General features: G+C 71.5%; 51 protein-coding genes and 2 pseudogenes (2 of these 53 running past the window's edge). 25 read left to right on the forward strand and 28 right to left on the reverse strand.

Features of this window, described 5'->3' with window-relative positions:
* The 3 genes and pseudogenes from ACGFML_RS11960 to rbsK form a co-directional block, all read left to right on the forward strand.
* Window positions 1-131, forward strand: partial view of a sugar ABC transporter ATP-binding protein gene (locus ACGFML_RS11960; protein WP_393542573.1) — the end only. The gene continues 1531 nt to the left of window position 1, outside the view; the window shows 131 of its 1662 coding nt (coding positions 1532-1662); its start codon lies beyond the left edge, outside the window; the stop codon is at window positions 129-131.
* A pseudogene (locus ACGFML_RS11965) lies at window positions 121-2048 on the forward strand (substrate-binding domain-containing protein). The gene ACGFML_RS11960 and the pseudogene ACGFML_RS11965 overlap by 11 nt, the downstream one beginning before the upstream one ends.
* A gap of 240 nt (window positions 2049-2288) precedes the next feature.
* Window positions 2289-3197 carry a ribokinase gene (gene rbsK / locus ACGFML_RS11970; protein WP_393542756.1) on the forward strand — a complete coding sequence of 303 codons (909 nt, stop codon included), beginning with the start codon at window positions 2289-2291 and terminating at the stop codon, window positions 3195-3197.
* On the opposite strand, the gene ACGFML_RS11975 is transcribed toward rbsK, so the two are convergent.
* Both ACGFML_RS11975 and ACGFML_RS11980 read right to left on the reverse strand, forming a co-directional pair.
* Window positions 3155-4111 (reverse strand): ornithine cyclodeaminase family protein, encoded by a 957-nt coding sequence (locus tag ACGFML_RS11975; RefSeq protein WP_393542574.1) that lies wholly within the window; start codon window positions 4109-4111, stop codon window positions 3155-3157. The genes rbsK and ACGFML_RS11975 overlap by 43 nt on opposite strands.
* A complete protein-coding gene (locus tag ACGFML_RS11980; RefSeq protein WP_393542576.1) occupies window positions 4108-5505 on the reverse strand; it encodes a nitrilase-related carbon-nitrogen hydrolase in 1398 nt (465 codons plus the stop codon). Before ACGFML_RS11980 ends, ACGFML_RS11975 begins: the two co-directional genes overlap by 4 nt.
* Window positions 5506-5607: 102 nt before the next feature.
* On the opposite strand from ACGFML_RS11980, the gene ACGFML_RS11985 reads away from it, so the two are divergent.
* On the forward strand, window positions 5608-6945 hold the full coding sequence (locus ACGFML_RS11985; RefSeq protein WP_393542578.1) for a benzoate/H(+) symporter BenE family transporter: 1338 nt from the start codon (window positions 5608-5610) through the stop codon (window positions 6943-6945).
* A 53-nt stretch (window positions 6946-6998) separates the two neighbouring features.
* On the forward strand, window positions 6999-7826 hold the full coding sequence (locus tag ACGFML_RS11990) for a hypothetical protein (RefSeq protein ID WP_393542580.1): 828 nt from the start codon (window positions 6999-7001) through the stop codon (window positions 7824-7826).
* Window positions 7827-7866: 40 nt separating this feature from the next.
* Here ACGFML_RS11990 and ACGFML_RS11995 read toward each other — a convergent pair whose 3' ends face one another.
* On the reverse strand, window positions 7867-8478 hold the full coding sequence (locus ACGFML_RS11995; RefSeq protein ID WP_393542581.1) for a TetR/AcrR family transcriptional regulator: 612 nt from the start codon (window positions 8476-8478) through the stop codon (window positions 7867-7869).
* Between the two features lie 127 nt (window positions 8479-8605).
* Between ACGFML_RS11995 and ACGFML_RS12000 the strand changes: the two genes are divergently transcribed.
* Entirely contained in the window at window positions 8606-11377 is a 2772-nt protein-coding gene (locus tag ACGFML_RS12000) for a glycoside hydrolase family 3 protein (protein WP_393542583.1), read from the forward strand.
* Window positions 11378-11523: 146 nt separating this feature from the next.
* On the opposite strand, the gene ACGFML_RS12005 is transcribed toward ACGFML_RS12000, so the two are convergent.
* Both ACGFML_RS12005 and ACGFML_RS12010 read right to left on the reverse strand, forming a co-directional pair.
* Window positions 11524-12234: a DUF4097 family beta strand repeat-containing protein gene (locus ACGFML_RS12005; protein ID WP_393542585.1), complete on the reverse strand. Its 711-nt coding sequence runs from the start codon at window positions 12232-12234 to the stop codon at window positions 11524-11526.
* Between the two features lie 207 nt (window positions 12235-12441).
* Entirely contained in the window at window positions 12442-13359 is a 918-nt protein-coding gene (locus tag ACGFML_RS12010) for an SGNH/GDSL hydrolase family protein (RefSeq protein ID WP_393542587.1), read from the reverse strand.
* 322 nt (window positions 13360-13681) lie between these two features.
* On the opposite strand from ACGFML_RS12010, the gene ACGFML_RS12015 reads away from it, so the two are divergent.
* Both ACGFML_RS12015 and ACGFML_RS12020 read left to right on the forward strand, forming a co-directional pair.
* A complete protein-coding gene (locus ACGFML_RS12015; RefSeq protein WP_393542589.1) occupies window positions 13682-14176 on the forward strand; it encodes a DUF3145 domain-containing protein in 495 nt (164 codons plus the stop codon).
* Between the two features lie 67 nt (window positions 14177-14243).
* On the forward strand, window positions 14244-15119 hold the full coding sequence (locus ACGFML_RS12020) for an NAD(P)-dependent oxidoreductase (protein ID WP_393542590.1): 876 nt from the start codon (window positions 14244-14246) through the stop codon (window positions 15117-15119).
* Window positions 15120-15206: 87 nt separating this feature from the next.
* Here ACGFML_RS12020 and ACGFML_RS12025 read toward each other — a convergent pair whose 3' ends face one another.
* The 5 genes from ACGFML_RS12025 to ACGFML_RS12045 all read right to left on the reverse strand — a co-directional run bounded on the left by ACGFML_RS12025 (window position 15207) and on the right by ACGFML_RS12045 (window position 20190).
* Window positions 15207-16472 carry a beta-ketoacyl-[acyl-carrier-protein] synthase family protein gene (locus ACGFML_RS12025; protein ID WP_393542592.1) on the reverse strand — a complete coding sequence of 422 codons (1266 nt, stop codon included), beginning with the start codon at window positions 16470-16472 and terminating at the stop codon, window positions 15207-15209.
* Window positions 16473-16549: 77 nt separating this feature from the next.
* On the reverse strand, window positions 16550-16798 hold the full coding sequence (locus ACGFML_RS12030) for an acyl carrier protein (protein WP_393542594.1): 249 nt from the start codon (window positions 16796-16798) through the stop codon (window positions 16550-16552).
* 112 nt (window positions 16799-16910) lie between these two features.
* On the reverse strand, window positions 16911-17957 hold the full coding sequence (locus ACGFML_RS12035) for a ketoacyl-ACP synthase III (RefSeq protein ID WP_393542595.1): 1047 nt from the start codon (window positions 17955-17957) through the stop codon (window positions 16911-16913).
* Window positions 17954-18916: an ACP S-malonyltransferase gene (locus tag ACGFML_RS12040; protein WP_393542596.1), complete on the reverse strand. Its 963-nt coding sequence runs from the start codon at window positions 18914-18916 to the stop codon at window positions 17954-17956. Before ACGFML_RS12040 ends, ACGFML_RS12035 begins: the two co-directional genes overlap by 4 nt.
* Window positions 18917-19005: 89 nt before the next feature.
* Window positions 19006-20190 carry a PucR family transcriptional regulator gene (locus ACGFML_RS12045; RefSeq protein ID WP_393542598.1) on the reverse strand — a complete coding sequence of 395 codons (1185 nt, stop codon included), beginning with the start codon at window positions 20188-20190 and terminating at the stop codon, window positions 19006-19008.
* A 58-nt stretch (window positions 20191-20248) separates the two neighbouring features.
* On the opposite strand from ACGFML_RS12045, the gene ACGFML_RS12050 reads away from it, so the two are divergent.
* Complete coding sequence (locus ACGFML_RS12050; protein ID WP_393542600.1) at window positions 20249-20926, forward strand: pirin family protein; 678 nt, start codon at window positions 20249-20251, stop codon at window positions 20924-20926.
* On the opposite strand, the gene ACGFML_RS12055 is transcribed toward ACGFML_RS12050, so the two are convergent.
* Window positions 20917-21753 (reverse strand): serine hydrolase domain-containing protein, encoded by an 837-nt coding sequence (locus ACGFML_RS12055; RefSeq protein WP_393542602.1) that lies wholly within the window; start codon window positions 21751-21753, stop codon window positions 20917-20919. The genes ACGFML_RS12050 and ACGFML_RS12055 overlap by 10 nt on opposite strands.
* A gap of 221 nt (window positions 21754-21974) precedes the next feature.
* Between ACGFML_RS12055 and ACGFML_RS12060 the strand changes: the two genes are divergently transcribed.
* Together ACGFML_RS12060 and ACGFML_RS12065 are read left to right on the forward strand one after the other, a co-directional pair.
* The gene (locus tag ACGFML_RS12060; RefSeq protein ID WP_393542603.1) at window positions 21975-22511 is read left to right on the forward strand and encodes a MerR family transcriptional regulator; all 537 of its coding nucleotides are present in this window, start codon (window positions 21975-21977) and stop codon (window positions 22509-22511) included.
* 7 nt (window positions 22512-22518) lie between these two features.
* Window positions 22519-23535: an aldo/keto reductase gene (locus ACGFML_RS12065; RefSeq protein WP_393542605.1), complete on the forward strand. Its 1017-nt coding sequence runs from the start codon at window positions 22519-22521 to the stop codon at window positions 23533-23535.
* Between the two features lie 60 nt (window positions 23536-23595).
* On the opposite strand, the gene ACGFML_RS12070 is transcribed toward ACGFML_RS12065, so the two are convergent.
* The 7 genes from ACGFML_RS12070 to ACGFML_RS12100 form a co-directional block, all read right to left on the reverse strand.
* Window positions 23596-24876, reverse strand: coding sequence for an acyltransferase (locus ACGFML_RS12070; RefSeq protein WP_393542607.1), 1281 nt, complete (start codon window positions 24874-24876; stop codon window positions 23596-23598).
* Window positions 24877-24926: 50 nt separating this feature from the next.
* Window positions 24927-26093 carry an alpha/beta hydrolase gene (locus tag ACGFML_RS12075; protein ID WP_393542608.1) on the reverse strand — a complete coding sequence of 389 codons (1167 nt, stop codon included), beginning with the start codon at window positions 26091-26093 and terminating at the stop codon, window positions 24927-24929.
* A gap of 236 nt (window positions 26094-26329) precedes the next feature.
* Window positions 26330-27010, reverse strand: coding sequence for a response regulator (locus tag ACGFML_RS12080; RefSeq protein ID WP_393542610.1), 681 nt, complete (start codon window positions 27008-27010; stop codon window positions 26330-26332).
* Entirely contained in the window at window positions 27007-28428 is a 1422-nt protein-coding gene (locus ACGFML_RS12085; protein ID WP_393542612.1) for a sensor histidine kinase, read from the reverse strand. The genes ACGFML_RS12080 and ACGFML_RS12085 overlap by 4 nt, the downstream gene beginning before the upstream one ends.
* Before the next feature lie 122 nt (window positions 28429-28550).
* Window positions 28551-29432: a DUF4429 domain-containing protein gene (locus ACGFML_RS12090; protein WP_393542613.1), complete on the reverse strand. Its 882-nt coding sequence runs from the start codon at window positions 29430-29432 to the stop codon at window positions 28551-28553.
* 107 nt (window positions 29433-29539) lie between these two features.
* On the reverse strand, window positions 29540-30754 hold the full coding sequence (locus ACGFML_RS12095) for an alpha/beta hydrolase (RefSeq protein ID WP_393542615.1): 1215 nt from the start codon (window positions 30752-30754) through the stop codon (window positions 29540-29542).
* A gap of 214 nt (window positions 30755-30968) precedes the next feature.
* On the reverse strand, window positions 30969-31625 hold the full coding sequence (locus ACGFML_RS12100) for a TetR/AcrR family transcriptional regulator (RefSeq protein WP_393542617.1): 657 nt from the start codon (window positions 31623-31625) through the stop codon (window positions 30969-30971).
* Window positions 31626-31740: 115 nt separating this feature from the next.
* On the opposite strand from ACGFML_RS12100, the gene ACGFML_RS12105 reads away from it, so the two are divergent.
* Together ACGFML_RS12105 and ACGFML_RS12110 are read left to right on the forward strand one after the other, a co-directional pair.
* Entirely contained in the window at window positions 31741-33342 is a 1602-nt protein-coding gene (locus ACGFML_RS12105; RefSeq protein ID WP_393542619.1) for an MFS transporter, read from the forward strand.
* Window positions 33343-33883: 541 nt separating this feature from the next.
* Window positions 33884-34300, forward strand: a complete 417-nt coding sequence (locus ACGFML_RS12110; RefSeq protein WP_393542621.1) for a peptidase inhibitor family I36 protein — start codon at window positions 33884-33886, stop codon at window positions 34298-34300.
* A gap of 111 nt (window positions 34301-34411) precedes the next feature.
* On the opposite strand, the gene aceE is transcribed toward ACGFML_RS12110, so the two are convergent.
* Window positions 34412-37144, reverse strand: a complete 2733-nt coding sequence (gene aceE / locus ACGFML_RS12115; protein ID WP_393542623.1) for a pyruvate dehydrogenase (acetyl-transferring), homodimeric type — start codon at window positions 37142-37144, stop codon at window positions 34412-34414.
* A gap of 515 nt (window positions 37145-37659) precedes the next feature.
* Here aceE and ACGFML_RS12120 point away from each other — a divergent pair.
* From ACGFML_RS12120 to ACGFML_RS12145, 6 genes are all read left to right on the forward strand, one after another.
* Window positions 37660-38100, forward strand: a complete 441-nt coding sequence (locus ACGFML_RS12120; protein WP_393542624.1) for a DUF3052 domain-containing protein — start codon at window positions 37660-37662, stop codon at window positions 38098-38100.
* Window positions 38101-38250: 150 nt separating this feature from the next.
* Window positions 38251-38709, forward strand: a complete 459-nt coding sequence (locus ACGFML_RS12125) for a peroxiredoxin (protein ID WP_393542626.1) — start codon at window positions 38251-38253, stop codon at window positions 38707-38709.
* A gap of 179 nt (window positions 38710-38888) precedes the next feature.
* Entirely contained in the window at window positions 38889-39464 is a 576-nt protein-coding gene (locus ACGFML_RS12130; RefSeq protein ID WP_030068391.1) for a TerD family protein, read from the forward strand.
* A 126-nt stretch (window positions 39465-39590) separates the two neighbouring features.
* Window positions 39591-40166, forward strand: coding sequence for a TerD family protein (locus ACGFML_RS12135; RefSeq protein ID WP_393542627.1), 576 nt, complete (start codon window positions 39591-39593; stop codon window positions 40164-40166).
* A gap of 52 nt (window positions 40167-40218) precedes the next feature.
* Complete coding sequence (locus ACGFML_RS12140) at window positions 40219-41349, forward strand: DUF475 domain-containing protein (protein ID WP_393542629.1); 1131 nt, start codon at window positions 40219-40221, stop codon at window positions 41347-41349.
* Between the two features lie 99 nt (window positions 41350-41448).
* A complete protein-coding gene (locus ACGFML_RS12145) occupies window positions 41449-42192 on the forward strand; it encodes a Tellurium resistance (protein WP_393542631.1) in 744 nt (247 codons plus the stop codon).
* Between the two features lie 40 nt (window positions 42193-42232).
* Here the strand turns inward: ACGFML_RS12145 and ACGFML_RS12150 are convergent, their stop codons facing one another.
* Window positions 42233-43309 carry a TerD family protein gene (locus tag ACGFML_RS12150; RefSeq protein WP_393542633.1) on the reverse strand — a complete coding sequence of 359 codons (1077 nt, stop codon included), beginning with the start codon at window positions 43307-43309 and terminating at the stop codon, window positions 42233-42235.
* A gap of 217 nt (window positions 43310-43526) precedes the next feature.
* On the opposite strand from ACGFML_RS12150, the gene ACGFML_RS12155 reads away from it, so the two are divergent.
* Genes ACGFML_RS12155 through ACGFML_RS12165 form a run of 3 tightly spaced genes read left to right on the forward strand, consistent with a single transcriptional unit; the run spans window position 43527 to window position 48097 of the window.
* Window positions 43527-44699, forward strand: coding sequence for an HpcH/HpaI aldolase/citrate lyase family protein (locus tag ACGFML_RS12155; RefSeq protein WP_393542634.1), 1173 nt, complete (start codon window positions 43527-43529; stop codon window positions 44697-44699).
* Between the two features lie 15 nt (window positions 44700-44714).
* On the forward strand, window positions 44715-47276 hold the full coding sequence (locus ACGFML_RS12160) for a phosphoribosyltransferase (RefSeq protein ID WP_393542636.1): 2562 nt from the start codon (window positions 44715-44717) through the stop codon (window positions 47274-47276).
* On the forward strand, window positions 47276-48097 hold the full coding sequence (locus ACGFML_RS12165; protein WP_393542638.1) for an HAD family hydrolase: 822 nt from the start codon (window positions 47276-47278) through the stop codon (window positions 48095-48097). The genes ACGFML_RS12160 and ACGFML_RS12165 overlap by 1 nt, the downstream gene beginning before the upstream one ends.
* Here ACGFML_RS12165 and ACGFML_RS12170 read toward each other — a convergent pair.
* Window positions 48063-48719 (reverse strand): annotated as a pseudogene (locus tag ACGFML_RS12170) (DedA family protein); the annotation flags it as partial. The gene ACGFML_RS12165 and the pseudogene ACGFML_RS12170 sit on opposite strands and share 35 nt — an antisense overlap.
* A 109-nt stretch (window positions 48720-48828) precedes the next feature.
* On the opposite strand from ACGFML_RS12170, the gene ACGFML_RS12175 reads away from it, so the two are divergent.
* The 3 genes from ACGFML_RS12175 (at window position 48829) to ACGFML_RS12185 (ending at window position 51434) form a co-directional block, all read left to right on the forward strand.
* Window positions 48829-49968: a sensor histidine kinase gene (locus ACGFML_RS12175; RefSeq protein WP_393542640.1), complete on the forward strand. Its 1140-nt coding sequence runs from the start codon at window positions 48829-48831 to the stop codon at window positions 49966-49968.
* Complete coding sequence (locus tag ACGFML_RS12180) at window positions 49959-50618, forward strand: LuxR C-terminal-related transcriptional regulator (protein ID WP_393542642.1); 660 nt, start codon at window positions 49959-49961, stop codon at window positions 50616-50618. Before ACGFML_RS12175 ends, ACGFML_RS12180 begins: the two co-directional genes overlap by 10 nt.
* A gap of 156 nt (window positions 50619-50774) precedes the next feature.
* Entirely contained in the window at window positions 50775-51434 is a 660-nt protein-coding gene (locus ACGFML_RS12185) for an O-methyltransferase (protein WP_393542644.1), read from the forward strand.
* A 21-nt stretch (window positions 51435-51455) separates the two neighbouring features.
* Here the strand turns inward: ACGFML_RS12185 and ACGFML_RS12190 are convergent, their stop codons facing one another.
* The 7 genes from ACGFML_RS12190 to ACGFML_RS12220 form a co-directional block, all read right to left on the reverse strand.
* Window positions 51456-51668, reverse strand: a complete 213-nt coding sequence (locus ACGFML_RS12190) for a zinc ribbon domain-containing protein (RefSeq protein ID WP_393542645.1) — start codon at window positions 51666-51668, stop codon at window positions 51456-51458.
* A 24-nt stretch (window positions 51669-51692) separates the two neighbouring features.
* Window positions 51693-52790, reverse strand: coding sequence for a sugar kinase (locus tag ACGFML_RS12195; RefSeq protein WP_393542647.1), 1098 nt, complete (start codon window positions 52788-52790; stop codon window positions 51693-51695).
* A complete protein-coding gene (locus ACGFML_RS12200) occupies window positions 52787-53407 on the reverse strand; it encodes a bifunctional 4-hydroxy-2-oxoglutarate aldolase/2-dehydro-3-deoxy-phosphogluconate aldolase (RefSeq protein ID WP_393542649.1) in 621 nt (206 codons plus the stop codon). Before ACGFML_RS12200 ends, ACGFML_RS12195 begins: the two co-directional genes overlap by 4 nt.
* A 38-nt stretch (window positions 53408-53445) precedes the next feature.
* On the reverse strand, window positions 53446-54591 hold the full coding sequence (dgoD, locus tag ACGFML_RS12205) for a galactonate dehydratase (RefSeq protein ID WP_393542651.1): 1146 nt from the start codon (window positions 54589-54591) through the stop codon (window positions 53446-53448).
* A 147-nt stretch (window positions 54592-54738) separates the two neighbouring features.
* Window positions 54739-55443: a FadR/GntR family transcriptional regulator gene (locus ACGFML_RS12210; protein WP_393542653.1), complete on the reverse strand. Its 705-nt coding sequence runs from the start codon at window positions 55441-55443 to the stop codon at window positions 54739-54741.
* Window positions 55444-55542: 99 nt separating this feature from the next.
* Complete coding sequence (locus ACGFML_RS12215; protein ID WP_393542654.1) at window positions 55543-56271, reverse strand: DUF4383 domain-containing protein; 729 nt, start codon at window positions 56269-56271, stop codon at window positions 55543-55545.
* A gap of 139 nt (window positions 56272-56410) precedes the next feature.
* Window positions 56411-56621, reverse strand: partial view of a hypothetical protein gene (locus ACGFML_RS12220; protein WP_393542656.1) — the 3' end only. It continues 1169 nt past the right edge of the window; 211 of the gene's 1380 nt are visible here — the last part of the coding sequence; the start codon falls outside the window, past its right edge — the gene reads right to left on this strand; it ends in the stop codon at window positions 56411-56413.

A 56621-nucleotide genomic window follows, 5' to 3' on the forward strand; every position in this document is an offset into this window, starting at 1 on the left:
TGTCGCAGGGCCGGCTGACCGGTGAGCTGTCGGCGGAAGAGGCCACCCAGGACGCCGTGATGGAACTGGCCGTCCGGGCGCCCGCAAAGAACACCCACGAGAGCGCGAAGGAGGGCTCCGATGTCCGCTGAGCTGAAGACGGGAGCCGCCGCCGAGGCGGCGGGACGGGCACCGGACCGGGACGGCCTCGCGCCGTGGTTCTCCCGGGCGGTCCTGCGCAACGGCCCGCTGGGCGGCCTGATCGCCCTGGTCGTCGTCATGGCCGTGCTGTCCAGGGACTTCCTCAACGGCCAGAACCTCCTCAACGTAGGAGTCCAGGCGTCGGTCACCGCGATCCTCGCCTTCGGCGTCACCTTCGTGATCGTCTCGGCGGGCATCGACCTGTCCGTCGGATCGGTCGCGGCGCTCTCCGCCATCGTCGTCGGCTGGGCGGCCACCGACCAGGGCCTGCCCGTGTGGTGCGCGGTGCTGCTCGGCCTCGCGGTCGGCGTGCTGGCCGGGCTGGTCTCCGGCGCGCTGGTCGCCTACGGCAAACTGCCCGCGTTCATCGCCACCCTGGCGATGCTCTCCATCGGCCGCGGCCTGGCCCTGGTCATCTCCGGCGGCTCACCGGTCCCCTTCCCCGGCTCGGTCGGGGCGCTGGGCGACACCCTCGGCGGCTGGCTGCCGGCCCCCGTACTCGTCATGATCGCGATGGGGCTGATCGCCGCACTGATCCTGGCCCGTACGTACTCCGGCCGCGCGATGTTCGCGATCGGCGGCAACGAGGAGGCGGCCCGCCTCTCCGGCATCCACGTCAAGCGCCGCAAGCTGGTCATCTACGCGCTGTCCGGCCTGTTCGCCGCGGTCGCCGGCATCGTCCTCGCGGCCCGGCTCACCTCCGCCCAGCCGCAGGCCGCCACCGGCTACGAACTCGATGCCATCGCCGCCGTCGTCATCGGCGGGGCGAGCCTGTCGGGCGGCTCCGGAAAGGCGTCCGGCACGCTCATCGGCGCGCTGATCCTCGCCGTGCTGCGCAACGGCCTCAACCTGCTGAGCGTCTCGGCGTTCTGGCAGCAGGTGGCCACCGGGCTGGTCATCGCGCTGGCCGTCCTCCTGGACACGCTCCGGCGCCGGAGCGCGCGATGAGCGCCCGGGTCAGGATGTCGCTGGCGGCCGGGCTGGCCGCGACCCTCGCCCTCGGGCTGGCCGGCTGCGACCGCGGCGGCAACACGGACCTGGGGCTCGCCCTGTCGACGATGAACAACCCGTTCTTCGTCGGTATCAAGGAAGGCGCGCAGGCCGAGGCGGACGCGCGGGGACTGCACATCAACATCACCGACGCGCAGAACGACCCCACCCAGCAGATCAACCAGATGGAGACGTTCACCAGCCAGAACGTCAAGGCCGCCATCATCAACCCGGTCGACTCCGACGCCGCCGTGCCGGCCGTGGGCGTCGCCAACCGGGCGAAGGTGCCGGTCATCTCCATCGACCGTGGCGTCAATGGCGGGAAGGTCGGCTCGACCATCGCCTCCGACAACGTCGCCGGCGGCCGCCTCGCCGCCCGCACACTGGCCGAATCGCTCGGCGGGAAGGGCAAGGTGGTCTTCCTGGAGGGCCAGGCGGGCACCTCCGCCGCCCGTGAGCGGGGCCAGGGCTTCGCGGAGGGCATCAAGAAGTACCCCGGCATCCAGGTGGTTGCCCGCCAGCCCGCCGACTTCGACCGCACCAAGGGCATGGACGTGATGTCCAACATGCTCCAGGCGCACCACGGCATCTCCGGGGTGTTCGCCGCCAACGACGAGATGGCGCTGGGCGCCTCCAAGGCGCTCGGTGCGCGGTCCGGCAAGGACGTCAAGGTGGTGGCGTTCGACGGCACCCCGGACGGCGTCAAGGCGGTCCGCGGCGGCACTCTGACCGCCACCGTCGCCCAGCAGCCGCAACTCCTGGGCAAGCAGGCCGTGGACTGGGCGCTGAAGGCCGCCCACGGTGAGAAGCTGCCGCAGACGGTCAAGGTGCCGGTGGTGCTGGTGACGGCGAAGAACGCCGCGAAGTTCGGCGGCTGACGACGCCGCCGGACGGCCGCCGGACGGCCGCAGGGCGTCCACCGGACGATCGGACGTCCACCGGACGACCGGCGACGGCTGCCGGACGACCGGCGACGGCTGCCGGACGACCGGCGACGGCTGCCGGACGACCGGCGACGGCTGCCGGACGCGGAGAAGCGCGGAAGTCGGCTCAAGGCGGCGGCCCGGACCGGTCCGGGCCGCCGGGCAACGAAGTGAGAAGAAATGGGAGAGCGGCGTATGTACGAGGTCCTGGTGGTCGGCTCGGCCAATGCGGATCTGACGGTCCGGGTGGAGCGGCGCCCCGGCGCGGGCGAGACCGTGCTCGGCACGGACCTCGTCGAGTCGGCCGGCGGCAAGGGAGCCAACCAGGCGGCGGCAGCCGCCCGGCTCGGCGGGCGCACGGCCCTGCTGGCCCGGATCGGCGGCGACGCGTTCGGCGAACTGCTGCTCGGCGCCCAGCGTGACGCGGGCACCGACGTCGCGTCGGTCATCGTCGACCCGGCAGCCCGCACCGGCACCGCGATGATCATCGTCGACCCGGACGGCGACAACAGCATCGTCGTCTCGCCCGGCGCCAACGCCGCCCTCACCCCGGACGACGTGGCCGCCGCGGCGGACGTCATCGCCGCGTCCGCGGTCGTCTCCCTCCAGCTGGAGATCCCGATGGAGTCGGTGCGCGCCGCCGCCGAGGCCGCCCAGGCCGCCGGCACCCGTGTCGTGCTCAACCCCTCCCCGGCCCCGGACGACCTGGCACCCGAACTCCTCGCGGCGGCCGACCCACTGGTGGTCAACGAACACGAGGCCCGCTCGCTGTCCGGGCTCGCCGACGGCGCGCCGGCACAGTGGGCGAAGGCGCTCCGCGAGAAGGGCGCCCGCTCGGTGGTCATCACCCTCGGGGGTGACGGGGCGCTGGTGCTCGACGCCTCCGAGGTGACCGAGGTCCCGGGCGTACGGGTCACGCCGGTGGACACCACCGGCGCGGGCGACGCCTTCACCGGCGCCCTGGCCACCCGCCTGGCCCGCGGCGACGCGCTCCCCGACGCGGCCCGCTACGCGGTGCGGGTCGGCGCCGCCGCGGTCACCAGGCCGGGCGCGCAGCCGTCCTACCCGACGCCGGCGGAACTCGAGGCGTTCCCCGGAGCCTGAGGCAGCAGCGCCGCCGCCACCGCCACCTCCGTGCCGGCCAGGCCGACCGAGGAGAACAAGGTGATGTCGTCGGCGCCGCCGCGGCCCCGGGCGGCGCCCGCCAGCACCGCCCCCAGCCCGGCCACCGGCGCCGGGCCCAGCAGATGATCGGTGCCGTAACTCCCGCACTGCGCGGGGGAGTCGGTGACGATGACCGAAGCCCGCGCGGCCAGCTCCACCGGGAGCTCGTAGCGGGTGGTGGTCTTGGGGCCCAAGGTGCTCACATGCGTGCCCGGGGCGACGGCGTCGGCCTCCAGCACCGGTGTCGGGCTGTCGGTCGCCACGATCACCACCTCACGGCCCGTCACCGCCTCCCGCGCCGAGCCCGCCACCCGCACGGCGAGCCCCAGCCGGGACCGGGCCCGCTCCGCGAACCGCTCCGCCCGGCCGGTCCGCCGCCCGAACACCGCCACCTCCGCGGGCCGGTGCGTCCGGCTGCCCGACAGCGCCCACAGCTGCGCCCACGCCTGCGGCCCCGTCCCGATCACCGCGAACCGCTCCGCACCGGGACGGGCCAGCGTCTCCACCGCCACCGCACCGATCGCCCCGGTCCGCCGCGGCCCCAGCTCCTGCCCGTGCACCACCGCGGCCAGCTCCCCGCTCGCGCTGTCCCACACCGCGACCAGCTGCGCGCCGCCGCGCTCCCCGGTGCCGTACGCCCGGAAGCCGTGCAGCCCGCGTCCGCCACCGCCCCCGGACAGCGCGCCGACCGTGAACACCAGCTCCCCGTCGCCGAGCCCGGCCCGCACCCGGGGCGGCGCGGCCAGCCGCCCCGCGTGGTGGTCGAGCAGCGCCTGCCGCACCGCCGCCAGGGCGCGCGCCGGGTCCAGCCGGTCCCGGACCTCCGCATCACCCAGCAGTACCGGCGGCGTCACCGCCCCAGCTCCTTGGGCCCGTACAGGGCGTGGTCCGCACCGGTGGCCAGCGCCCAGTAGCGGTCGCCGTAGGACCAGTGCCACCACTCGGTGGGGTAGTTGACCAGGCCCGCGGCGCCGAGCGCGGCGCCCAGCACCCGCCGGTTCTCCCGGGCGGCGGGCGTCAGACCGGCCGCGCCGGTGTAGCACGCGCCGTCGCTCTCCTCCGGGGAGGCGTTGATGGGTGTCCCCATGTCGACATACCCCCCGTCCGAGGTGACGAGGGTCAGATCCACCGCGCCGCCCGCGCTGTGGGGCGCGATGTCCGGCGGGGACACGTACCGGCCGGCGGCCTGGTGAACGCGCGCGGCGTCCCAGTCGGGGCGGGCGGCCCGCAGCTCCGCCGCGTACTCCTCGAAGTAGCGTCGCTGCAGCCCCGGCGGACGGTAGCCCTCCACGAACTCCAGCCGCAGCCCGGCCGGCAGCGCCTCCTGCGCCTCCAACAGCCGCCGCAGCACGCCCTGGCGCAGATACGCGAAGGCGCCCCGCTCGTCGCGCCGTCCCCCGGCCACCAGGAGCGCCGGCGTCGCGGCGCGCACGTCCACCAGAGGGTCACCGCACTCCCTGACCCCGATCGCGGCGATCTCCGGATCCCCCATCAACGTGATCCGGTCCCGCACATCGGCCAGCACCAGTTCCGCACCACCGTCGGCCGCACCCGCACCCGCACCCGCACCCGCACCGGCTGCCGCCACCCGCTCCCCACTGGGCAGCCAGGCACCACTGAGCCCGCACGCCGGACCCGGGCTCCCGACGCCCGTCCCGTTGGCCAGCAGCACCTGCAGCCCGTTCTCCCGCGCCAGATCCGCATACCGCGCCACCCGCTCCGCCGTACCGTGGAACGAACTGGCCAGATACACCCCGCAGTTGTCCGCCACGGCCCGCGCCGCGACGTCCGGAAAATTGTTGTCGTTGCAGGTGGCGAGCGCGAACCGCACCCCGCCCAGCACGAACCGGCCGTCTGCGGTCCCCGGCGCGAACACCTCGTTCTCCGGCCCGAACAGATGCCGCTTGTCATAGCGGGTGACCAGCGCCCCGTCGGGCCCGTAGACGAACGAGGCGATGGTGGGCGTGCCCCCGCCGGCCGTCCGCCCGGGCGCGTTCACCACCGCCGCGACCCCGGACGTCCGGCAGGCGTCCCGGACGGGCGCCAACCGGGCATCGTCCGGAGTGACGGCCAACTTCTCCGGATCGCCGGCTATCGCCGTCAGGTCGTAGTGCGTCAGGGCCAGTTCGGCGAAGAGCACGAGCCCGGCACCGCGCCCGGCGGCCTCGGTGACGAGCGCGGCCATCCGCGCGGCGTTGGTCTCGATGTCGCCCGGTACGGACGCGAACTGTGCGGCAGCGATGATCATTCGGCCATGATGCCCCGGGTTTGCGGGATCTGCGCCCACCGGCGGAGTCGCTACCGATACTGGAGCCGACCACAAGTCGATCACCCGTACGGGGGAAGTGCGTTGAGCTCGGACACCGGTACCACCTCCCATGCCGACAAGCCCAGGGAAGCCGACCCACCCGGGGGAAGAACCGACCCGCCGGGCGAATCCGGCCGGCCCGGACATCAGGAGGCGACCACCCGTGACGCCCCCGCCACCACGGACCCCCCACCGCGCCGCCGGCTCCGGCACGACCTCTCCCTCTCCGCGGTGCTGGCCGGATTCGTCGCCGTGGTCGTCTCCTACTCCGGCCCCCTGGTCATCGTGCTCGCCGCCGCGTCCGCCGGGCACCTCGACGCGGCACAGACCACCTCCTGGATCTGGGCCATCTCCCTCGGCAGCGGCCTGACCTGCCTGGCCCTCAGCCTGCGCACCCGGACTCCGGTCATCACCGCCTGGTCGACACCGGGCGCCGCGCTCCTGGTCACCAGCCTCGGTGCCTACTCCTACCCCGAGGCCGTCGGAGCGTTCCTGGTCACCGGCGTGGTGATCACGCTCGTCGGACTGACCGGCGTCTTCGGACGGCTGATGCGGCAGATACCCCCGGCCGTGGTCTCGGCCATGCTCGCCGGCATCCTCTTCACCTTCGGCACCGGCGTGTTCACCTCTCTCCGCAGCGCACCGCTGATCGCCGGGTCCGTCCTGCTCGCCTACCTCCTGGGCAAGCGGTGGCTGCCCCGCTACGCCGTGCTCCTCGCCCTCGTCGCGGGCGTGACCTGCGCCGCCGCCACCGCACGCCTGCACGTCCACCTGGACCACATCGAGCTCGCCCGGCCGCACCTCACCACCCCGGACTTCTCCCTCGCCTCCCTCATCGGCATCGCCGTCCCGCTGACCCTGGCGACGCTCGCCTCGCAGAACGCCCCGGGCATCGCTGTTCTCACCGCCTCCGGCTACCGCCCGGACGACCGCCTGCTGATCGGCTCGACCGGCCTGGTCTCCACCGCACTCGCCCCCTTCGGCTCCCACGCCGTCAACCTCGCCGCCATCACCGCCGCCATCTGCACCGGCCCCGAGGCACACCGCGACCCCGGACGCCGATACGTCGCCGGCGTCGCGTCCGGAGCGTTCTACCTCCTCATCGGGGCCTTCGGCTCGACCCTCGTCGCCCTCTTCGCGGGCCTGCCCAAGGAACTCGTCGCCGCGCTGGCCGGGGTCGCCCTGCTCGGCGCGCTGGCCGGCGGTCTGACCGGCGCCGTCAAGGAGGAGAAGGACCGCGAGGCCGCCCTGATCACCTTCCTGGCCACCGCCTCCGGGGTCACCCTCCTCGGCATCGGATCGGCCTTCTGGGGACTGGTCTTCGGCGTCGTCGCGCACCTGGCACTACGACGGCGGAGTGCGGCCGGAGGCGACCGGTAGGGTCTGCGTCGTCGTCGGACCGGGCGGCATCCGTGAGACCGAGGGGGATCTCCGTGGCCACCCCGCCACCTCCGCAGGGCCCGTACCCTCCCACCCCGCCACAGGGCACCCCGTACGGGCCCCCGCAGGGCGCATACGGGGCGTACGGGCCCTCGCAGGGCGCGCCCCCGTATGCGCCGCAGTACCCCGCCACCCCGTACGCGCAGCCGCACGCCCCGAGCCACGCCGCGCACGCCTGCCAGATCTGCGGAGCGCTGCCCGCCGTGCAGGCCACCGTGCGCGGACATCAGGGCATGATCGTCCTGATGCGGTTCCTGAGCCGCCGAGGCATGTTCTGCCGGTCCTGCGGACTGGCCACCTACCGTGAGATGTCCGCGAAGACCCTGTGGCAGGGCTGGTGGGGACCACTGTCCGTGGTCATCACGCCGATCACCCTGCTCGCCAACCTCGGGCCGCGCGCACGCTTCCGCACACTGCCCGCCCCCACCGGCGGCTTTCGCCCCGCCCTCGATCCGGGCAAACCTCTGCTGCGCCGGCCCGAGGCCCTGATCTGCCTGGTGCCGGCGGCGCTCGTGGCGCTCGCGCTGGTGGCGATACCCGTACTGGCGGTCATCGGGATCATCGTCGGCCCGTCGAAGGACGACACCCCCACCGGCATCGAAAAGCGGCCGACCCTCGAAATCGGCAACTGCGTACGCAACGAAGGCGACTGGCAGGATCAGGACCTGCGGGTCGTGGACTGCGGGTCGGCCGACGCCGAATACCAGGTCACCCGCAGGCTGGAGAAACCGAAGTCGACGTGCGCCGACGGCGAGTTCTACGCCGATCTCTCCTACGGCCCCGGCGGGACGACCACGTCCTGCCTCAAGCCCCGCCGGTAGCGCCGCCCGCCGCGGTCGCCCGCGCCGGGTGGGCGGTGGATCAGCCCGAACCACCCTTGAGCAGCGCCACGAAGTCCCGGAACGCCGCCGACATGTCCACGTCCTCCGGATCCAGCAACCACTGCAACTGCAACCCGTCCATCACCGCCACCAGCAGCGGCGCCGCCCGTTCCGGCGTCAGCCCGCCGGGCAGCGCGTCCCCGAACTCGGCACGCAGCACGCTCGCCACCGCCTCCCGCACGGCACGGAACCGGGACTCGAAGAAGGACCGGGCCGGATGGTCCTCGGTGACGCTGTCGGCGGACAGGACCGTATAGGTCTGGACGACGCCGGGGCGGGTGGCGTTGTAGTCGACGAGCTGGGCGAGGGCGTCGGTGCGCCAGGAGCCCGAGGCCACCGCCGCCGAAGAGGCCAGGTCCCAGCGGTCGCGGGCCTCCAGCACGGCGACCAGCAGGAGTTCCTTGGTGGGGAAGTGGTGCAGCAGCCCCTGCTGGGTGAGCCCGGCACGCTCGGCCACCGCGGCGAGCGACGTCCGGCGGTAGCCCCGTTCGGAGATGAGCTCCATGGCGGCCTCCAGGATCGCCTCGCGCCGCTCCGCGCGCTGCGCCTGCCGCCCGCCGCCGCGGCGCCCACCCTGATCTCGTGCAGTCACCGGCAGAGGGTAACCCCCTCCGAACAGACTCCACAGGCGGGTAACGGAATTATTACGTCACCTACCGTCCACCCGGCGAAGAGGTAAGGATTCGGCCAGGGCCTCACGTCCACCCAGGGAGCGCTGCATGACCGATCCGTACGACTGCACCGCGGCAGTGGAAAGGGCGCTGGCCGCCCTCGACCTCGACACCAAAGCCCGGCTGCTGTGCGGCCAGGACATGTGGACGCTGCCGGCTGTACCGGAGATCGGCCTGAAGTCGCTGGTGATGTCGGACGGCCCGATCGGCGTACGCGGGCGCCACTGGAGCGCCGAGGACCCTTCCGTCGCCCTCCCCGGGCCCACCGCGCTCGCCGCCACCTGGGACCCCGAACTCGCCCGCCGGACCGGCCGCCTCCTCGCCCAGGAAGCCCGCCGCAAGGGCGTCCATGTCCTCCTCGCGCCGACGGTCAACCTGCACCGCTCACCCCTGGGCGGCCGCCACTTCGAGTGCTACTCGGAGGACCCGCTGCTCACCGGCGCCATCGGCGCCGGGTATGTGCGCGGTGTTCAGGACGGCGGCGTCGGAACGACGGTCAAGCACTTCGTCGGCAACGACGCCGAGACCGAGCGGTTCACCGTCGACAACCGCATCGCCACCCGCCCGCTGCGCGAGCTCTACCTCGCGCCCTTCGCGTACATCGTCGAAACCGCCCGCCCCTGGGGCATCATGACCGCCTACAACCAGGTCAACGGCTCGACAATGACCGAACACCGCCATCTGGTGCAGGACGTCCTGCGCGGCGAGTGGGGCTTCGACGGCTGCAACGTCTCCGACTGGACAGCGGCCCGCCACACCGCACGTGCACTGCGCGGCGGTCTGGACGTGGCGATGCCCGGCCCCCGTGCGGTGTACGGCGCACCGCTCGCCGAGGCGGTCCGCGCGGGTGAGGTGACCGAGGCGGAGGTGGACGACGCCGTGCGCCGGGTGCTGCGGCTGGCCGCCCGGACCGGATGCCTCCAGGGGGCACCGCCCGCCGTCGCCCCGCGTGACGTCCCGCGCGGGATCGACGGCCGGGAACTGGCCCGCGAGCTCGCCCGACGGGCTTTCGTCCTGTTGCGCAACGAACCCGTGGCCCTCGCGCGGGAGGGGACGACGGACGTCGGGGAGGTGGAGGCGACGGGCGCCGCGCGGGAGGAAATGGCGCACGGCACGGTCCCACGGGCGCGGCCCGCGCTCCCGCTCGACGCCGCCAGGATCCGCAGCGTCGCCGTCATCGGCGCGGCCGCCCGTGACGCCCGCGTCCTCGGCGGCGGCTCCGCCACCGTCTTCCCGGAGCACATCGTCTCCCCGCTGGAGGGGCTGCGCGCCGCGCTGCCCGACGACGTCGAGGTCACCTTCGCCCTCGGCGCCGACCCCCGCACCCGGGTCCCGCAGGCCCGCGAGGGCTTCACGCTGCGCGCCCGCTACCTCGCGGCGGACGGCCGACTCCTTGCCGAAACACCACAGTTCGACGGCAAGGTGTACGCCATCGGCAGTTTCCCCGAGGGCGTCACCCCGCGAAACCTCCATGCCGTCGAACTGACCGGCGCTTTCACCCCGCAGGTCACCGGCGCCCACACCCTCGCCGTCTCCGGCGCCGGCTCCCTCCGGCTGACGGTCGACGGCACAGCCGTCTTCGACGCGGACTGCGCGCCGGCCGGCAGCGACCCCTTCGAGGGCTTCCTGAACCCCGTGGAGCGGCGGGTGACCGTACCCCTGACGGCCGGTGAAACGCTGGCGGTGACCTTGCGCTATGTCCCGCTGAGCAGCGGCCTGGACGACATCGCCGCCCTGAACCTCACCCTCGGCCACAGAGAACCGCAGCTCGACCCCGACGCCGAGATCGAGGAGGCGGTCCGCGTGGCGGCCGCCGCCGATGTCGCCGTCGTCGTCGTCGCCACCACGGACGAGGTCGAGTCCGAAGGGTTCGACCGCAGCGACCTGAAGCTCCCCGGCCGCCAGGACGAGCTGGTCACCCGGGCCGCCGCGGCCAACCCGCACACCGTCGTGGTCGTCAACTGCGGCTCCCCGGTGGAACTGCCCTGGCGCGAACAGGTTCCGGCCGTGCTCCTGACCTGGTTCCCCGGCCAGGAAGCCGGCGCCGCACTCGCCGACGTCCTCCTCGGCGCGCACGAACCCGGCGGCCGCCTCCCCACCACCTGGCCGGCCCGCCTGGCGGACGCCCCGGTCACCGACGTCACCCCCGTGAACGGCCAACTTTCGTACACAGAAGGCGTGTTCATCGGCTATCGGGCATGGCAGCGACGTTCCGCCGACTCCCCCCTGGCCCCCACCCCCACCCCCACCCCCACCGCACCCGCGACCTCCGCCCCAACCCTCACCCCGGCCCCGAGCCCACCCCAGGCCCTCAGCCCGACCCCCGCCCCGAGCCCAACCCCAATCCCGAGCCCAACCCCAATCCCGAGCCCAACTCCAATCCCGAGCCCAACCCCAACCCCAATCCCAACCCCGGCCCCCAATCCGAGTCCAGCCCCCGCCTACGCCTTCGGGCACGGCCTCGGGTACACCGACTGGGAGTACGAGTCGCTGGACACCACCCCGGACTCGGTACGTGTCCGCGTCCGCAACGCCGGGCAGCGCGCCGGCCGTGAGGTCGTCCAGATCTACCTCGCCCCCAAGGACGCCGACGACGTGGCCGCAGACGCCCCCGAGCGCCCGGCCCGCTGGCTGGTCGGTTTCGCCGCCGTCGAGGCCGGTCCCGGTGAGAGCGTGGAGGCCGAGATCCCGCTGCCGGGCCGGGCCTTCGAGATCTGGGACGAGGAGACGGGCGGCTGGCGTCGCATCCCCGGCGACTACCTGGTGGAGGCCGCCCACAGCATCGCCGACCGCCGGCTGACGGCAGAGGTCACCGCCTGACGCACGCCGCCGCGCCGCACCCGCCGGACGGTTCCACTCGGCCTGCGCTCCGTCACATCACGGCTGCGTGCGGCTGCGGGGCCGCGACGCCGCCCGCGCCGGGGGAGCGCCGCCGCGCGGGTCGGGCCCGGGCCGCGCGGGCCGCCTCAGGAGGCGGCCGGCACCACCGACACGTCCCCACCGCTCGTCCGCGCGGATATCTTGTGCGCCGAACCGTCATCGGTGGGGACCGAGACCGTGCGGGTGCCGCCACTGGTCGAGGCGTCCACCGCGTACGAACCCTTCGGCAGGCGGACGACGACATCGCCGCCGCTGGTCTGCCCCGACACCTCGTCGGGTGCCGTGGTCAGGCCGATGTCCACGTTTCCGCCGCTGGTCTTCACGTTCGCCCGGTGCACGGCGGAGTCCGCGACGGTGATGTCGCCGCCACTGGTCTGTGCGGTGATCGCGCCGGAGGTCCCGCGCACCGTGATGTCCCCGCCGCTGGTGTGCAGGTCGACCGACGGGCCGCGCGGCAGCAGCACCCGATAGGAGACCTCGCAGTGCCGGCCGGAACCCGTGCAGTCCTCGGCCTCGAGCGTGAGCCGGCCGTTCCTGACGGCATGTGAGGGGGTCGGCTTCGCGTCGTTGTACCGGTACTTCTCCGTGACCTTGGCCGTCCCGCCCGCCGCCACCGGCACGATGTCGATGTCCCCGCCGTGCGTCGTCGCCGACACCGCCGTGACCTTGCCGTCGACCGCGTAGGTGCGCTGCGCCGTCTTCGTGGGGCCGAACGTGAGCGAGCAGGCGGACAGCGACCCGCTCACGGCCAGCACGGCGCCGAGCAGAACGAGTGGAAGGGCACGGGTGCGGGCCATGACGAAAATCCCCCTGGACGGTTCGATCGAATCTCTCGGAACCGATCCTGCCGCCGCGCCCGCTCGCGCGCGTCACCGTGCGGGATGAGACAACGACCCAGTGCCCCTAAGGGGTTGCGGTCCGGAGGTCGGAGTGAGCCCTGCGCGGAGCTGCCACCGGGCTCAAGGGTCCGCCGGAGTGGCCGTCGGCCGCCCTCGCCGGAGCCGTCAGGCGCGGGACTCCTCGCGTGTGATGGTCCGGAAAGCCAGCTCCGCCAGCTCCTGCTGCCCCCGCAGGCCCGGGTGGAACCAGTCCCAGGTGCTCAACTGGCGCCCTGTGAAGCGGTAGTCGAAGACCGCTCGGTCGAATCGGCACAGCGCGTCCGCACGGCACACCTGCGCCAGCGCCCGGTTGTAGGCCATCACCCGGTGCCGCACCTTCTTGCGCCGCTTCTCCGCCCGCAGCGTCAGATCGTCCGGATTGCGCAGCATCGATCCGCAGATCCCCAGCTTCCACACCTGCTTGCCGAGCTGGTTCTTGCGCCCTTCCGACCACAGCCGCAGCAGGTCCGGCACCGCGGCCACATACACCTGGGTGTGCGGCAGCGCGCGCCGCAGCTGCTTCAACGACCGCTCGAAGCCGGCGCGGAAGCTGCGGGTGGGCGTCATCGTCCGCACATCGCTGCGACAGGCGTCGTTGGCGCCGATCAGGACCGTGACCAGGTCGGGCCTGCGGCGCGTGGCCGCCGTGATCTGGTCGGGCAGCTCGCTCATCAGGGCGCCGGTCCTGGCGTAGTTCCAGCTGTGCGTGGCGGGGTTCTTCACCAGCCGCCTGGCCAGGCTGTCCACCTTGGGGTTGCTGCCCGTGGCCCAGGAGACCTCGGGGCAGTCGGAGAGCACGGTGCAGGCGTCGAAGCCGACGGTGATGGAGTCACCGAGGGCCGCGATGGAGGCGGGGTCGGTGTGCCAGACGGGCCCCGCCTTCGTGGCCGGGGGCTCGGTGCTGGGAGCGGGGTGCCGTCCCGCGGAGTCCCCGCCGCATCCGGCGAGCGCGATCATCAGGGCGGCGGCGACGGCCGCCGTACGGGAGGCGAGGCCGGCGGATCGGTGGCGCCGAGGGGGAACGGGCCGATCGATCTGCGTCATCCCCTGTCCCCTCAGGCGTGCGAGTGATATCTCTTCGGGTACCGACGGTACGTCACCCCTCGCCCCGCGCCGCACGGTAGCTTTGCCCCGTGCCTGCCGGGCGGTGACGCAAAGCGGCAAGTGCAGCCGGCACAGATAAATTACATCACGTCATTTCCTGTCCCATTTGCGGCAAATTACGGCTAATGGTGTTTACTGTAGGTCACCTCGCATGCTGGTGCCGAAGTGATCACTGGGGCAGAATGTCAGCTGTCCCGGCCGCAACCGGAACGGGCACGAGGCCGCTGGGGAAGGCGAACCTGGAACCGCACTGGAGGTCCCGGTGACGACACGTGGCGTTCTGTACGTCCACTCCGCTCCGCGCGCGCTGTGCCCGCACGTCGAATGGGCGGTGGCGGGCGTCCTCGGTGTGCGCGTCAATCTCGACTGGATCCGTCAGCCGGCGTCCCCGGGCACCTGGAGAGCCGAGTTCTCCTGGCAGGGCCAGGCCGGTACGGCGTCCAAGCTGGCCTCCGCGCTGCGCGGCTGGCATCTGCTGCGCTTCGAGGTCACCGCGGAGCCCTGTGCCACCGCCGAGGGCGAGCGCTACAGCGCCACCCCCGACCTGGGCATCTTCCACGCCGTCACGGGCATCCATGGCGACATCCTCATCCCCGAGGACCGGCTGCGCGCCGCGGTCGCCCGATCGGCCCGCGGCGAGACCGAGCTCGCCGCCGAGGTGTCCAAACTGCTCGGCAAGCCCTGGGACGACGAACTGGAGCCGTTCCGGTACGCGGGCGAGGGCGCCCCGGTCCGCTGGCTCCATCAGGTCGTCTGAGCGACTTCCGGGTGCCGGGCCGGACGGCGCCCGACCCGGAGCGCGCCGAAGGGCCTAGCGTTCCGGTATGACTGACACCATCTCAGTAGCGGTGCTCGGCACCGGAATCATGGGCGCCGCGATGGCCCGCAACCTCGCCCGCGCCGGACTGGACGTCCACGCCTGGAACCGCACCCGCGCCAGGGCCGAGCCGCTGGCCGCCGACGGGATTCGCGTCACCCGGACCCCGGCCGAGGCGGTGGACGGCGCCGACGTGGTCCTCACGATGCTTCTCGACGGGCCCGCCGTCCTCGACGCCCTGGAGCAGGCTGCCCCGAAGCTGGCGGCCGGTACCCTCTGGCTCCAGATGAGCACCGTGGGCACCGAAGCCTTCACGTCGCTCGCCGCCTTCGCCCGCGAACACCGGCTGCACCTCGTCGACGCCCCCGTCGTGGGCACCAAGGCGCCCGCCGAGAAGGGCGAGTTGATGATCCTGGCGGCCGGGCCGCCGGACCTGCGGGAGCGGGCCGGCCAGGTCTTCGACATCGTCGGACGCCGCACGAGGTGGGTCGGCGACGACGCCGGAAGCGGGGCCGCCAGCCGCCTCAAACTCGTCGTCAACGCCTGGGTGCTGACCCTGATCAACGGTGCGGGTGAAGCGCTGGCGCTGGCCGAGGGCCTCGGCGTGGACCCGGGCGACTTCCTGGGCGCGGTCGAGGGCGGGCCGCTGGACGTGCCGTATCTGCAGATGAAGGCGGAGCTGATTCGCACCGGCGACTACTCGCCGAGCTTCACGGTCTCCGCGGGGCGCAAGGACGCCCTGCTCATCCTCAATGCCGCCGGCGAAGCGGGCGTGCGGGCCGATCTGGCCGAGGCCGCCGCCGAGCGGTTCCGCAGGGCGGAGGAGCAGGGCCACGGCGACGAGGACGGCGCCGCGGCGTACTTCGCGAGCTTCGGCGGCTGAGCGCCGCGTCGGCGCACGACGAGGGCCCGCCCGGTGCGTACACCGGGCGGGCCCTCAGCGCGTGCCGCGGTCCGCGGACCGCCGGTCTCAGACCGTACGGAACGCCAGGACGACGTTGTGGCCGCCGAAGCCGAACGAGTCGTTCAGCGCGGCGATCCGGCCCTCGGCGGGCAGCTTGCGGGCTTCGTTCTGGACGATGTCGCCATCCGCGTCGGGGTCGAGGTTCTCGACGTTGATCGTCGGCGGTGCCACCCGGTGGTACAGCGCCAGGATCGAGGCCACCGTCTCGACACCGCCCGCGCCGCCCAGGAGGTGACCGGTCATCGACTTCGTGGCCGAGACGGCCATGTGGTCGAAGTCGTCACCGAAGACCTTGCGCAGCGCCTTCAGCTCGGCCAGGTCGCCCTGCGGGGTCGAGGTGGCGTGCGCGTTGATGTGCACGATCTCGGCCGGGTCGAGGTCGTTGGAGTCGATGAGGTTCTGCAGCGCGTGCGCGATGCCGTTGCCGGACGGCTCGGGCTGCACGATGTCGTGGCTGTCGGCGGAGATGCCCTGGCCGACGGCCTCGGCGTAGACCTTGGCGCCGCGCTTGGCGGCGTGCTCGGCCGACTCCAGGACGATCACGCCGGCACCCTCGCCCATGACGAAGCCGTTGCGCCCGGCGTCATAGGGGCGGGAGGCGCCCTGCGGGTCGTCGTTGGACTTCGACATCGCCATCATGTTGCCGAACGCGACGATCGGCAGCGGGTGGATCGCCGCCTCCGTACCGCCCGCGACGACGATGTCGGCACGGCCCGTACGGATCATCTCGATGGCATAGCCGATCGCCTCGGAGCCGGACGCGCAGGCGCTGACCGGGGTGTGCACGCCCGCCCGGGCGTTCACGTCCAGGCCGACGTTGGCGGACGGGCCGTTGGGCATCAGCATCGGCACGGTGTGCGGGGAGACGCGGCGGACGCCCTTCTCCTTGAGCACGTCGTACTGGCCGAGCAGGGTCGTCACACCGCCGATGCCGGAGGCGATGACGGTGCCGAGCCGGTCGGGATCGACGGAGGAGTCCTCGCCGGCCTTCGCGGTGAAACCGGCGTCGGCCCAGGCCTCGCGGGCCGCGATCAGCGCGAGCTGCGCCGAGCGGTCCAGCTTGCGGGCCTGCGCCCGGGGGAGGACGTCACCCGGGTCGACGGCGGCCTGCGCGGCGATCCGGACCGGCAGGTCGGCGGCCCAGTCCTGCTCGAGGGTGCTGACACCGGACCGGCCGGCGAGCATGGCTTCCCACGTCGAAGCGCTGTCGCCACCCAGCGGTGTGGTTGCGCCGATACCGGTGACGACCACGGTGCGATTGGTCGCATTCACGGGAATTCTTACTCCACGGGTAGAGGGGTCTGAATCGACGGCGCCACCGCCAGGTGGCGACATGCGCGAGAGCTGGATCAGCTCTGGTGCTTGAGGATGTAGTCGGTCGCGTCGCCGACGGTCTTGAGGTTCTTGACGTCGTCGTCCGGGATCTTCACGTCGAAGCGCTCTTCGGCGGCGACGACGACCTCGACCATGGACAGCGAGTCGACGTCAAGGTCGTCGGTGAAGGACTTCTCCAGCTGGACGTCCTCGGTGGGGATCCCGGCGATCTCGTTCACGATCTCGGCGAGACCGGCAACGATCTCTTCCTGAGTGGCGGCCATGATGGCGCTCCTTCGGTCAATTGGGGGAAACTGCGTATTTTACGGTGAAGCGTTGAAGCTCTGGCACAGCGACCGGCACCGAAGAAATCGGGCGGCGCTGCGCAGATCTTGCCTAGGGGAGGGTAACGACCGTCGCGGCGTACACGAGACCCGCCCCGAAGCCGATGACCAGTGCGGTGTCCCCGCTCTTGGCCTGCCCGGTCGCCAGCAGCCGCTCCATGGCGAGCGGAATCGAGGCGGCCGAGGTGTTGCCGGTGGTCTCCACATCGCGGGCGACCGTCACGCTCTCCGGCAGCTTCAGAGTCTTCACCATCGAGTCGATGATCCGCATATTGGCCTGGTGCGGAATGAAGACGTCCAGGTCGTCCGGGCTGACTCCGGCCGCGTCCAGCGCCTGCTGGGCGACCTTCGCCATCTCGAACACCGCCCACCGGAAGACCGCTTGGCCCTCCTGCGTGATGGCGGGGTACCGGATGGCCTCGGGAGCGGTGCGCTCCTCGGGGCCGTCGCCGCCGGGCACCGGAGTGGTTCGGTACGCGTCCCAGGCGAGAGTCTGTTTGATGGTCTCGGCCTTGTCACCCTCCGAGCCCCACACCGTCGGGCCGATCGCGGGCTCCTTGGCGGGACCGACGATCACCGCGCCCGCGCCGTCACCGAAGAGGAAGGCCGTCGCGCGGTCCTCCAGGTCGGTCAGGTCCGAGAGCCGCTCGACGCCGATGACCAGGACGTACTCCGCCGAGCCGTCCGTCACCATGCCCTTGGCCAGGGTCAGGCCGTAACCGAAGCCCGCGCAGCCCGCCGAGATGTCGAAGGCGGCCGGCTTGCCGGCGCCGATGCGGTGGGCGATCTCCGTCGCGATCGCCGGGGTCTGCTTGAAGTGCGAGACGGTCGAGACGACCACGGCGCCGATCTGCTGCGGCGTCAGCCCCGCGTCGGCGATCGCCTTGCCGGCGGCCTCCACCGACATCATCGCGACGGTCTCGTCCGGGCCCGCCCAGTGGCGGGTGGCGATGCCCGAACGCGAGCGGATCCACTCGTCCGACGAGTCGATGTGCTTGAGGATCTCGTCGTTCGGCACCACACGGGTCGGGCGGTAGCCGCCGACGCCCATGATCCGCGCGTACGGGGCACCCTTGGTGGGCTTGATCTTCGCGGTCATGCTTCTGGGGCTCCTTGTTCGGCCGAGGGAGAAGCGTGCTCGGCGATCAGCGTGCGGGCCGCGTCGAGGTCCTCAGGGGTCTTGAGCGCGAGGGTCGCCACACCGGGCAGCGCGCGCTTGGCCAGCCCGACCAGCGTGCCGCCGGGGGTCGCCTCGATGAGCGCGGTGACACCGAGCTCCTTGAACGTCTCCATGCACCGGTCCCAGCGCACCGGATTGGCCACCTGGCCCACCAGCCGCTGCACCAGGTCCTGGCCGGAAGTGACCACCTGGCCGTCCCTGTTGGAGACGTAACGGGTGTGCGGGTCGGCCACCGGCAGCTCGGTGACCGCGGCTTCCAGGACCGACACGGCGGGCGACATGTGGTGAGTATGGAACGCCCCGGCCACCTTCAGGGGCACGACCCGTCGGGTGCCCTCCGGCTTGTTCTCGGTCAGCGCGGTGATCTGCTCGGCGGTGCCCGCGGCGACGACCTGCCCGGCGCCGTTCACATTCGCCGCGGTCAGGCCCAGCTGCTCCAGATGCGGCAGCACCACGGCCTCGTCGCCGCCCAGAAGCGCCGCCATGCCGGTCTCGGTGACGGCGGCGGCCTCGGCCATCGCCTGCCCGCGGCGCCGCACCAGCTTCATCGCGGCGCCTTCGGTGAGCGTGCCGGCGAGCGCGGCCGCGGCCAGCTCACCGACGCTGTGGCCGGCGACGGCGCCGACCTGGCGGGAGAGGTCCTCGCCGGTCGCAAAGAGCTGCCGGGCCGAGATCAGGGAGGCCGCCACCAGCAGCGGCTGCGCCACCGCGGTGTCGCGGATCTCGTCCGCGTCGGCCTTCGTGCCGTAGTGGATCAGATCCAGATCGATGGCGTCGGACCACTCACGGAGCCGGTCTTCGACACCGGGGAGGTCGAGCCAGGGGGTCAGGAAGCCGGGCGTCTGAGCGCCTTGGCCGGGAGCGACGAGTACGAGCACCCTCACACTCTCTCTTGTGGGCGGTCCCGCCCGCCCGTGGGGACAGGGACGAAGAACCATCGGGGGAATTGTTGGTGTCGGACAAAAGTCTAGAGCTGCGCCTCACCGTCAGCCAGACGCCCCAGAATCAACGCGACACGCAGGGTGAAGGCCGAGCGCACATCGGACGGCGACCACCCGGTGACGTCTGTCACACGTCGCAGCCGATAGCGCACGGTGTTGGGGTGTACGAACAACATCCGCGCCGCGCCCTCCAGGCTGCTCGCCTGTTCCAGATAGACGCTGAGCGTCTCCAGCAGCGCCGATCCCGCTTCCTCCAGCGGTCTGTAGATCTCCTCCACCAGCTGGTCTCGCGCGACCGGGTCGGAGGCCATCGCGCGCTCCGGCAGCAGATCGTCCGCGAGGACCGGCCGCGGGGCGTCCGGCCAGGCCGCGCACGCCCGCAGCCCGGCGGCCGCGGCCTGCGCGGACCGGGTCGCCGCCAGCAGGTCCGAGACCACCGGCCCGGCCACCACCGGCCCGGCCGCATACGGCCCGATCAGCGCCTTCGCCGCCTTGACCGGATTGTCGGAGCCGCCCGCGATCACCACCAGCCGCGTCCCCAGCACCCCCGTCAGCACCTGGAGCTTGGCGTGCCGGGCCGCCCGCCGGATCGCCTCGACCGTCAGCTCGCTGTCCCCGTCGGGCGCCGTACCGAGCACCACGCACACATGCTCGGGGGAGTTCCACCCCAGGGCCGCGGCCCGGGACAGGGCCCCCTCGTCCGCTTCCCCGGAGAGCACCGCGTTGACCACCAATGACTCCAGGCGGGCATCCCATGCACCGCGCGCCTCGGCGGCCTGTGCGTAGACCTGGGCGGTGGCGAACGCGATCTCCCGCGCGTAGACGAGCAGCGCCTCGCGCAGCACGGACTCGTCGCCGGGCGCCGCGACCTCGTCGATCGCGGACTCCATGACCTCGATCGTCGTGCGGACCATCTCCACGGTCTGCCGCAGCGTGATCGCCCGGGTCAGCTCGCGCGGCGCCGTCCCGAAGACGTCGGTGCTGATCGCCTGTGGGGTCTCCGGGTGCCGGAACCACTCCGTGAACGCGGCGATACCGGCCTGCGCCACCAGGCCGATCCAGGAGCGGTTCTCCGGTGGCATCGCGCGGTACCACGGCAGCGTGGCATCCATGCGGGCGATGGCCGCGGCCGCCAGTTTGCCGGACGACTTCTCCAGGCGGCGGAGAGTCGCGGAGTGCGGGTGCGCGTCGCGCGATGCGGGTTCAGACACGGGGACAAGCCTGCACTATCGGGATGAGGAGCTGACGCGGCGGGGCTACGGTGACGCCATGATCGAGGTGCGCAGGGCAGACGAACGCTATCGGGGCGGCGACCCGGAGGTCGGGATCGAGACATTGCATGCGTTCTCCTTCGGCCCGCACTTCGACCCGGAAAATCTCCGCTTCGGGTCGCTGATCGCCTGCAACGACGAGCGGCTGGTGCCCGGTGCCGGCTTCGACGAGCATCCGCACAGCGACACCGAGATCGTGACCTGGGTCGTCGAGGGCGAGCTGACCCACCGCGACTCGGCCGGTCACGAGACCACCGTACGGCCGGGCGACCTCCAGCGGCTCAGCTCCGCGGGCGGGGTCCGGCACATCGAGCGCAACGACGGCCCGGCGCCGCTGCGCTTCGTCCAGATGTGGCTGGCCCCCGTCTCCTTCGGCGGCGAGCCGGCGTACGAGGTGGTGCGCGGCATCGCCGACGGCACCCCGTACGCCCTTCCCCGGGCCGGCGCCATGCTGCATCTGCGCCGCCTCGCCGCGGACGAACGCACCGCCGTCCCGGATGCCGCACGGGCCTACGTCCATGTCGTACGGGGAGCCGTGCAGATCGACGGCCGGCGGCTGGCGGCCGGGGACGCGGCGCGGATCACCCACGGCCAGGGCGTGGAACTGCGGGGTCTGACGGCCGCGGAGTGCCTGGTGTGGGAGATGCGGGCGGAGCCCGGCCCGGACTACGGCTGACCCGGCCCGGCTGCTCCGCGGAGTTCGGCCAGCACCGCGTCGGTCAGCGGCGGCCAGGCCTCGACCGCCCAGGGGCCGAAGGCCCGGTCGGTCAGTGCGATACAGGCCGCCCGTGCCTCCGGGTCCACCCACAGGAACGTGCCCGACTGCCCGAAGTGCCCGAAGGTGCGGGGCGAGGAGGTGGAGCCGGTCCAGTGCGGTGCCTTGCCGTCCCGGATCTCGAAGCCCAGCCCCCAGTCGTTGGGCTTCTGGTGGCCGTAGGCCGGCAGCACACCCGTCACACCGGGGAAGACCACCGACGTGGCCTCGGTCAGGGTCTGCGATGCGAGCAGCCGCGGGGCCTGGAGCTCCGCCGCGAAGCGGATCAGGTCGGCGACCGTCGAGACGCCGTCCTTGGCGGGGGAGCCGGTCGGCTCGGTCGCCGTCATGCCGAGCGGTTCCAGCACCGCCTCGCGGACGTAACGGGGGAAGGGGATGTCGGTCGCCCGGGCGATGTGGTCACCCAGCGTCTCGAAGCCGGCGTTGGAATACAGCCGGCGGGTGCCCGGCTCGGCCATCGTGCGCTGCTCGTCGAAGGCCAGCCCCGAGGTGTGCGCGAGCAGATGGCGGACGGTCGATCCCTCCGGGCCGGCCGGTTCGTCCAGCTCGACGGCGCCCTCCTCGACGGCCAGCAGCGCGGCGTACGCGGCGATCAGCTTGGTGACGGACGCCAGCGGGAACCGGTGCTCCAGCGGCCCGTAGGAGCCGGCGACCGTGCCGTCGGCGCGTACGACGGCGGCCGCAGCGGTGGGCACCGGCCAGTTCTCTATCATCCGCAGGCTCTGCATGGCCCGAGCCTACGGCGTGCCCTCGCGGCCTCAAATTCCGGTCAAGTCCGGCGACGATCCGTGCTTGCTTGGAGTGCACTCAAGGTCTCTAGCGTTGGGGATGTCGAGGGGCGCCGACGCGCGAGGCGTCGCCGGGGCCGCTCCACAGGGACACGAACCGGACGGTGACCTCACCGTCCGGAGAAACGGGGGAGTCCTCCGGTGAAGAGGGGATACGCAGCATGACGGTGATCACGCAGGGCCAGCCGGTGGTGGCCGGCGCGGGGACGGCCGGTGTGCCGGGCCGGCAGCCGGAGCAGCCGGAGGTACACCGCCCCAGGGAGGCACCGGCATCGCCGAGCGGTTGCGCGACGTCGCCCGTCCACCTCCGGCCGACCGGCCGCGACCAGTACACGATCAGCGAGGTGGCCGAGCACACCGGCCTCAGCGCCCACACCCTGCGCTGGTACGAGCGGATCGGGCTGATGCCGCACGTGGACCGCACCCACACCGGTCAGCGCCGCTTCACCAACCGCGACCTGGACTGGCTGAACCTGGTGTCCAAGCTGAGGCTGACCGGCATGCCCGTAGCGGACATGGTCCGCTACGCCGAGCTGGTGCGGGAGGGCGAGAGCACCTTCGCCGAACGCGAGCAGCTGCTGACCGCGCACCGCGAGGACGTCCGGCAGCGGATCACCGAACTGCAGAGCACCCTGAACGTCCTCGACTACAAGATCGACATCTATGCCGACGCCCGCCGGGCGTCCGAAAGGTTCTGAGATCTCCATGACCGGCAACAAGATAGACACCGTAGAACTCGGCACCGGCGGCCCGCAGGTCGGGATCCAGGGCCTCGGCTGCATGGGCATGAGCTTCGCCTACGGCCCCACGGACTCCGACGAGGCGCGCGCCACCCTGGAGCGCGGCCTGGAGCTGGGCGTCACGCTCTACGACACCGCGGACATGTACGGCATGGGCGAGAACGAAAAGTTCATCGCCCCCTTCATCCAGGCACACCGCGACGAGGTCGTGCTCGCCACCAAGTTCGCGATCTCCCCCGACCCGGACGACCCGACCAAGCGCACCATCCGCAACGACCGCCCCTACATCCGCGCGGCCATCGAGGGCAGCCTGCGACGCCTCGGCGTCGACGAGGTCGACCTCTACTACATGCACCGCCGCAATCCGCAGGTCCCGATCGAGGAGTCGGTCGGCGCCATGGCCGAGTTGGTGGCCGAGGGCAAGGTCAAGCACCTGGGCCTGAGCGAGGTCACCGCCTCCGAACTGCGCGCCGCCCAGGCGGTCCACCCGATCGCGGCCCTCCAGTCCGAGTGGTCGCTCTTCAGCCGGGACATCGAGGACGGCGTGGTGCAGGCCGCGGCGGAGCTCGGTGTCGGCGTCGTCCCGTACTCGCCGCTCGGCCGCGGCTTCCTGACCGGTTCCTTCGTCAACGCCGAGAAGGAACTGGGCACCGACGACTTCCGCCGCCAGCAGCCCCGGTTCACGGGCGACAACGCGGCCGCCAACGCCGCTCTGCTCGACCCGGTCCGCCAGGTCGCCGAGTCGCACGACGCCTCCCTCGGCCAGGTGGCCCTGGCCTGGGTGCAGCAGCAGGCGGCGGCCCGCGGACTCGCCGTCGTCCCGATCCCCGGCACTCGCAAGCGCACGCGCATCGAGGAGAACACCGCCGCGACCCGGATCCGGCTCACCGAGCAGGACCTGGCGCTGCTGGAGCCCATCGCCGGGAAGGTGGCGGGCGCGCGGTACGCGGACATGTCGCACACCTCGGCGGGACGCGAGTAACGGCCCGGCCGGCGGCGGCTCCCGCGGGGCGCCGCCCGCCGCGCCATATCCGGCGCGGTGTCACGCGAGGCCCAGCGCGAAGGCCGTGAACCCGGCGGCGAGCACCGCGGCCGCGCCCCGGCGCAGCACGCTCACGCCGGTCCACGGTGCCTCGAAGCGGCGGGCGGAGCGCGCGATGAGGATCAGCGCGACGGCGAAGACCGGCATCCAGGCCAGCCGGGCGAATATCCAGCCCGGTGCGTCGGGGACGACGGTCAGCCCCGGCACGGCGTCCAGGAAGGAAGCCGGGACGGCCGCCGTCAGCATCGCCGTCTGATGCCAGCACAGGATCGTCATCGCGGAGAGGTTGATGACGACGACGGGCGCCCACAGGGCGGGCCGCCGCAACAGGCCGGCCACCCGGTCCCGCAGCAGGACGGCGGCGCCGGACTGCGCGGCGGCCAGGGCGAGCACGAGCAGCGACGGCGGGTGGGAGTTCGTACGCGCCCGGCCGGGGACGCCGACCATGCTCGCGGGGTAGTGGAAGGCGAGCAGAAGCAGCGCGAACAGGGCCGTGCCGCCGGCGAGGAGCACCCACGCCGCACGCCTGCCCAGCCTCTTCTCGCCCCAGCTGACGCCGAGTTGATAGGCGAACAGCCAGCCGGGCAGGAGGTTGAGCAGGCTCAACCAGGACGGCACGGCATCGGCGGACGGCCCGTAGCGCAGGAAGTCGACGACGCCGACGACGGCCAACGGCGGCGCCGCGGCCCACACCCCCGCCCGCCGCGCGGCGCGCACGCAGTACGGTGTCAGTGCCGTCACGCCCGCGTAGACGCCCACGAACCACAACGGCTGGACGACCAGCGTCGCGCCGGTCCGCAGGGTCGCGGCCGGCACTCCCATCCCGTACAGCACGGGCAGCATCGCCGCCCATACGGCGGTCACCCCCAGCACCGGACGTCCCAGCCGGGCGAGTCGCCCGCCCAGCCACCGGGCCGTGGGCTCGCCCCGCTCCACGGCCCGCCGGTAGGAGAGCACCGACGCATGGCCGCCGACCAGGAAGAAGATGCCGAGCATCTGCAGCACCCAGCTCAGTGGTGCCAGGAAGCCGAGGGCCGTCAGCGGGCTGGCGTTGTGCAGCGCGCCGTCCGGATCGCGAGTGAAGCCGCCGAGCAGCCAGTGGCCGGCCGGCACGGAGAGGAGGGCGAGGGCCCGCAGACCGTCGATGGCGCGGTCACGGTGGGCGGGCGTCCGGAGCTCGATCGCCCGGACGGTCCCGGCGAGCGAGGCCCGCATCGAACGACGGGCCCGGCCCACCCGGCCGATCCGGCCGTCGGGTACGAGAAGTGCGGTGGTGGCCATGCGGCGTCCTTGTGTGAGGTCGGTGGGAGCGGGCGGCGCGGGCGTCGGTGTCAGCGCACGTCGGCGTAGCGGCCCAGCGCGATGGCGGCGAAGTTGCGGAGGGAGTCGGTGCCGGGGGCGAGGTAGCCGGTGTGGCCCTTGGCCCGCGCGGCCGGGACGCGGCGGGCACCGAAGGCGGGATCGGTGGGGTCCTCGCCGTGGCCCAGGCCCAGGAATTCGACGTGCGGGACGTTGCCGATCCAGTCGGACGCGTCCCGGGCCGCCCACACCCGGGCCGACGTGTGCAGGGCCGCCGCGCTGTCGTGCCGTATCCCCGGTGACGCAAAGACGATCAGGTCGGCGATCGCATCGCGGTCCGTACGTGCGGCGGCCGCCCCGCAGACCAGCGAGCCGTAGCTGTGGCAGAGCACGGCCGGGGCCGGTGCGCCGACGGCCGCCAGACCGGACAGGAAACGGGCCAGCCGCGGCGCCCCCGCCTCGGCCAGCCGCCCCGTGGCGGCGTCCGGGCCGAGACCGACGGGGGTGGTGTACCCGGCCCAGGCGATGACGGCGGTGCGGGCGCCGGGCGCCTCGGCCGTCATCTGCCGGCGCAGCGACGTGGCCATGCCGGTCGGAGTGCCGTACGGGTCCCGCGCACGGTCGAAGGAGCCCAGGTCGATGTCGGAGCCCGGCACGACCACGGCAACATGCCGGGCGCGTGTCAAGTCCCCGTGGACTTCCGCCACTTGGCCCCGGCCGCGCGGGTCGAACGCGAGGATGCGCCGACCGGGTGCGAGCAGCTCGGCGCACCGGCCGGCCGCCTTCCTGGCCTGCCGGTGGTCCTGGAGGGTGCCGGCCGGGTCGGTGGCCTGCGCGAGCCGGTGGCGCCGTTCCGCCTTCAGGGCAAGGGAGTTGGCCTCGTACCGCAGCGGGACGGGCGCGCCGTCGAGATTGCCGACGGTGAGCGGATGGCGGGCCGCGAGGGTGTGTTGCTGGGCGCGGGTCAGCGAGGCGAAGAAGCGGGCGACGGCGGCGGGTGCCGCTTTCGCCGGGTCCGGCAGCGGCCGGTCCAGGGAGTGGTCCGCCCGCCAGGCGGCGGCGCCCGGTGCGGGGCCGGTGACGGCGGTCTGCGCGGATCCGGCCGCCCAGCCGCCCGTCCCGGCGACGACGGCCACCGTGAGCCCGACGGCGACGATCGTGCGCTTGCTGCGGAGCGCCGCGGTGCGCAGCACGGACATGGTGGTGTCTCCCTCTTCCGGTGGTGTGGCGGAGGGAAACGTAGAAAGGAGGTGGGTGACGTGGCGTCACACCGCGGAGCCAACTGCCGGGTGATACTGGGGTAGGGGGCCGGCTGCACTGCTCGTCCTCGGGGAGGAGGGGCGGGGGGCGACCGCTCAGGGGCGGGGTGATGGAGTGGGTCGACTGCCGAACACGCCTTCTGAGGAGGGGAGTTGTCCGCCGCGCCCGCCGGCCGTCACCGTTCCCCGGGGGTCACCAGGCCCGACTCATAGGCGAAGATCACCACTTGGGCGCGGTCCCGCAGATCCAGCTTGGCCAGCACCCGGCCGATATGGGTCTTCACCGTCTGCTCGGCGAGCACCAGGGAATCGGCGATCTCCTGATTGGACAGCCCGCGGGCGATCAGCTCCAGGACCTCCGTCTCGCGGGGCGTCAGGCCGTTCAGCCGCAGTGACGTACGGTCCTTGCGCGGCGCAGGTCGCTGCCGCGCGAAGTCGGCGATCAGCCGGCGGGTCACCGACGGTGCGAGCAGCGCTTCACCGGCCGCCACCACGCGGACCGCGGAGATCAGATCGGCCGGCGGTGCGTCCTTGAGCAGAAACCCGGAGGCACCCGCGCGCAGCGCTTCGTAGACGTAGTCGTCGACATCGAACGTGGTCAGCATCAGCACCTTCGGGCGGTGGCTGACACCGACGGGCGGATCGAGCAGCCGGCGTGCCGCCTCGAGGCCGTCCATCTCCGGCATCCGCACGTCCATCAGCACCACATCGGGATGCACCCGACGGCTCAGCTCCACGCCCTGCGCGCCGTCCGGCGCATCGCCGACCACATCGATATCGCTCTGCGCCGCGAGCAGCGCGGCGAAACCCGCCCGCACCATGGCCTGGTCGTCGACGATGATCACCCGAGTGGTCATGCGGAGCCGGAGTCCTTAGCTGGGAGGGGAGAGGAGGGAGGGGCGGCAGGGGACGAGGCGTCGTGGGAGAGCTGCGGGTCGGTGGGCGGTGCGGGCGGCGGCCCCGCGAGCGGGAGCAGCGCGGCGACCCGGAACCCGCCGCCCGGCAGCGGCCCGGTGTCCAACTCGCCGCCCACCAGCCGCACCCGCTCGCGCATGCCGATCAGACCGTGCCCGGTCCCCTCGTGCTCCAGCGGCGCGGACGGCGCGGGCGGGGCGGAGTTGACGACCAGCACGGTCAGCCGTGAACCGTCCCACGCGGGAATCACCGACACCCGGGTCCGCGCACCGGGGGCATGGCGCACGACGTTGGCCAGCGCCTCCTGCACGATGCGGTACGCCGACAGGTCCACCGCCGGCTCCAGCGCCAGTGGCTGAGGCGGCAGCGCCAACTCCACCGGCACACCGGCCCGCACGGTCCCCTCGACCAGCTTCGGCAGCTGTCCCGTCCCGGGCTGCGGAGTCTTCTCCGGGCCGCCGTCCCGTTCGCTCTCTTCGCTGCGCAGCACGCCCAGCAGCCGGCGCATCTCCGCCAGCGACTCCCGCGCGGTCGCGGCGATCGCCCCGAACTCCTCCTGGGCCTCCTGCGGTATCCCGCTGATGCGGTACGCGGCGCTGTCGGCCTGGACGGTGATCACGGACATGTGGTGGGCGACGACATCGTGCAGCTCACGGGCGATACGGGTGCGTTCCTCCAGCAGCGTCCGGCGGGCACGCTCGGCCACGCTGATCGTCTCCTGCTCCAGCAACTTGCGCTGGGCGTCGCCCCGTTCCCGCAGGGTGGCCCCGAACAGCAGCATCACCCCGGCGAGCACGAACAGCAGCACCCAGGTGTCGATGCTCTGTCGCGGTGCGATCAGCTCGGAGAGGATGCCGGCCGCTCCGGTCGTCAGCCATACGGCGATGAGGAGGCGTCGCCGCTCCCGCAGCGACAAGGCCAGCATCAGGACGAGATACCCGACGATCGCCGTGGGCGGCCAGGGCCAGGCGCGCCCCGCGACGCCGTCGACGCCGGTGAGGGCCAGCGCGGCGATGACGTGCGCCGGGAAGATCACCCACCATGCCTGCAACGGCCGCGTCACCGCGAGCAGCAGCGGCACCGTCTGGGCGGTGGCCAGCCCGCCCGCCAGCCCGCCGCTCATCCCGTAGTCGTTGCTGAGGACGTTGATGCTCGACGGCAACAGGGCGACGGCGAACACCATGGCGATCAGATGGGGAAGCCACCGCAGCCGGCGGTTCTCCACGGCGCCGAACAGGGGAGCGGCGGGGCCGGCCGGCCGGCCGGGTTCGACGGCGGGGGCGTGCAGGGCCTGCCGCGTCGCATGCGGCGCCCGGCCGCTGGCCGACTCGCGTTCCGAGGTGAGAGATCGCTTGAACATCGCGCCATCAATGTATGCGGGCCGGCCGCGTCGGCGCGTCATACCTGGGTCCCGGCCTCCACGCCCTACCACGGTATGACGTGTGGGCCGCCCCGCGCCGTGGGCGGCGGGTCGCTCGTTCCTTAGAGCTCCGCCAGCAGTTCGGCCTTCTTGGTGCTGAACTCGTCGTCCGTCAGCAGCCCCGCGTCGTGCAGCTCACCGAGATGACGTATGCGGTCCGCGATGTCGGCCGGGTCCCGGCGGGTCTCCCCGGCCCGGCCCACCCGCTCGCGGTCCCGTGCGTCCGGCGCCGGCTCCGCGGCCCGTACGGCCTGCAGCACCGAGGCCGCGAACGGCAGCGACTCATGGACCGGGCCGTAGCCCAGGCCGAAGACCACCGAGGCCGGATCCTGGTCGGCCGCGTCGGGCCCCGCCTCGCGCGCCGCCCCGCGCTCCAGCAGCCGCAGATGGCCGTTGAAGACCTCCGGCGAGCGCCACTCGACCCCGGAGAGCTCGCCGACCGTGAAGCTCTGGTCGCCGCACTTCCACTTCGCCGACGAGGCCCCCGTCCAGAACCACCGGAAAGCGACCGAGGCGCCGTCGAAGGACGCCTTGCCGTCGTATGCCTTGAAATGCAGCGGAGGCTCCGGCGCGGCCACCAGATGGCGCTCGGCCGGTTCCCCGGCGGCCGGTCCCAGTGCCGTGCGCAGCTCGTCGGCGTAGTACTCGGCGAGCGTCTCGCGCTCGGCCGGCAGCACCAGCCGGTACGGATCGGCGTCCTCCTTGAGCTGTCCGTCCGCCGCCTCCATCAAAGGATCGGCGCCACGCCGAGGCACGGCGTGCAGTACCACCGTGCCGCGTCTCCCCTCGGTCAGCTCGACGGACCTCAACGCCTCGTACGGAATGCGTCGCTCGCCGAGCGCCTGGAACAGCTTCGGCCTGCGGATCCCCCGTTCGAAGCGGATGAGTACGGAGTCCGTGTCGAACTCCCAGACGGCGTGAAAACCGGCCAGCACATCACCCATGCGGCTCATCGTATGCGGGCGGTCGCCCGCCCGTCCCCCTTCCGGGCACCTTGCGCTACGCGCGTCAAAACCCTCCTGGCCACCGGAACTGCAGCGTCCGGTGTGCCTCAGGCCAGGTCGGCGCGGCAGTCCTGGTCGTCGGTGGCGCACTCCACCGAGGTGAGCGCGCCGACCCCGATGCGCGCGAAGTTGTGCAGGCTTTCGGTGCCGGGCGCGAAGTAGCCGGTGTGTCCCTCGGCGCCCTGCGCGGACAGGATCCGGGAGCCGAAGGACGGTTCGACCGGGTCGGCGCCGTGGCCGAGCCCGCCGAACTCGAGGTACGGCACGTCCTGGATCCAGTCGTCGGCGTCCCGCATCGCCCAGACCCGGGCGTGGGTGCCCAGTCCGGCCAGGCTCTCGGCCCGCATCCCCGGGCTGCCCGCCACCGCGATGTCCTCGACGTTGGACGGCAACTGCCGGGCGGCGACACCGCACACCACGGACCCGTAGCTGTGGCAGAACAGGGAGACGGACGTGGTGGGCGGCAGCGCGGCCACCAGCCCCTCGAGCCGGACGGCGCCGGTCGCGGCCAGCTGCCCGGTGGCGGCCTCGACCCCCAGCCCGCCCGGTGAGGTGTAGTCGGCCCACGCGATCACGGCCGTACGAGCGCTCGGACTGGCCTTGCGCTCGGCCCGGTAGAGCGAGTGCGCCATGCCGACGGGCGCGGTGAGGGCCTTCGCGGTGCGCTCGAACGTCGACAGGTTGGTGTCCACACCAGGCACCACGACGGAGACCCGGCGGGCCTTCGACAGATTGCCGAACACCTCCGCCGCCCGGCCGTCGCCGGCCGGGTCGAAGGCGAGGATCTGCCGGCCCGGGCTCATCATCGACTCGAGGCGGTGCATCAGCGAGCCCGCGGTCTGACGGCCGACGGGCGTGAGCCGGTGGTCGCCCATGCGCTGCTTCTCGATGGCGCGGGCGTGGTCGATGGCCATCCGGTTGGCGCGGTAGCGCAGCTGCACCGGGGCGCCGCCCATGTTGCCGACGACCAGCGGGTACCGGGCCGCGAGCTGCCACTGCCCGGTCCGGTCGAGGGTGCCGAAGAAGGCCCGGACGGTGGCCGGAGCGGCCTTCGGGTCGGGCAGCGGACGCCCGTGGAAGGTGGCGTGCTGCCAGGCCGTCCTGGCGGTGGCCAGCGGGTTGGCGTCCTCCTTAGTGCCTCTGATGGCCGTCCAGCCGGTCAGGGCAAGCATCACGAACACCACCACCAGGGCGAGTGCGGCACGCCAGGCGGTGGACTGCAGGAAACCGAAGGAGGGGCTGAGGCCCGGGAAGGAAGTCACCGCGAGCCACCCTAGGAGACGGGAGAAGGTACCTGCTGCGCCCGTGATCCATATCACGTTTCGCGGAGGGTATTTCGACCAAAGTGGACAGCGGGTGCCGGTTTCCGGTGTTCAGCCGCGCAGACCTGCACACTTCGCGTCATGAGATGGCCCCGCGGGGGGTGCCGCGCGCCGTCGGCCGGTGAGGAAGGTCACCGCGGCGTGCGCCCCGTTTTCACCCGTTTCGCCAGTCGTCGCCGATGGCCGGCCCGATGTGGTCCAGGTAGGACTGCGTCAGCTCGCGGATGGAGGCGACGCTGCAGTCCTGCCCCTCGCCCCAGATCTTCCCGGCCACCCGCATCACGCCGCAGAACGTCGCGACCACCACCCTCGGGCGCGGGTCGGCGTCCGCGTCCAGCCCCTCGCGTCCGGCGATGAGGCGCGCTATCTGCTCCTCCAGGTCGGAGGAGCGGCGCAGATGTGCGGCGATCAGCGCGGGGGTGGACTCGATCATCCGGTACGACCGCATGTGGAGCTCCACCGGCACCACCGACTCGATGGCGCTGCCGATCTCGTCCCAGGCGGTCATGACGGCCCTGCGCAGGGCCGTCAACGGGGCCTCGGTGGCGGGACGCCCGCGCAGCTCCTCGAGGAACCGGGCCTCCACCATCTCCTGGACGGCGAAGACGACCTCCTCCTTGTTGGCGAAGTACCGGAAGTAGGTGCGCTGGGAGACGTCCACCGCCTCGGCGATCTCGTCGATGGTCGTCGCTTCGTACCCCTGTTCCGTGAACAGCTCCAGCGCCGCACGGATCAGGGCGTCGCGGGTGCGCTGCTTCTTGCGTTCCCGCAGTCCGCCCGGGGATGTCGCCTGCGGCGTCTCGGTGGCCATCCTGCGCCGCCTCTCCATGGTGTTCTCGCTGCTCAGGATATCTGTGAGCGAAATGACAGTTACCGACTGTTGAATAGCTTTGTCAACTGTCAGTGGCTGACATTAGTCTCCTTGTATGAGTTCTCAGACCCCGGTTGCCGACGCCGCGCCGGAACTTCCCGTACCGGAGCCCCCCAAGGGGCTGCGAGGCCATCCGTGGCTGACCCTCTTCTCCGTGGCCATCGGCGTCATGATGGTGGCCCTGGACGGCACCATCGTCGCCATCGCCAACCCGGCCATCAAGCGGGACCTGGGCGCGTCGCTCGCCGACGTGCAGTGGATAACCAACGGCTACATGCTCGCCCTCGCGGTCGCGCTGATCACGGCGGGCAAGCTCGGCGATCGCTTCGGCCACCGCCAGACGTTCCTCATCGGCATCGTCGGCTTCGCCGCCGCGTCCGGTGCGATCGGCTTCTCCAGCGAGGTCACGCTGGTCATCGTCTTCCGCGTCCTGCAGGGCCTGTTCGGCGCGCTGCTGATGCCCGCCGCGCTCGGACTGCTGCGCGCGACCTTCCCGGCAGAGAAGCTCAACATGGCCATCGGCATCTGGGGCATGGTCATCGGTGCCTCCACGGCCGGCGGACCGATCGTCGGCGGCCTGCTGGTCGAGCACGTCAACTGGCAGTCGGTGTTCTTCATCAACGTCCCGGTCGGCATCCTGGCGCTCGTCCTGGGTCTGGTGATCCTCAAGGACCACCGCGCCGTGAACGCCCCCCGTTCCTTCGACATCCCCGGCATCGTCCTGCTCTCCGGCGCGATGTTCTGCCTCATCTGGCCGCTGATCAAGGCCTCGGACTGGGGTTGGGGCGACACCAGGACCCTGGGCTTCCTGATCGGCTCGGTGGTGCTGTTCGCACTCTTCGCCGTCCTGGAGACCCGGGTGCGCGAGCCGCTCATCCCGCTGCGGATGTTCCGCTCGGTGCCGCTGACCGCCGGCACGATCCTGATGGTCCTGATGGCCTTCGCCTTCATGGGCGGCCTGTTCTTCGTGACGTTCTACCTCCAGAACGTGCACGGCATGAGTCCCGTCGACAGTGGACTGCACCTTCTGCCGCTCACCGGCATGATGATCGTCGGCTCGCCGCTCGCGGGCGCACTGATCACCAAGTTCGGCCCCCGGATCCCGCTGGTGGGCGGCATGGTCCTCACCGCGGTGGCCATGTACGGCATGTCCAGCCTGGACACCACCACCGGCACCGGCCCGATGTCCGTCTGGTTCGCGCTGCTCGGCCTGGGCCTCGCGCCCGTCATGGTCGGCGCCACCGAGGTCATCGTCGGCAACGCCCCGCTGGAGCTGTCCGGCGTCGCCGGCGGTCTGCAGCAGGCCGCGATGCAGGTCGGCGGCAGCCTCGGAACGGCCGTACTCGGCGCCGTGATGGCAGCCCGCGTCGACAACGACCTCCCGGGCAACTGGCACGCGGCCGGCCTCCCGCCGGTCCCGCCCGCGCAGGCGTCCCAGTTGTCCGACGCCGTCTCCGCCGGCATCGCGCCGGTGCCGCAGCACACCCCGCCGCATTTCGCGGAGAAGATCACCTCCGTCGCCCACGACACCTTCGTCTCCGGCATGGGCCTGGCCTTCACGGTCGCCTGCGGCGTGGCCATCGTCGCGGCGGTCGTCGCCACCCTGACCAAGCGGGGTGCGAACGCGGAGGCGGGCGCGGGCGTCGGTCACATCTGACCCCGCCGCCCACCGGCACCCGGCAGCACCCGCGCGCGGCGGGTCGAGGTATCTCCTCGGCCCGCCGCGCGCCGTTGTTGAGGGGGCGCGCACGGCACCCGGTACGGGGTCGAGGGGGAGCGGAGGGCATCCGACGCGTCAACCGGCGCCCGCGGACCATCGCACGGCCCCCGCCTCCCCGGCCAAGGGCCATCTGGCCACCGCGTCCACCGCCGAATCGCTCATCCGGATGAGGCGGCCGGGGGAACCGGCGGGGGCACCACCGGGGCGGGACGGCGCAGCCCGCACCGCGATCCGCCGTCCCGCCCATGAAGAAGCGGTTCTGCCGCCCGCCCGGCCACCGGGGCGCCCGTCAACACCGAGGCCGCCGGACCGCTCCCGCCGCCCGCCGGCCGTCCACATCCCCGATCCGGATGGACTCACCGGCAGGGCCTTGGCAGCCGCGCCGCGCACTCGTGAAGCTCGATGAAGAACCCGCCGCGGGCCCGGCCCGCGGCAGGACGTCATCGCCGTACGGCCTTACCTTCACGGGGGAATTCCCATGCTGCGTCCGCGCATGTTCCACACCACCACGCTTCTCACCGGTCTCGCCGCTCTGGCCGCGGCGCTCCTCACCCCGTCCGCCCTGGGCACCCCGGCCGCGCACGCGGCACCGGGCGGCCGCACCGCTGCCGCCTCGGGTGACTGCGCGGCCGGCCAGCTGTGTCTGTGGCCCGCGGCGGACTTCGCCGGCAAGCGCCAGACCCATGAACTGTCCGACACCGACATCGAAAGCTGTGTCGCGCTGCCCCAGGGGGACGGTGCGCTGTCGTTCGCCAATCGCACCGGCCGGCCGGTCACCACGTACCAGAGCGCGGAATGCGCGGAGACCGGCGAGTTCGACACCTACCCGGGTGGCGGCAGCTGGGTGCCCCGATCGCCGTACCAGGTAAGGGCGTTCAAGGTCTGGGAGCGCTGAACGCCGGGTCACGGCCCACACCACCGGGGCGTACAGCGCCGCGCCCCCGGCCGGCGACGAACGCTGGCCGGGGGCGCGGCGGAAGAGGCGGCCACGGGCCGCGCGGGTGGGTCAGGCGTCGCCGCCGGCCTCGCCCGCCTCGGCAGCCGTGACGTCCAGGAGCTGGTAGCGGTCGATCGCCTGCTTCAGCAGCGAGCGGTCGACCTTGCCCTCCCGGGCGAGCTCGGTGAGCACGCCCAGCACGATCGACTCCGTGTCGATGTGGAAGAAGCGACGTGCCGCGCCACGGGTGTCCGCGAAGCCGAATCCGTCGGCACCCAGCGACTGGTACGTGCCCGGGACCCAGCGCGCGATCTGGTCGGGGACGGACCGCATCCAGTCCGAGACCGCCACCTTCGGGCCCTCGGCACCCTGAAGCTTCTGCGTCACGTACGGGACGCGCTGCTCCTCCTCCGGGTGCAGCAGGTTGTGCTCCTCGACCTCGACAGCCTCACGGCGCAGCTCGTTCCAGGAGGTCGCCGACCACACGTCCGCCTTGACGTTCCACTCGTCCGCGAGGATCCGCTGGGCCTCGATCGCCCACGGCACCGCGACACCCGACGCGAGGATCTGGGCCGCATGCTGGCCCTTCTCGCCCGCGGCGACGCGGTGCAGACCCTTCAGGATGCCGTCGACGTCGGCGTCGGCCGGCTCCGCCGGGTGCTGGATCGGCTCGTTGTAGACGGTGAGGTAGTAGAAGATGTCCTCGGAGTTCTCGCCGTACATCCTGCGCAGACCGTCCTTGACGATGTGCGCGATCTCGTAGCCGTAGGCCGGGTCGTAGGAGACGCAGGCCGGGTTGGTCGACGCCAGCAGCTGGGAGTGGCCGTCGGCGTGCTGGAGGCCCTCGCCGGTCAGTGTCGTACGGCCGGCCGTCGCGCCGAGCACGAAGCCGCGCGCGAGCTGGTCGGCCATCTGCCAGAACTGGTCACCGGTCCGCTGGAACCCGAACATCGAGTAGAAGACGTAGACCGGGATCAGCGGCTCACCGTGCGTGGCGTAGGCCGAACCCGCCGCGATCAGCGAGGCGGTGCAGCCCGCCTCCGTGATGCCGTCGTGCAGCATCTGACCGGTCGGCGACTCCTTGTAGGCCAAGAGCAGTTCGCGGTCCACGGACTCGTACTGCTGGCCCAGCGGGTTGTAGATCTTGGCCGACGGGAAGAACGCGTCCATACCGAAGGTGCGGTACTCGTCGGGCGCGATCGGCACGAAGCGCTTGCCGATCTCCTTGTCCCGCATGAGGTCCTTCAGGACCCGCACGAACGCCATGGTCGTGGCGATCTTCTGCTGCCCCGAGCCCTTCTTGGCGCCGGCGTACGCCTTGTCGTCGGGCAGCGGCAGCGGCTTGGCCCGCACGATCCGGGAGGGGACATAACCGCCCAGCGAGCTGCGGCGGTCGTGCATGTACTGGATCTCTTCGGACTTCGGGCCCGGGTGGTAGTACGGCGGCGCGCCGTCCTCCAGGTCCTTGTCCGGGATCGGCAGGTGCAGCCGGTCGCGGAAGCCCTTGAGGTCGTCGACCGTCAGTTTCTTCATCTGGTGGGTCGCGTTGCGGCCCTCGAAGTTCGGACCGAGGGTCCAGCCCTTGACGGTCTGCGCGAGGATCACCGTCGGCTGGCCCTTGTGCGCCTTGGCCGCCGCGTACGCCGCGTAGATCTTCTTGTGGTCGTGACCGCCGCGGCCCAGGTGCAGGATCTGGTCGTCGGTCATGTTCTCGACCATCGCGCGCAGCCGCTGGTCGTCGCCGAAGAAGTGGTCGCGGATGTACGCGCCGGTCTCGGTGGCGTAGGTCTGGAACTGACCGTCCGGCGTGCTGTTGAGCTTGTTGACCAGAATGCCGTCGCGGTCCTGCGCGAGCAGCGGGTCCCAGCTGCGGTCCCACACGAGCTTGATGACGTTCCAGCCGGCGCCGCGGAACTGCGACTCCAGCTCCTGCATGATCTTGCCGTTGCCGCGGACCGGGCCGTCCAGGCGCTGCAGGTTGCAGTTGACGACGAAGGTCAGGTTGTCCAGGCCCTCACGGGCGGCGATGGACAGCTGGCCGAGCGACTCGGGCTCGTCCATCTCGCCGTCGCCGAGGTAGGCCCACACATGCGAGTCCGAGGTGTCGGCGATGCCGCGCGCCTGCATGTAGCGGTTCATCCGGGCCTGGTAGATCGCGCCGAGCGGGCCGAGGCCCATCGAGACGGTCGGGAACTCCCAGAAGTCCGGCATCAGCCGCGGGTGCGGGTAGCTGGACAGGCCGTTGGGCGCCTTGGACTTCTCCTGGCGGAAGGCGTCGAGCTGCCCCTCGCTGAGCCGGTCCAGAAGGTAGGCGCGGGCGTACACACCGGGGGAGGCGTGGCCCTGGAAGAAGATCTGGTCGCCGCCCTTGCCGTCGTCCTTGCCCCGGAAGAAGTGGTTGAAGCCCACGTCGTAGAGGGAGGCGGAGGAGGCGAACGTGGCGATGTGGCCGCCGACGCCGATCCCCGGGCGCTGGGCGCGCGAGACCATGACGGCCGCGTTCCACCGGGTCGCGTTCAGGACCTTGCGCTCGATCTCCTCGTTGCCCGGGAAGAACGGCTCGTCCTTGGTCGCGATGGTGTTGACGTAGTCCGTGCTGCGCATCTCGGGCACGGCCACGCGCTTCTCGCGGGCCCGCTCGATGAGCCGCAGCATGAGGTAGCGAGCACGTTCCCGGCCTCGCTCATCGACGGCTGCGTCGAGCGAGTCGAGCCATTCCTGGGTCTCTTCTGGATCGAAGTCCGGGACCTGGCTGGGAAGGCCGCCAATGATGATCGGGTTTCGATCGGATCCGGAAGCCACGCTGTTCCTTCGGTGTTCGGTTCGTGTCGTGCTCTGCACGCTATTGATGCTGCGCACGCGGACGAATGCTGTCTCTGCCTTGTGTCGCGCCGTCTTCCATCGTGTACCGAGTCACTGGGATACGTCATCTCTACTGTCGGGTAACCACCCGCTGAGAGATGGGCGCGGAAAGACCGATTCTCGGGTCGGCCAAATCGCAACCATACGCCCATGTCGAAAGTGCTTCGCGTACGGCCGTACGGCCCCCGAATCCGCATCCCGCGCGCGTCTCGCCCCCCGAAGGGACCAGTCACGCGCGAGTACCCGATATACCCGGCAGAACGCTGTGGTGTGAATCACTTCAGGCTGTCCCAGAGGGGTCGTGGTTGCGGCGAGACGCGTCCAATCGTCACCGTTTCGGCGGTCTCGGCCGCCGGGTACTTGCGCGATCCGCCCGGCCCGTGTGGACTACGCCCAATGCTCCGCGCACGCGCGGGGTCCAAATGCATTTTCCGAAACATGACAGGAGGCAATCCGTGAGCGCGACCGCGGACCACGCGGAGGAGCGGACCAACCCTGCCGCCAGGCTGGGGTTCGAGCCCGGACAGGTGGTCCAGGAGATCGGCTTCGACGACGACGTCGAGCAGGAGCTCCGAGAAGGCATTGAGGCCGTGACTGGCCAGGACATCGTCGACGAGGACTATGACGACGTAGCCGACGTCGTCCTGCTCTGGTTCCGTGACGACGACGGCGACCTCACGGACGCGCTGGTGGACGCCATCGGGCTGATCGATGAGGGCGGCATGATCTGGCTGCTGACCCCCAAGACCGGCCGCGACGGCTACGTCGAGCCCAGCGACATCAATGAGGCCGCGCAGACCGCGGGTCTGTCCCAGACGAAGAGCATCAACGCGGGCAAGGACTGGGCGGGCAGCCGCCTGGTCACGCCCAAGTCGGCGAAGTCCGGCAAGCGCTGAGCACCACCGTTCAGCCGTTCCCCACCGAGCCCCCTCCGGTTTCCTTCCGGAGGGGGCTCGGTGCTGTTCAGGAGCGGTTTTCGGGGCGTTCGGTACGGCGCGTAGGGTTGCCCGTGTCCTGTTGTGCGTGAGCGGAAGGGAAGCAACCCCATGGCGATCGAGGTCGGCACGAAGGCTCCGGATTTCGAGCTGAAGAACCAGCACGGCGAGCTGGTCAAGCTCTCCGACTTCCGCGGCGAGAAGGCCGTCGTCCTCCTCTTCTACCCCTTCGCCTTCACCGGTGTGTGCACCGGCGAGCTGTGCGCGCTCCGCGACGAACTCCCGAAGTTCGCCAACGACGACGTCCAGCTGCTGGCCGTCTCCAACGACTCCCCGTTCTCGCTGCGCGTCTTCGCCGAGCAGGAGGGCCTGGAGTACCCGCTGCTGTCCGACTTCTGGCCGCACGGTGAGGCCTCGCGGGCGTACGGCGTCTTCGACGAGGAGAAGGGCTGCGCGGTGCGTGGCACCTTCATCATCGACAAGGAGGGCGTGGTGCGCTGGACGGTCGTCAACGGCCTGCCCGACGCCCGTGACCTGAACGACTACGTCAAGGCGCTCGACACCCTCTGAGTCGCCTCCGGCTCGCCCCGGCGGAGGCCCGAAGGCTTCCGCCGGACCGGCATCCGTGTGCATCCGGGTGGATACCTGTAATCGGTGGGAACCGGTCACTAGGATCAATTCGTTGATCCGATGCCATGCACGATGGGGGCGCAAAACTTTACGTACCCCTCGAATCTATGGGAGGACTCGTGGGAGTCAGCCTCAGCAAGGGCGGCAACGTCTCGCTGACGAAGGAAGCCCCCAATCTGACCGCCGTCCTCGTCGGTCTGGGCTGGGATGCGCGTACCACCACCGGTACGGACTTCGACCTGGACGCCAGCGCGCTGCTGACGAACGACCAGGGCAAGGTCGGCAACGACCAGAACTTCGTGTTCTTCAACAACTTGAAGAGCCCGGACGGTTCGGTCGAGCACACCGGTGACAACACCACCGGTGAGGGCGAGGGCGACGACGAGGCGATCAAGGTGAACCTCGCCGGGGTGCCGGCCGATGTGCACAAGATCGTGTTCCCGGTGTCCATCTACGACGCCGAGACCCGCCAGCAGAGCTTCGGCCAGGTCCGCAACGCCTACATCCGCGTCGTCAACCAGGCCGACGGCAACGAGCTGGCGCGCTACGACCTGAGCGAGGACGCCTCGACCGAGACCGCCATGGTCTTCGGTGAGCTGTACCGCAACGGCGCGGAGTGGAAGTTCCGGGCCATCGGTCAGGGCTACGCCTCGGGCCTGCGCGGTATCGCTCAGGACTTCGGCGTCAACGTCTGAGCCGACGGATTCACCGCGTCCGGCGCCGTACGCCCCGCCCGGGGAGTGCGGCGCCGAACGCGCTCAAAGGGAGGCGGGCCGGCCCCGAGCACGGTCCGCACCGACATCGGGGAGGAAGCGAACACTATGGGCGTCACGCTCGCCAAGGGGGGCAACGTCTCCCTGTCCAAGGCCGCGCCGAACCTTTCGCAGATCATGGTCGGTCTCGGCTGGGACGCACGCTCCACCACCGGAGCGGCGTTCGACCTCGACGCCAGCGCGCTGCTGTGCCAGTCGGGGCGGGTGCTGGGGGACGAGTACTTCGTCTTCTACAACAACCTCAAGAGCCCCGAGGGCTCCGTCGAGCACACCGGTGACAACCTCACCGGAGAGGGGGAGGGCGACGACGAGTCGATCCTGGTGAACCTCCCGGAGGTTCCGGAGCAGGTCGACAAGATCGTTTTCCCGGTCTCCATTCATGACGCCGATGCGCGCGGTCAGAGCTTTGGCCAGGTCAGCAATGCTTTCATCCGCGTGGTCAATCAGGCGGACGGCACCGAACTCGCCCGCTACGACCTCAGCGAGGACGCCGCCGGCGAAACCGCGATGATCTTCGGCGAGGTGTACCGATACAACGGCGAATGGAAGTTCAGGGCGGTGGGCCAGGGGTACGCGTCGGGCCTGCGAGGCATCGCTCTAGACTTCGGGGTCAACGTTTCGTAAAGCGCCGCGCACTGCGCGCGGGGGCCCCATACAGCGAGGGATTGGGTAGGCAGTGCTCCTGAAAACCTTCGGCTGGTCGTTCGCCATCACGGTGCTCGGCCTGGCCTTGGCGGGCAGTCTCTGGGGGTGGCAGGGGCTCGCGATCGTCGGGATCCTGTCCATCCTGGAGATTTCGCTCTCCTTCGACAATGCCGTCATCAACGCAGGCATCCTGCGCAAGATGAACGCCTTCTGGCAGAAGATCTTCCTCACCTTCGGCATCCTCATCGCGGTGTTCGGTATGCGGCTGGTGTTCCCGGTCGTCATTGTCGCGATCACCGCGAAGTTGGGACCGATCGAGGCGGTCAACCTCGCCATCAACGACAAGGCGCAATACCAGGAACTGGTCACCAGCGCGCACCCGGCCATCGCGGCCTTCGGCGGAATCTTCCTGCTGATGATCTTCCTCGACTTCATCTTCGAGGAGCGCGACTACAAGTGGTTGTCCTGGATCGAGAAGCCCATGGCCAAGATGGGCAAGCTCGACATGCTGTCGGTCATCATCGCGCTGGTTGTCCTGCTGGTGACCTCGATGACGGTGGCCACCGACGCCGCGCACGGCGCCGGTGACAAGAGCGCCACGGTCCTGCTGTCCGGCGTCGCGGGCCTGATCACGTATCTCGTCGTCGGCGGCATCTCCGGCTACTTCGAGGACAAGCTCGACGACGACGAGGACGGCGAGGAGGGCGAGGCCGCCGCGGAGCCCGCGAAGAAGGGGACCGGCGCGGCCGTGGGCCTGGCCGGCAAGGCCGCGTTCTTCATGTTCCTCTACCTCGAGGTCATCGACGCGTCCTTCTCCTTCGACGGCGTCATCGGCGCCTTCGCCATCACCAACGACATCTTCATGATGGCGCTGGGTCTGGGCATCGGCGCGATGTACATCCGTTCACTGACGGTCTTCCTCGTCCGCAAGGGGACCCTGGACGACTACGTCTACCTCGAGCACGGCGCGCACTACGCGATCGGCGCGCTCGCGATCATCCTGCTCATGACGATCAAGTACGAGATCCCCGAGGTCGTCACCGGCCTGGTGGGCATCGCGCTGATCGGCCTCTCCTTCGCCTCGTCCCTGGTGCGCAACAAGCGCGAGGGCAAGCCGGGCGAGGGAGCCGGGGCCAAGCCGGAAGTCTCGTCCGGAGTGTGACGCGGCACTGATTGAGGAACGCTCTCTGCGGGGCGGCCATGGGGTACGGACCTCGGGGCCGCCCCGTGGTCATCGGGTTCGAGCAATGGGGTGGGCAAGGTGTCGTTCCTGGGGAACTGGTGGCGTGGTGGGGCGCCGAAGTACGAGTTCGACAGCGGCGGAGCGTCCTACGTCGTCGAACTGACGAAGCGGAATCCGGTCGTCTCGCTGAGCAAGCAGGGGGCGGCCAGCGGGCATCTGCGGGTCAACCTGCACTGGCAGATGCGGACATCGGACCTCGGCGAGCGGAGTACGCAGCGCAAGGGCAATCTGCTGCGGCATCCGGGCCGGCTGTTCAAGCCCGAGATCGTTCAGGCTCAGGGGCCGGCCGTGGTCAAGATCGACCTGGACCTGGCCTGCATGTATGAGCTCAAGGACGGCACCAAGGGCGTGGTGCAGCCCCTCGGAAACTTCCTGGGCGAACTGAACGCCCCGCCGTACGTACAGCTCAGCGGCGACGACCGGTTCGGCTCGCCGTCCGGAGAGACGCTGTACATCAACATGGATCACCGCGACGAGATCAAGCGGCTGCTGATCTTCGTCTACATCTACGACGGGACGCCCGCCTTCGACCGCACCCACGCCGTCGTCACGCTCTACCCGAGCACCGGGCCACGGATGGAGATCAGGCTCGACGAGCGGGCGCCGCAGGCCCGATCCTGCGCCATCTTCACGCTCGAGAACACCAAGGGCGAGCTGACGGTGCGCCGCGAGGTCAAGTATGTCTACGGCTTCCAGGCGGAGCTCGACCGGTTGTACGGCTGGGGGCTGCAGTGGGGGCGCGGATACAAGTCGAAGGTCTGAGACCGCCCGCGGCGCATGGCCGGCGCTGTGGGGGGCTCAGCTACCGGCGCTGGAACTGCGGTCCCTGCGGTGGCAGGGCGAACGACGGGTCGGGCACGAACGGCTGCTGCTGCGTGGGATAGCCGTACGCCGGCGCGGGCTGCTGGGGCTGCTGCGGGAAGCCGTACGTGGGCGGCTGCTGTGGTGGGTACGGCTGCTGAGGCGGCGGGCCGGGGTAACCGTACGACGGCTGGGCCGGGGGCTGGCTGGGCGGCGGCGGGACGTTCTGGGGGTAGCCGTAACCGCCGGTGGGCTGCGGTGGGGGCGCCGCGGCGGCCGACGGCAGCGGGGCCCCGGCGTGCGGCTCCGGCACTGCATCCGGCATGTGCTGGGTGACGGCATCGGGGTCCGGTGCAGCGGCCGGGGCGGCCGCCTCCTCGGGCCAGGCGCTGGGGGGCGGGGAGACCGGTGCCGACGGGCCGGGAGCGCTGGGTGCCGCGGCCGCTTCGGTGCCGGCCGGAGAGTCCGAAGTGGGCGGCGCCGGTACCGGAGCTTCCGCAGCGGGTGCCGCGGTTCGTCCGGCGGCAGGGGTGTCGTTCTCCTCCACCGAAATACCGAACTCCGCCGTCAGACCCACCAGGCCGCTCTCGTACCCCTGCCCCAGCGCGCGGAACTTCCAGCTCTCGCCGCGTCGGTAGAGCTCTCCGCAGATCAGCGCCGTCTCGTCGCCCGTCTCGGGCACCACGTCGAAGACCGCGATCGGATCGCCCTCGGCGGTCGCCGCGTCGTACAGCAGCACCCGCAGGTCCGCTACGAGCCCGAACGCTCCGCCGTCCGACGACGCGGTCAGCACCACCCGGTCCACGGACGAGTCCAACGTGGCCAGATCCGCCTCGATGGTGTCGGTCACCGTGTCGGCGAGGCGGGTCTTGGCCTGATGCCTTACCAGGCCGCTGGGATGCCGTGGCTGGTTGTAGAAGACGAAGTCCGCGTCGGAGCGCACGCGTCCGTCGGGTCCCACCAACAGGGCCGAGGCGTCGACGTCGGGGGCACCTGCGCCGGGCGTCCAGCACAGGACGGCCCGGACAGCCATGGCATCGAGGGGTACGTTCGACCCTTTCAGCATCGCGTGCGTCATGCCGCAATCCTGCCTTCCCGGAGGTCGCAGGGACAACGCGGGGGCCTGTCGCGCGTGGTTGCGTCGCCGCCGCGGACACCTGGACGCCGTCTGTGGGATACGAGATTTTCACGCACGCGGGAACTAACGGGACCCCCACGCACGTACGATTACCGGCTGGATCCAGACAGCGAGACACAGCGGGGGCGCCGGGTCCCGCCAGTAGACGGGGAGTTGTATGCGGCATTTTGGGCACCTTGCGCCCGACATCCGGAAGACGCTGTTCCACAAGGAGCCGGCTGAGTTCACTGCCGATTCCCCGGCCCGTACGCTCGCGACCGCCCTGGGCGCCACGCTCTACAGCCCCGCCACCCGCCCGCGGCTCGCCGCTGATGTCCTCAAGCAGGCCGGCCGGGGCGTGACGTCCATGGTGCTGTGCCTCGAGGACTCCATAGGGGACGGTGACGTTGCGGCCGGCGAGGAGAACCTCGTGCGGCAGTTCACTGTGCTGGACGAGGCGGCCGCCGCGGGCACGGACCTGCCGCTGCTCTTCATCCGCGTCCGGGCACCCGGCCAGATACCGGATCTGGTGCACCGCCTGGGGCCCACGGCGCGTCGGCTGTCCGGATTCGTCGTGCCGAAGTTCACCGCGGAGCGCGGAGTCACCTTCCTGGAGGCGCTGACCGAGGCCGAGTCGGCCTGTGGGCGGCGGCTGTTCGCCATGCCGGTGCTCGAATCCCCGCAGCTGCTGTATCTGGAGAGCCGCGCCGAGACCCTCGGGGGCATCGCCGAGGTCGTCGACACCTACCGGGACCGGGTGCTCGCCCTGCGCCTCGGCGTCACGGACTTCTGCTCCGCCTACGGACTGCGCAGAGCCCCCGACATGACCGCTTATGACGTCCATATCGTGGCCTCCGTCATCGCCGACGTGGTGAACGTCCTCGGCCGGGCGGACGGCACCGGCTTCACCGTCACCGGACCGGTGTGGGAGTACTTCCGGCTGCAGGAGCGGATGTTCAAGCCGCAGTTGCGCCGCAGCCCGTTCCTCGGCCGGGCCGAGGAGCTGCGCACGGCACTGATCGAGCACGACATGGACGGCCTGCTGCGCGAGATCGAACTGGACCGCGCCAACGGCCTCCAGGGCAAGACGTGCATTCATCCCTCGCATGTCGCGCCGGTGCACGCCCTCTCGGTCGTCAGCCACGAGGAGTTCAGCGACGCGGCGGACATCCTGCGGCCGGAGCGTGGCGACGGCGGGGTCCTGCGCTCGGCCTACACGAACAAGATGAACGAGGTGAAGCCGCACCGCGCCTGGGCGGAGCGCACCCTGCTGCGCGCCGAGGCATTCGGCGTCGCCCGGGAGGGCATCGGGTTCGTGGAACTGCTGACCGCAAGCCTCCCGCAGACCTGAAATCCGGTGAAAGACATGGACGAGACGATGGTGGAGACGGAACACGTGGTCTGGACAGGAGAGTGGGTGGCCGGCCGGCTGGGCATCTCGCTGAGCGGCGCGGACGAGCTGCCGGAGCTGCTGGGTCTCGCGCTGCGCCGCAACCCCAAGCGGGCCCATCTGCTTGTGTCGAACGTGCTCGGCAAGCACGTACCGCAGCGGCCCGGCGTGATCCACGAAGCCGGCCTCGGACTGGGACGCCGGGTACGGCTGCTGCTGGGGGACGAAGCCGCCGCCCGCTCGGTCGTGCTGGGCTACGCCGAGACCGCCACGGGCCTGGGTCACTCGGTGGCCGACGGGCTGGCGCTCGCGCCCTATCTGCACTCCACCCGGCGGCCGGTGAACGGCGTCGAGCAGGTGGGCGGCTTCGAGGAGGAGCACAGCCACGCCACCTCCCACCTGCTGCTCCCGGAGGACGGCGACCTGTTGGCCGGGGACGGTCCGTTGGTGCTGGTCGACGACGAGTTCTCCACCGGGAGGACCGTCCTCAACACCATCAGGGCGCTGCACTCGCGTTTCCCCCGGGAGCGCTACGTGGTCGTCGCCCTGGTGGACATGCGCTCGGATGCGGACCGCAGTCACCTGGAGAAGTTCGCGGCGGAGTTGGGCGCCCGCGTCGACCTCATATCCCTGGCCGCGGGCGGCGTACGCCTCCCCGCGGACGTCCTGGAGCGAGGAGCGGAGCTCGTCGCCGAGCACGAGGCCGCCGCCCCGGCGCCGGCCGGCAGCCCACGGAAGGACGTCGTACGGGTCGCTCTCGACTGGCCCGCCGGTCTGCCGGACGGCGGTCGGCACGGCTTCACACCCGCGCACCGCGAACGGCTGGAGGCCGCTCTTCCGGGCATGGCCGCCCGCCTCGCAGAGCAGCTGCCCGGCGCCCGACGCATTCTCGTCCTCGGCAACGAAGAGCTGATGTACGCGCCGCTGCGGATCGCCGAAGCCCTGGACACCCACGTCGCCACTGCCGCTTCGCCGACCGAGGGTGCGGCTGTCCATTTCTCGACCACCACCCGATCCCCGGTGCTGGCCGTGGACGACCCCGGATACGCGATACGGACCCGGCTGTCCTTCCCGGCCCACGACCGGCCGGCCGACGGGCCGGGGGAGCGGTACGCGTACAACGTCGCGGCCGGGACCGACCCGGCGCGCCGCTTCGACGCCGTCGTCGTCGTGGTCGACTCGCACGGCGACGGCCCCGAGCTGCACGCCGCCGACGGTCTGCTGGTCCGCCTGGCAGAGCACACCGACCGGCTGCTGCTCGCCGTCATCCCCTCCTACGCCCCGCGGCCGGCAGGCCGGGCCGTGGAGGAGAGCCCGACCCCGCAAGCCCCGCAAGCCCCGCAAGCCCCGCAAGCCCCGCAAGGACAGAACCGCCCGATGTCTCTTCCCGAGCCGCTGCGCGGCCCCGCCTTTTCCTCCTACGCTCCCGACGAGGTCGGCTGGCTGCTCCAGGACCTCTCCGACGTCACGCTGGAAGCGCCCACCGAGGAACGCGAGGAAGCGATTCAGGCGGGCGGGGCCCACTACGCCGAATCGCTGCCGGTCGAATACCAGCCGAGCGAGCAGTACCAGGCGCTGTTCCACAGTGCGTTGCAGACCTCCGCGGCCCGGATCGCGCGCGCCGTCGGGGCCGTCACCGAGACCGTGCTCGCCGAGAGGGCCCGCCCCGAGGCCCCTCGGGCACGGCCCGTACTGGTGTCGCTGGCGCGGGCCGGCACCCCCGTCGGCGTGCTGATGCGCCGGTGGGCGCTGCACGCCCACGGCCTGGACCTCCCGCACTACGCCGTCTCCATCGTGCGCGGCCGGGGGATCGACACCACCGCACTGCGGTGGCTCGCCGCCCATCACGACCCGGCGGACGTCGTCTTCGTCGACGGCTGGACGGGGAAGGGTGCCATCACCCGCGAACTCGCACAGGCCCTTGTGGACTTCCCCGGCTTCGACCCGCGCATCGCGGTCCTCGCCGACCCCGGCGGCTGCGTCGAGACCTACGGCACCCGAGACGACTTCCTGATCCCGTCCGCCTGCCTCAACTCCACCGTCTCCGGGCTCATATCGCGCACCGTCCTGCGCGACGACCTCGTCGGCCCCGACGACTTCCACGGCGCGAAGTTCTACCGTGAACTGGCCGATGCCGACCTGTCCGGCGCGTTCCTCGACGCGGTCAGTGCGCGCTTCGGCGAGGTCACCGAAGCCGTCGCCGCCGATGTGCAGCGGCTGGCGGCCACCGACCGGGCCCCCACCTGGGAAGGCTGGGCGGCGGTCGAGCGGATCAGTGAGGAGTACGGCATCCACGACGTCAACCTCGTCAAACCCGGTGTCGGCGAGACCACGCGCGTGCTGCTGCGCCGGGTCCCCTGGAAGATCCTCGCCCAGCGGGGCGCCGGGTCCGACCTTGATCATGTGCGTCTCCTTGCCGAACAACGGGGCGTGCCCGTCGAAGAGGTCGGCGAACTGCCCTATACCTGTGTCGGGTTGATCCACCCCCGCTTCACCCGCGGGGCCACGGGTGCCGACGGAAAGGCCGTGGCCTCCTGATGAGCACGATCGTCGCCAGCGACCTCGACCGCACCCTGATCTATTCGGCCGCCGCGCTGAACCTCGCGATGCCCGACGCCGAGGCCCCGCGCCTCCTCTGCGTCGAGACCTACGAGCACAAGCCGCTCTCCTATATGACGGAGACGGCGGCTGGACTGCTCGCCGAACTGGCCGCGGGCACCACCTTCGTCCCGACCACCACCCGCACCCGCGAGCAGTACGGGCGAATCCATCTCCCGGGACCAGCACCGGAGTTCGCGATCTGCGCCAACGGCGGTCACCTTCTCGTGCGGGGGGAGTCGGACCCGGACTGGCAGCGCACCGTAGCGGCGCGTCTCGCCGAGCAGTGCGCGCCCCTCGGCGACATCCGAGCGCATCTCGTCCGCACCGCCGACCCGTCCTGGCTGCTGAAGGAACGCGTCGCCGAGGACCTCTTCGCCTACCTCGTCGTCGAGCGGACAATGCTGCCCGACACCTGGGTGAAGGACCTCGCGGGCTGGGCGGGTGAACGCGGCTGGACCGTGTCGCTGCAAGGCCGCAAGATCTACGCCGTGCCGAAGCCGCTCACCAAGAGCGCTGCGGTCGAGGAGGTGGCGCGGCGCGCCGGGGCGTCCGAGATCCTCGCGGCAGGCGACTCCCTGCTCGATGCCGACCTGCTGCTCGTGGCGGACCGCGGATGGCGGCCGGGACACGGCGAGTTGGCGGAGACCGGGTGGCAGGCCCCGCACGTCACGGCGCTCGACGAGCGAGGTGTCGCGGCGGGCGAGGAGATCGTCCGGGCCTTCATCCGCGGCGCCGCATCCCCGGCCCGCGCCTGCTGAGGCGTGCGGCAACGAAAGCCGCCACCGCCAGCGCCGCCCCCACGAGTACCACCTGCGCGTAGAGCTCCACATAGCCCGTCACCTCCTCCCAGTTCTCCCCGAGTGCGTGGCCCGCGAGGACGAATGCCGCGTTCCAGATGAGGCTGCCGAGGGTGGTCAAGGCGAGAAAGACCGGGACCGGCATGCGCTCGATGCCCGCCGGTATGGAGATCAGGCTCCGGAAGAGGGGAATCATCCGGCCGAAGAACACCGCCTTGGTCCCGTGCCGCTGGAACCAGCGCTCCGTCCTCTCGATGTCGCGCTCCCTGACCAGCGGCAGCTTCGCGGCGATCGCGACCGTACGGTTCCGGCCGAGCAGGGCGCCCACGCCGTACAGCGCCAAGGCGCCGATCACCGATCCGAGCGTCGTCCACGCGAGGACGGAGGTCAGCTGCATGGTGCCGCGGCTCGCCGCGAAGCCCGCCAGCGGCAGGATCACCTCGCTCGGCAGCGGCGGGAACAGATTCTCCGCGGCGATCGCCAGACCCGCGCCGGGCGCGCCGAGCGCGTCCATGAGGTCCGTGATCCAGCCGGGTGCGGTGTTGCCGAAGCCGGCTGCGGTGTTTCCGATGCTCTCGATCATGTCGTCAAAGCTATGGATCCACGCGCGGCGGCACATTGCGGTGGACCGCACAAAAGACTGCGGTTTTCCGCAGTGTGCGGGGGCATCGGCTACGGCTAGCGTTTTGATCATGTTCGGAATCGCGCGGCGCGGAGTGCGCCTGATGACAGGGCTGGTGCTGGGTGCCGTCATGGCGATGGCCGAGCTGCCCTTCGTCGCCCTCTCCGCCCTGGCGCTGCTGCTGGTGCTCGCGTGGCCGCGCGGCCGCCGCACGGTCCTCAGGCCCGTGACCGCCACCGCCCGCGCCCTGACCGAGTCCAACCGCCGCCGTCTCCGCCTCTACATCACGACCGACACCTCACCCTCCTACGCCGACCAACGAGCGCTGCAGTATCTCGCCCTGCGGTGGGCGCTGGGCCTGCTCGGCGCGCTCGTTCTGAGTGCCGCGCTGATCGGTGCGGCATACGCCCTCTCCCTGGTGGTCGCGTGGGTGATCTCCGATGTCCGCCATCCCGGCACTGTCGTCGTTTCGGGAGTCGGCGGACTCTTCCTTCTCTTCCTCAGCCTGCAGGGCACGTTCGGCGTCGCCGACCTGGAGACGAAGCTGGCGCGACGCTTGCTGGGCCCCAGCCAGCAGGAGGAACTGGAGCGCCGCATCGAGCAGTTGGCGACCAGCCGGGCCGGTGTTGTCGCGGCGGTCAACGACGAGCGCCGACGGATCGAGCGCGATCTGCACGACGGGGTGCAGCAGCGGCTGGTGGCCCTCGGCATGCTGCTCGGTCGCGCGCTGCGCAGCCGGGACGAGAGGCGCGCGGATCAACTTCTGCGCCAGGCCCATGACCAGAGCCGTCAGGCGCTGACCGAGCTGAGGGAAGTGGCGTGGCGGATCTACCCCACGGCGCTGGACGACGCGGGCCTGCAAGCCGCCCTGGAGACGGTCGCCGAGCGCTCCGCCGTTCCCGTGCACCTCGACTACCGGCTGGCGCGCGAGCCCGACACCGCCGTCGCGACCGTCGCCTACTTCGTGGTCTCCGAGGCCGTCACCAACGCCGTCAAGCACTCGGGAGCCGGCCGGATATCGGTCCGCGTCGCCGAGGGCGACGCCATCGTGCTCGTGTCCATCGAGGACGACGGACTGGGCGGCGCGGATTCCTCCGGCAGTGGCCTGTTCGGGCTGGCTCGCCGGGTCGCCGCACTCGACGGCCGGTTCCGGGTGGACAGTCCGCCCGGTGGCCCCACCACCATCACAGCGGAGCTGCCGTGCGCGTAGTCCTTGCCGACGATTCGATCCTGCTGCGGGAGGGGCTGGTGCGCCTGCTGGCCGAGGAGGGGCATGAGGTCGTGGCCGCGGTCGGCGATGCCGACCAGCTCATAGCCGTACTGGAACGGGCGGAGATCGCGGCGGAGAAGCCGGACGCGGTGGTCGTGGACGTCCGCATGCCGCCTACCCACACCGATGAGGGACTGAGGGCAGCCGTGCAGATCAGGGAGCGGTGGCCGGACGTCGGTGTGCTGGTCCTGTCGCAGTACGTCGAGCGCCGCTACGCGACGGAGCTGCTGACCGACGACAGTGAGGGCGTCGGCTATCTCCTCAAGGACCGGGTGGTGGAGGTGGACGAATTCCTGGACGCCCTGGAGCGGGTGGGTGCGGGCCAGGCGGCCTTCGATCCCGAGGTCGTACGGCAGCTGTTGGTGCGCAGCCGGCGCGCGGACCCGCTGGGCACACTGAGCCATCGCGAACGGGAGGTGCTCGGGCAGATGGCGGAGGGCCACACCAATGCCGCGATCGCCGTCCGGCTGCACATCTCGCAGAGCGCGGTGGAGAAACACATCAATGCGATCTTCGAGAAACTCGGGCTCACCGGCACATCGGGCTACTCGCGCCGGGTGCTGGCGGTGCTGCGTTACTTGGGGTCGTGACGACCCGGCCGGATGCCGTCGGGACGCCACGACCTGTGGAGGAAGAACCGAAGCGGAGGGCGGCGGCGTCGCTCCGCTAGCCTCGCCGAGGCGGTTTTGCCCATGTGTTCGGGCGCCGGCTGCGCACGCAGCCGGGGATTCAGGAGGAGAGACCCAGTGACAGAGTCCAAGAGCACGCCGATCACCCCTGAGCTGTACGACTACGTCCTCGACCACAATCCACCGCTGGACTCCGTGCAGCGGGACCTGGTCGAGACGACGCACCGGCGTTTTCCGGACGTGGCGGGGATGCAGTCGGCGCAGGAGCAGGGTCCGCTGCTCGCCTTCCTGGTCCGGCTGATCGGGGCCCGGCACATCGTGGAGGTGGGTACGTTCACCGGGTTCTCGGCGCTGTCGATGGCCCAGGAGTTGCCCGCGGACGGCACACTGATCGCCTGCGACATCTCCGAGGAGTGGACGGCCTACGGCCTGGAGGCCTGGAAGCAGGCGGGAGTCGCGGACCGTATCCAGCTGCGGATCGCGCCCGCGCTGGACACCCTGCGGGCGATGCCGTCCGAGCCGCACATCGATCTCGTCTACCTCGATGCGGACAAGGGCAACTACATCCCGTACTGGGAGGAAGTGGTGCCCCGGCTGCGGCCAGGTGGCCTGGTCGTCGCGGACAACGTCCTCTTCCGCGGCCAGGTCGCCGACCCGGAGGCAACCGGAGCGGCGCTGGCGATCCGGGAGTTCAACGACCATGTGCGGGCCGACGACCGCGTGGAGGCGATCATGCTCACGGTGGCGGACGGAGTGACGATGGCGCGCCGGCGGTAGAACGCGGTCGGACCGCTGCGGTCAGCCGCAGCAGCCGCCTCCGCAGCACCCCCCGCCCCCGCCGCCACTGGGGGCGGGGGCGGACGCGGAGCCGCCCACGGCGACCGCGGAGAGGAGCTTCACGGTGTCCTCATGGCCGTCGGGGCAGAGGGCCGGGGCGGAGGACTCGGCCATCGGCCGGTTCAGCTCGAAGGTGGTGCCACAAGGGCGGCACCGGTATTCGTATCGGGGCATGGCCACAGGTTAGCCGCGGTGCGGTCAGCGCACGACCGTGCCGGGCGGTGCGCCGAGCATGCCCAGCTCCGCACGGGTCGGGGCGCCCTCCCAGTCGCCGGGGGAGGCGACCGCGAAGGCGCCGGTGGTGACCGCACGCCCCAGCCGCCCGGCGAGGTCCTCGCCGTCCAGGAGTGCCGAGAGATAGCCGGCCACGAAGGCATCGCCCGCGCCCACGGCGTCCACGGCCCGCACCGGTTGCGCGGGCCGGTGGAGGGATCCGCCGGCGGTGAACGCCGTCGCTCCGTCGGCACCCAGTTTCACCACGACCTCGCCGACCCCCAGGTCCAGCAGTATCTCGGCCTGCTCCGCGAGGGCGGCGTCCCGGGCGTAATCCGGTCCCGTGTCCGCCGCCGCGGCTTCCGCCATCCGGCTCGGGGGGAGACAGAGCGGCAGTTCGTCGTCGGAGGCGATCAGCGCGTCCACATAAGGCATCCACTCCCGCAGCACCTGGGAGGCATCCTGGGCGGACCACAGGCGGGCCCGGAAATTGACGTCGAGACAGACCAGCGTGCCGTGTTGCCGGGCGAGTTGGAGGGCGCGCCGGACCGCGGACAGCGGAGCCGGGCCGAGCGCGGGGGTGATGCCCGTCAGTTGCAGCACGCGGGGCGGGGCGGTGGCGAAGACCCCCTCGATGGCGCTTGCCCCGAGCCGCGAACCCGCCGATCCGGCCCGGTAGTAGTGCACCCGGGTGACCTCGGGGAGCCGTGGCTCGAAGAGGATCAGCCCGGTCGGTGCGTCCGGGTCGACCGCGGCGGCGGACACGTCGACACCCTCTGCCCGGAGCGTACGGAGCACCAGCTGCCCGGCCTCGTCATCGCCGACCGCGCCCGCCCAGTGCGTCCGGTGCCCCAGCCGGGACAGGCCGATCGCGACATTGGTCTCCGCGCCGGCGATGGAGACGTTCATCGTGCCGCCGAGCTTCAGCGGGCCGCTGCCACGCAGGGCGACCATCGTCTCGCCGAAGGTGCAGACGTCCGCCCCGGCGTGCGGCTGCCCGGCGCGCTCGCGCAGTGCACTGCACCGCTCTTCCCAGCTCGCCCGCCCGTACCCCGGGCCGTGCCGTTCTTCCGGTTCGGTCATCGTGCGCACACCGCCTTGAATTCCGCCGCGCGCCTGCGCAGCGCGGACAGGTCGCCGCCGTCCGCGGCGTCCCCGACCAACGGCGAGCCGACGCCCACCGCCACCGCTCCGACCGCGAAGTAGGCGTCCGCCGCGGCCGCGTCCACCCCGCCGACCGCCACGAACGGCAGCTCGGGGAACGGGGCGCGGAGCGCCTTCAGATAGCCGGGCCCGCCGACCGAGGCCGGGAAGAGTTTCAGAGCCGAGACCCCCAGAGCGTCGGCCGCGATCACCTCGGACGGTGTCAGCACCCCGGCGAGGGTCGGCAGCCCCCGGCGTACGGATTCCTCCAGACCGCCCCCCAGCCCTGGGGTGACCACCAGATTCGCCCCGGCCTCGGCCGCGCGGCGGGCATCGGCGGCGGACAGGACGGTTCCGGCGCCGAGCCAGGCCGTGTCGCCCAATTCGGCCCGCGCCCGCTGGATGACTGTCAGGGCGTCGCGTCCACTGAGTGAGACCTCGACCAGCGGAACGCCTTCCTCCGCCAGGGCCATGACCGTACGGAAGGACGCCTCCGCATCCTCGCCCCGGATGATGGCGACCAGTCGCTCGGCTCGGAGCGCTGCACTGAAGTCCATAGGGTTTCCTGCTCTCTCCTGCTTTCGTGCGAGGCGGCTCACCATTCGGCGAACGACCCGTCCTCATGACGCCAGACGGGATTCCGCCAGGCGTGGCCTTTCGCGTCGGCCGCGCGCACGGCGGCTTCGTCCACGTCCACGCCGAGTCCCGGGCGGTCGGTCCGCAGCAGCGATCCGTCGTGGAAGCGGAACGGTTCGGGATCCGCGACGTAGTCCAGCAGCTCGGCGCCCTGGTTGTAGTGGATGCCCATCGACTGTTCCTGGATGAGGAAGTTCGGTGTGGTGAAGGCGACTTGGAGGCTGGCGGCCAGCGCGACCGGCCCGAGAGGGCAGTGCGGGGCGAGCTGCGCGCCGTAGACCTCCGCGAGCGCGGCGATCCGTCGCAGCTCGGAGATGCCGCCCGCGTGCGAGATGTCCGGTTGCAGGATCGACACGCCGGCCTCGAGCGGCGGCAGGAACTCACGGCGGGTGAAGAGACGTTCACCGAGTGCGATGGGAATGTTGGAGGTGTTCACGAGATCATGAACGGCATGCATGTGCTCGGAGAGGACGGGCTCCTCGACGAACATCGGTGCGTACTCGGCCAGCAGCGGAAGCAGCCTGCGGGCGTTGGCGGGGGAGACCCGCCCGTGGAAGTCGAGGCCGAAGTCCCGTTCGTCGCCGAGGACTTCGCGGGCGGTCTCGGCGCGCAGCAGACACGCCCGTACCTCGGCGCGGGTGGCCACCGGCGTCATCCGGCCGCAGCCGTTCATCTTGACGGCGGTGAAACCCGCCTCGATCTGTTCGATCAGCGCGTCCCTGACGGCGTCCGGCTCGTCGCCGCCGATCCAGGCGTAGGCGCGGATCCGCTCCCGCACGGGGCCGCCGAGCAGCTGGTAGACGGGTACGCCGTGCCGCTTCCCCTTGATGTCCCACAGCGCCTGGTCCAGGCCGGCGACTGCGGACGAAAGGACCGGTCCGCCGCGGTAGAAACCGCCCTTGGTCATGACCTGCCAGTGGTCCTCGATACGCGCCGGATCCCGCCCCAGGAGGTACTCGGACAGCACCTCGACGGCCGCTCGGACCGGTTCGGCCCGGCCTTCGACCACCGGCTCGCCCCAGCCGACGACGCCCTCATCGGTCTCCACGCGTACGAACATCCAGCGCGGCGGCGCGAGAAACGTCTCGATGCGGCTGATCTTCATGGAGCGGACCGTCCTTCCGGCGTCGGTGCCCTGCGCGTCGTCCCGGCCGCCGTCGTCGTCACCGCGGCCGCAGTGACGGCCGCGGCCCGGGCGATGGCCATGGTCATCATGATTGTCGCGCGGACCTTCCACGGCGCAGGAGGCCGGTCAGGGATGTTCGCGGGCGGACTTGTCGAGCAGCTCGAGCATGGCCATGTAGGCACCGTCGACGTCTCGGCCGCGCACGGCCTCGACGACCGCGGCGTGCACGGCATGGGGATGCTCGACCGCACCCTCGCCGATGTGCACCTCCCGGTCCCGCTGCATGAGGACGGGCACGATGACCCGGCGCAGTTGCGCATAGAAGCGGTTGTTCGACGCGAGCAGCATCGCGGTGTGAAAGGACGCATCGGCGCGCACCAGCAACGCGGGATCGCTCTCGGTGGCGCCCATCGCGCTCAGCGCGGCGTCGAGTACCGCGAGATCGTCATCGGTGCGGCGCTCGGCGGCGAGGGCGGCCGCGGCGGGCTCGATGGAGCGCCGCAGCTCGAGCATGTCAGCGAAGAAGTCGGAGGAGGCCCCGGCCGCGAGTTTCCAACGCAGCAGGTCCCCGTCCAGAAGATTCCAATCCTCGCGGGGCCGGACCAGGCTGTCACCCTTCTGGCTGGCGTCGACGAGCCCCTTGGCGGCCAGCACCTTGAGCGCCTCACGCAGCACGGTCTGGCTGACGTCCAGCTCCGCCGTCAGTTCCGACAGCGCAAGGGTGTCGCCCTCACCGTAGGTGCCGTCGAGGATCCGCCCGGCGAGCGCCTCGACGGTCACCTTCTGCATCCCGCGTCCCGGGTCCGAGGCCGCGTTCCCCAGCTGCGTCATGCTTTCGCTCCCTGCTCCGACCCGACGGGCCAGGCCAGCCGACAGGGCGCACCGAGCACAACCCCGCCTCGGTACGCCCTGGCGTCTCCTCGCCCCGGCTCACGACTCCTTGCTGCCGGTATTACGCGCCGTATCGGCCTCGCTGCCGGTGGCCCGGCGGGGGGCGGTGCTGGTGCCGGGGCCGAGGGAACCGCGCCCGGCATGCAGGGCGCCCTGCATCCTGACGCGTGCCGACTGCCGCGCGGCAGTCATGCCGGACGCGGGGTGCAGCTGCCCGTGGTCGAAGCGTTCCGCGTCCTCCGGGTGCCGGGCGCGCCAGTACGGGTTGTCTTGCGACAGCCCACCGCTGACCCGTCCGTACATCCCGAAGACGAGCAACAGCAGCCCCACCAGGAAGCTGAAGAGGACGTTCTGGATGCGGAAGGCGAGAAAGTTCGCGCCGGTCTGGAGCAGCGCCAGGTTCACGAACCCGCTGAGGAGGAAGAGGCCGCCCCACACGATGTTGAGGGTCGACGCGAAGTTCCCGCCGATCACCGTGCCGGCGACGAGAATCGCTCCGACGACGATCGAGAGCACGCTCAGCGCGCCGTTGGTGTTCAGACCGGCCACGGTGTCGCCGCCGGTGTCGAAGAAGCCGATGTTGTGGGTCAGACCGAGGACGCCGAATGCGACCAGTACCAGCCCCATCACCCCGGCGCCGGCCCGGTAGATCCGGCTGAGCCGGTGGTCCACGGGCAGGTGCTCGTCGAGCCGGGCGCGATGCAGCTTCGCCCGGTGGAGCGGGTTCGAGGGCCCGTGCAGGGTCTGGTGCGTAGCCCCAGTAGCCATGTCCGGCCTCCTTCGCGCAGGTGTGCCGCCTGGGCCGTACTCACTCCAGCATCCGCCAACGCGCCACGTATCGCCATCGCGCCACGTATCGCCATCGCGCCCGGCGGGGACCGAGGCCGGGGCCCAGGCGCCCGCCGCCTCAGTTGCCGGATGCGCCCCGTGCGTCCCGGATCTCCTGCACGACTCGCGCCACCGTCTGCCGGACCGCCTCGGTCTCGGTCAGGAAGTGCCACCAGTCCGGATGGCGGCCCTCGAGGCCCGCCACCGCCCGGTCCAGCCTCGCCACCGCGTCGTCCAGCGGCCCCGCATGCCGGGGATCCGGGGTGTTGCGCCCGGCCATCGCCAGCCGC

The sequence above is a fragment of the Streptomyces sp. NPDC048650 genome, from assembly GCF_043199095.1.
Lineage (GTDB): Bacteria > Actinomycetota > Actinomycetes > Streptomycetales > Streptomycetaceae > Streptomyces.

What these genes read in the sequence shown, in the direction of transcription:
- ACGFML_RS12105 (WP_393542619.1), top strand. Translation starts at nt 31,741, where the DNA reads ATGAGTTCTCAGACCCCGGTTGCCGACGCCGCGCCGGAACTTCCCGTA.
- ACGFML_RS12125 (WP_393542626.1), top strand. Translation starts at nt 38,251, where the DNA reads ATGGCGATCGAGGTCGGCACGAAGGCTCCGGATTTCGAGCTGAAGAAC.
- ACGFML_RS12210 (WP_393542653.1), bottom strand. Translation starts at nt 55,443, where the DNA reads ATGACGCAGCTGGGGAACGCGGCCTCGGACCCGGGACGCGGGATGCAG.
- ACGFML_RS12065 (WP_393542605.1), top strand. Translation starts at nt 22,519, where the DNA reads ATGACCGGCAACAAGATAGACACCGTAGAACTCGGCACCGGCGGCCCG.
- ACGFML_RS12155 (WP_393542634.1), top strand. Translation starts at nt 43,527, where the DNA reads ATGCGGCATTTTGGGCACCTTGCGCCCGACATCCGGAAGACGCTGTTC.
- ACGFML_RS12110 (WP_393542621.1), top strand. Translation starts at nt 33,884, where the DNA reads ATGCTGCGTCCGCGCATGTTCCACACCACCACGCTTCTCACCGGTCTC.
- ACGFML_RS12035 (WP_393542595.1), bottom strand. Translation starts at nt 17,957, where the DNA reads ATGACCGCGAAGATCAAGCCCACCAAGGGTGCCCCGTACGCGCGGATC.
- ACGFML_RS12100 (WP_393542617.1), bottom strand. Translation starts at nt 31,625, where the DNA reads ATGGCCACCGAGACGCCGCAGGCGACATCCCCGGGCGGACTGCGGGAA.
- ACGFML_RS12150 (WP_393542633.1), bottom strand. Translation starts at nt 43,309, where the DNA reads ATGACGCACGCGATGCTGAAAGGGTCGAACGTACCCCTCGATGCCATG.
- ACGFML_RS12010 (WP_393542587.1), bottom strand. Translation starts at nt 13,359, where the DNA reads ATGACGCAGATCGATCGGCCCGTTCCCCCTCGGCGCCACCGATCCGCC.
- ACGFML_RS12055 (WP_393542602.1), bottom strand. Translation starts at nt 21,753, where the DNA reads ATGCAGAGCCTGCGGATGATAGAGAACTGGCCGGTGCCCACCGCTGCG.
- ACGFML_RS12215 (WP_393542654.1), bottom strand. Translation starts at nt 56,271, where the DNA reads ATGGCTACTGGGGCTACGCACCAGACCCTGCACGGGCCCTCGAACCCG.
- rbsK (WP_393542756.1), top strand. Translation starts at nt 2,289, where the DNA reads ATGTACGAGGTCCTGGTGGTCGGCTCGGCCAATGCGGATCTGACGGTC.
- ACGFML_RS12200 (WP_393542649.1), bottom strand. Translation starts at nt 53,407, where the DNA reads ATGGACTTCAGTGCAGCGCTCCGAGCCGAGCGACTGGTCGCCATCATC.
- ACGFML_RS12030 (WP_393542594.1), bottom strand. Translation starts at nt 16,798, where the DNA reads ATGGCCGCCACTCAGGAAGAGATCGTTGCCGGTCTCGCCGAGATCGTG.
- ACGFML_RS12070 (WP_393542607.1), bottom strand. Translation starts at nt 24,876, where the DNA reads ATGGCCACCACCGCACTTCTCGTACCCGACGGCCGGATCGGCCGGGTG.
- ACGFML_RS12175 (WP_393542640.1), top strand. Translation starts at nt 48,829, where the DNA reads ATGTTCGGAATCGCGCGGCGCGGAGTGCGCCTGATGACAGGGCTGGTG.
- ACGFML_RS12005 (WP_393542585.1), bottom strand. Translation starts at nt 12,234, where the DNA reads ATGGCCCGCACCCGTGCCCTTCCACTCGTTCTGCTCGGCGCCGTGCTG.
- ACGFML_RS12160 (WP_393542636.1), top strand. Translation starts at nt 44,715, where the DNA reads ATGGACGAGACGATGGTGGAGACGGAACACGTGGTCTGGACAGGAGAG.
- ACGFML_RS12165 (WP_393542638.1), top strand. Translation starts at nt 47,276, where the DNA reads ATGAGCACGATCGTCGCCAGCGACCTCGACCGCACCCTGATCTATTCG.
- ACGFML_RS12190 (WP_393542645.1), bottom strand. Translation starts at nt 51,668, where the DNA reads ATGCCCCGATACGAATACCGGTGCCGCCCTTGTGGCACCACCTTCGAG.
- ACGFML_RS12085 (WP_393542612.1), bottom strand. Translation starts at nt 28,428, where the DNA reads ATGTTCAAGCGATCTCTCACCTCGGAACGCGAGTCGGCCAGCGGCCGG.
- ACGFML_RS12090 (WP_393542613.1), bottom strand. Translation starts at nt 29,432, where the DNA reads ATGGGTGATGTGCTGGCCGGTTTTCACGCCGTCTGGGAGTTCGACACG.
- ACGFML_RS12195 (WP_393542647.1), bottom strand. Translation starts at nt 52,790, where the DNA reads ATGACCGAACCGGAAGAACGGCACGGCCCGGGGTACGGGCGGGCGAGC.
- ACGFML_RS12080 (WP_393542610.1), bottom strand. Translation starts at nt 27,010, where the DNA reads ATGACCACTCGGGTGATCATCGTCGACGACCAGGCCATGGTGCGGGCG.
- ACGFML_RS12050 (WP_393542600.1), top strand. Translation starts at nt 20,249, where the DNA reads ATGATCGAGGTGCGCAGGGCAGACGAACGCTATCGGGGCGGCGACCCG.
- ACGFML_RS12135 (WP_393542627.1), top strand. Translation starts at nt 39,591, where the DNA reads ATGGGCGTCACGCTCGCCAAGGGGGGCAACGTCTCCCTGTCCAAGGCC.
- dgoD (WP_393542651.1), bottom strand. Translation starts at nt 54,591, where the DNA reads ATGAAGATCAGCCGCATCGAGACGTTTCTCGCGCCGCCGCGCTGGATG.
- ACGFML_RS12075 (WP_393542608.1), bottom strand. Translation starts at nt 26,093, where the DNA reads ATGTCCGTGCTGCGCACCGCGGCGCTCCGCAGCAAGCGCACGATCGTC.
- ACGFML_RS12020 (WP_393542590.1), top strand. Translation starts at nt 14,244, where the DNA reads ATGACTGACACCATCTCAGTAGCGGTGCTCGGCACCGGAATCATGGGC.
- ACGFML_RS12000 (WP_393542583.1), top strand. Translation starts at nt 8,606, where the DNA reads ATGACCGATCCGTACGACTGCACCGCGGCAGTGGAAAGGGCGCTGGCC.
- ACGFML_RS11980 (WP_393542576.1), bottom strand. Translation starts at nt 5,505, where the DNA reads ATGATCATCGCTGCCGCACAGTTCGCGTCCGTACCGGGCGACATCGAG.
- ACGFML_RS12060 (WP_393542603.1), top strand. Translation starts at nt 21,975, where the DNA reads ATGACGGTGATCACGCAGGGCCAGCCGGTGGTGGCCGGCGCGGGGACG.